Source organism: Streptomyces sp. NPDC013455 (genome assembly GCF_040632975.1).
Lineage (GTDB): Bacteria > Actinomycetota > Actinomycetes > Streptomycetales > Streptomycetaceae > Streptomyces.
In genome coordinates this window covers 344,626-400,492 of record NZ_JBEYCX010000001.1, presented here as the reverse complement: position 1 = coordinate 400,492, position 55,867 = coordinate 344,626, and the positions used below count along the sequence as shown (strand labels likewise).

The 55,867-nt window shown below is 71.7% G+C and carries 48 protein-coding genes (2 of these 48 running past the window's edge); 23 read left to right on the top strand and 25 right to left on the bottom strand.

Annotation, left to right across the window (positions count from 1 at the left end; genetic code table 11):
• The 4 genes in view from ABZ576_RS01735 to efeO are tightly spaced (at most 17 nt apart) and all read right to left on the bottom strand, a layout consistent with a single transcriptional unit that may run on beyond the window.
• Positions 1-488 carry the start of a hypothetical protein gene (locus ABZ576_RS01735; RefSeq protein WP_360734626.1) on the bottom strand. It extends 505 nt beyond the left edge of the window, so the window shows 488 of its 993 coding nt (coding positions 1-488); its start codon is at positions 486-488; its stop codon lies beyond the left edge, outside the window.
• Complete coding sequence (efeU, locus tag ABZ576_RS01730; RefSeq protein ID WP_360734623.1) at positions 448-1,320, bottom strand: iron uptake transporter permease EfeU; 873 nt, start codon at positions 1,318-1,320, stop codon at positions 448-450. Before efeU ends, ABZ576_RS01735 begins: the two co-directional genes overlap by 41 nt.
• A gap of 3 nt (positions 1,321-1,323) precedes the next feature.
• Entirely contained in the window at positions 1,324-2,589 is a 1,266-nt protein-coding gene (efeB, locus tag ABZ576_RS01725) for an iron uptake transporter deferrochelatase/peroxidase subunit (RefSeq protein ID WP_360734620.1), read from the bottom strand.
• A gap of 17 nt (positions 2,590-2,606) precedes the next feature.
• A complete protein-coding gene (gene efeO / locus ABZ576_RS01720) occupies positions 2,607-3,743 on the bottom strand; it encodes an iron uptake system protein EfeO (RefSeq protein WP_360734617.1) in 1,137 nt (378 codons plus the stop codon).
• Between the two features lie 235 nt (positions 3,744-3,978).
• On the opposite strand from efeO, the gene ABZ576_RS01715 reads away from it, so the two are divergent.
• Together ABZ576_RS01715 and ABZ576_RS01710 are read left to right on the top strand one after the other, a co-directional pair.
• Positions 3,979-4,623 carry a PhzF family phenazine biosynthesis protein gene (locus ABZ576_RS01715; RefSeq protein ID WP_360734614.1) on the top strand — a complete coding sequence of 215 codons (645 nt, stop codon included), beginning with the start codon at positions 3,979-3,981 and terminating at the stop codon, positions 4,621-4,623.
• Positions 4,624-4,738: 115 nt separating this feature from the next.
• The gene (locus tag ABZ576_RS01710; RefSeq protein ID WP_360734611.1) at positions 4,739-4,936 is read left to right on the top strand and encodes a hypothetical protein; all 198 of its coding nucleotides are present in this window, start codon (positions 4,739-4,741) and stop codon (positions 4,934-4,936) included.
• 55 nt (positions 4,937-4,991) lie between these two features.
• On the opposite strand, the gene ABZ576_RS01705 is transcribed toward ABZ576_RS01710, so the two are convergent.
• Positions 4,992-5,639, bottom strand: a complete 648-nt coding sequence (locus ABZ576_RS01705) for a biliverdin-producing heme oxygenase (RefSeq protein ID WP_360734609.1) — start codon at positions 5,637-5,639, stop codon at positions 4,992-4,994.
• A gap of 130 nt (positions 5,640-5,769) precedes the next feature.
• Positions 5,770-6,627, bottom strand: a complete 858-nt coding sequence (gene map / locus ABZ576_RS01700; protein WP_360734606.1) for a type I methionyl aminopeptidase — start codon at positions 6,625-6,627, stop codon at positions 5,770-5,772.
• Between the two features lie 58 nt (positions 6,628-6,685).
• Between map and ABZ576_RS01695 the strand changes: the two genes are divergently transcribed.
• Complete coding sequence (locus ABZ576_RS01695; protein WP_360734604.1) at positions 6,686-6,919, top strand: hypothetical protein; 234 nt, start codon at positions 6,686-6,688, stop codon at positions 6,917-6,919.
• Between the two features lie 152 nt (positions 6,920-7,071).
• Here ABZ576_RS01695 and ABZ576_RS01690 read toward each other — a convergent pair whose 3' ends face one another.
• Positions 7,072-7,671: a hypothetical protein gene (locus ABZ576_RS01690; protein ID WP_360734602.1), complete on the bottom strand. Its 600-nt coding sequence runs from the start codon at positions 7,669-7,671 to the stop codon at positions 7,072-7,074.
• Positions 7,672-7,775: 104 nt separating this feature from the next.
• Between ABZ576_RS01690 and ABZ576_RS01685 the strand changes: the two genes are divergently transcribed.
• The 3 genes from ABZ576_RS01685 to ABZ576_RS01675 are packed head-to-tail and all read left to right on the top strand — an operon-like array spanning position 7,776 to position 9,844.
• Positions 7,776-8,849: a sialidase family protein gene (locus ABZ576_RS01685; protein WP_360734599.1), complete on the top strand. Its 1,074-nt coding sequence runs from the start codon at positions 7,776-7,778 to the stop codon at positions 8,847-8,849.
• Between the two features lie 37 nt (positions 8,850-8,886).
• Positions 8,887-9,591, top strand: a complete 705-nt coding sequence (gene npdG / locus ABZ576_RS01680; RefSeq protein WP_360734597.1) for an NADPH-dependent F420 reductase — start codon at positions 8,887-8,889, stop codon at positions 9,589-9,591.
• A 13-nt stretch (positions 9,592-9,604) separates the two neighbouring features.
• Positions 9,605-9,844: a hypothetical protein gene (locus tag ABZ576_RS01675; protein ID WP_360734595.1), complete on the top strand. Its 240-nt coding sequence runs from the start codon at positions 9,605-9,607 to the stop codon at positions 9,842-9,844.
• Here the strand turns inward: ABZ576_RS01675 and ABZ576_RS01670 are convergent.
• Entirely contained in the window at positions 9,834-10,634 is an 801-nt protein-coding gene (locus tag ABZ576_RS01670) for a site-2 protease family protein (RefSeq protein ID WP_360734592.1), read from the bottom strand. The two genes, ABZ576_RS01675 and ABZ576_RS01670, sit on opposite strands and share 11 nt — an antisense overlap.
• A gap of 108 nt (positions 10,635-10,742) precedes the next feature.
• Here ABZ576_RS01670 and ABZ576_RS01665 point away from each other — a divergent pair, with 108 nt between their 5' ends.
• Together ABZ576_RS01665 and ABZ576_RS01660 are read left to right on the top strand one after the other, a co-directional pair.
• Positions 10,743-11,246, top strand: a complete 504-nt coding sequence (locus ABZ576_RS01665) for a DUF6578 domain-containing protein (protein WP_360734589.1) — start codon at positions 10,743-10,745, stop codon at positions 11,244-11,246.
• A gap of 32 nt (positions 11,247-11,278) precedes the next feature.
• Positions 11,279-14,536 (top strand): BTAD domain-containing putative transcriptional regulator, encoded by a 3,258-nt coding sequence (locus ABZ576_RS01660; protein WP_360734586.1) that lies wholly within the window; start codon positions 11,279-11,281, stop codon positions 14,534-14,536.
• A 13-nt stretch (positions 14,537-14,549) separates the two neighbouring features.
• Here ABZ576_RS01660 and ABZ576_RS01655 read toward each other — a convergent pair whose 3' ends face one another.
• The 3 genes from ABZ576_RS01655 to panB all read right to left on the bottom strand — a co-directional run bounded on the left by ABZ576_RS01655 (position 14,550) and on the right by panB (position 17,522).
• On the bottom strand, positions 14,550-15,368 hold the full coding sequence (locus ABZ576_RS01655) for an ABC transporter permease (protein ID WP_360734583.1): 819 nt from the start codon (positions 15,366-15,368) through the stop codon (positions 14,550-14,552).
• Positions 15,365-16,390, bottom strand: a complete 1,026-nt coding sequence (locus ABZ576_RS01650; protein WP_360734580.1) for an ATP-binding cassette domain-containing protein — start codon at positions 16,388-16,390, stop codon at positions 15,365-15,367. Before ABZ576_RS01650 ends, ABZ576_RS01655 begins: the two co-directional genes overlap by 4 nt.
• Positions 16,391-16,655: 265 nt before the next feature.
• Positions 16,656-17,522, bottom strand: coding sequence for a 3-methyl-2-oxobutanoate hydroxymethyltransferase (gene panB, locus ABZ576_RS01645; protein ID WP_360734577.1), 867 nt, complete (start codon positions 17,520-17,522; stop codon positions 16,656-16,658).
• A gap of 205 nt (positions 17,523-17,727) precedes the next feature.
• Between panB and ABZ576_RS01640 the strand changes: the two genes are divergently transcribed.
• From ABZ576_RS01640 to ABZ576_RS01625, 4 genes are all read left to right on the top strand, one after another.
• Entirely contained in the window at positions 17,728-19,314 is a 1,587-nt protein-coding gene (locus ABZ576_RS01640; RefSeq protein ID WP_360734574.1) for an MFS transporter, read from the top strand.
• A gap of 75 nt (positions 19,315-19,389) precedes the next feature.
• On the top strand, positions 19,390-20,019 hold the full coding sequence (locus tag ABZ576_RS01635; RefSeq protein WP_360734571.1) for a TetR/AcrR family transcriptional regulator: 630 nt from the start codon (positions 19,390-19,392) through the stop codon (positions 20,017-20,019).
• 188 nt (positions 20,020-20,207) lie between these two features.
• Positions 20,208-21,257: an endonuclease/exonuclease/phosphatase family protein gene (locus tag ABZ576_RS01630; RefSeq protein ID WP_360734568.1), complete on the top strand. Its 1,050-nt coding sequence runs from the start codon at positions 20,208-20,210 to the stop codon at positions 21,255-21,257.
• A 90-nt stretch (positions 21,258-21,347) separates the two neighbouring features.
• Positions 21,348-22,565, top strand: coding sequence for an MFS transporter (locus ABZ576_RS01625; RefSeq protein ID WP_360734565.1), 1,218 nt, complete (start codon positions 21,348-21,350; stop codon positions 22,563-22,565).
• 111 nt (positions 22,566-22,676) lie between these two features.
• On the opposite strand, the gene ABZ576_RS01620 is transcribed toward ABZ576_RS01625, so the two are convergent.
• Positions 22,677-24,677, bottom strand: a complete 2,001-nt coding sequence (locus ABZ576_RS01620; RefSeq protein ID WP_360734560.1) for a glycosyltransferase family 2 protein — start codon at positions 24,675-24,677, stop codon at positions 22,677-22,679.
• Between the two features lie 130 nt (positions 24,678-24,807).
• Between ABZ576_RS01620 and ABZ576_RS01615 the strand changes: the two genes are divergently transcribed.
• Complete coding sequence (locus ABZ576_RS01615; RefSeq protein ID WP_360734557.1) at positions 24,808-25,110, top strand: hypothetical protein; 303 nt, start codon at positions 24,808-24,810, stop codon at positions 25,108-25,110.
• Positions 25,111-25,180: 70 nt separating this feature from the next.
• Here ABZ576_RS01615 and ABZ576_RS01610 read toward each other — a convergent pair whose 3' ends face one another.
• From ABZ576_RS01610 to ABZ576_RS01600, 3 genes are all read right to left on the bottom strand, one after another.
• Positions 25,181-27,130 (bottom strand): S53 family peptidase, encoded by a 1,950-nt coding sequence (locus ABZ576_RS01610; protein ID WP_360734554.1) that lies wholly within the window; start codon positions 27,128-27,130, stop codon positions 25,181-25,183.
• A 314-nt stretch (positions 27,131-27,444) separates the two neighbouring features.
• Complete coding sequence (locus ABZ576_RS01605; RefSeq protein WP_360734550.1) at positions 27,445-28,077, bottom strand: DUF305 domain-containing protein; 633 nt, start codon at positions 28,075-28,077, stop codon at positions 27,445-27,447.
• The gene (locus ABZ576_RS01600) at positions 28,074-28,757 is read right to left on the bottom strand and encodes a DUF3105 domain-containing protein (RefSeq protein ID WP_360734547.1); all 684 of its coding nucleotides are present in this window, start codon (positions 28,755-28,757) and stop codon (positions 28,074-28,076) included. Before ABZ576_RS01600 ends, ABZ576_RS01605 begins: the two co-directional genes overlap by 4 nt.
• A 137-nt stretch (positions 28,758-28,894) precedes the next feature.
• Between ABZ576_RS01600 and ABZ576_RS01595 the strand changes: the two genes are divergently transcribed.
• The gene (locus ABZ576_RS01595) at positions 28,895-29,347 is read left to right on the top strand and encodes an Rrf2 family transcriptional regulator (RefSeq protein ID WP_360734544.1); all 453 of its coding nucleotides are present in this window, start codon (positions 28,895-28,897) and stop codon (positions 29,345-29,347) included.
• Between the two features lie 95 nt (positions 29,348-29,442).
• On the opposite strand, the gene ABZ576_RS01590 is transcribed toward ABZ576_RS01595, so the two are convergent.
• Positions 29,443-30,627, bottom strand: a complete 1,185-nt coding sequence (locus ABZ576_RS01590) for a globin domain-containing protein (RefSeq protein ID WP_360734541.1) — start codon at positions 30,625-30,627, stop codon at positions 29,443-29,445.
• Positions 30,628-30,968: 341 nt separating this feature from the next.
• On the opposite strand from ABZ576_RS01590, the gene glnA reads away from it, so the two are divergent.
• Positions 30,969-32,330 carry a type I glutamate--ammonia ligase gene (glnA, locus tag ABZ576_RS01585; RefSeq protein ID WP_055703789.1) on the top strand — a complete coding sequence of 454 codons (1,362 nt, stop codon included), beginning with the start codon at positions 30,969-30,971 and terminating at the stop codon, positions 32,328-32,330.
• 177 nt (positions 32,331-32,507) lie between these two features.
• Positions 32,508-33,008, top strand: a complete 501-nt coding sequence (locus tag ABZ576_RS01580) for a YdcF family protein (protein WP_360734538.1) — start codon at positions 32,508-32,510, stop codon at positions 33,006-33,008.
• On the opposite strand, the gene ABZ576_RS01575 is transcribed toward ABZ576_RS01580, so the two are convergent.
• The 7 genes from ABZ576_RS01575 to ABZ576_RS01545 form a co-directional block, all read right to left on the bottom strand.
• Positions 33,005-35,119, bottom strand: coding sequence for a P-loop NTPase fold protein (locus ABZ576_RS01575; protein ID WP_360734535.1), 2,115 nt, complete (start codon positions 35,117-35,119; stop codon positions 33,005-33,007). The genes ABZ576_RS01580 and ABZ576_RS01575 overlap by 4 nt on opposite strands.
• Positions 35,120-35,546: 427 nt before the next feature.
• Positions 35,547-35,720 carry a hypothetical protein gene (locus ABZ576_RS01570; protein WP_360734532.1) on the bottom strand — a complete coding sequence of 58 codons (174 nt, stop codon included), beginning with the start codon at positions 35,718-35,720 and terminating at the stop codon, positions 35,547-35,549.
• Positions 35,721-35,782: 62 nt separating this feature from the next.
• Positions 35,783-36,886, bottom strand: coding sequence for a hypothetical protein (locus tag ABZ576_RS01565; RefSeq protein ID WP_360734529.1), 1,104 nt, complete (start codon positions 36,884-36,886; stop codon positions 35,783-35,785).
• A 97-nt stretch (positions 36,887-36,983) separates the two neighbouring features.
• The gene (locus ABZ576_RS01560) at positions 36,984-39,404 is read right to left on the bottom strand and encodes an Orn/Lys/Arg decarboxylase N-terminal domain-containing protein (RefSeq protein WP_360734526.1); all 2,421 of its coding nucleotides are present in this window, start codon (positions 39,402-39,404) and stop codon (positions 36,984-36,986) included.
• A 171-nt stretch (positions 39,405-39,575) separates the two neighbouring features.
• Positions 39,576-40,595 carry a TolB-like translocation protein gene (locus tag ABZ576_RS01555; protein ID WP_360734523.1) on the bottom strand — a complete coding sequence of 340 codons (1,020 nt, stop codon included), beginning with the start codon at positions 40,593-40,595 and terminating at the stop codon, positions 39,576-39,578.
• On the bottom strand, positions 40,592-41,845 hold the full coding sequence (locus ABZ576_RS01550; RefSeq protein ID WP_360734520.1) for an MFS transporter: 1,254 nt from the start codon (positions 41,843-41,845) through the stop codon (positions 40,592-40,594). Before ABZ576_RS01550 ends, ABZ576_RS01555 begins: the two co-directional genes overlap by 4 nt.
• A gap of 1 nt (position 41,846) precedes the next feature.
• Positions 41,847-42,743 (bottom strand): alkaline phosphatase family protein, encoded by an 897-nt coding sequence (locus ABZ576_RS01545; protein ID WP_360734517.1) that lies wholly within the window; start codon positions 42,741-42,743, stop codon positions 41,847-41,849.
• A 127-nt stretch (positions 42,744-42,870) separates the two neighbouring features.
• Between ABZ576_RS01545 and ABZ576_RS01540 the strand changes: the two genes are divergently transcribed.
• Together ABZ576_RS01540 and ABZ576_RS01535 are read left to right on the top strand one after the other, a co-directional pair.
• Positions 42,871-43,755, top strand: coding sequence for a DUF72 domain-containing protein (locus ABZ576_RS01540; protein ID WP_360734514.1), 885 nt, complete (start codon positions 42,871-42,873; stop codon positions 43,753-43,755).
• 309 nt (positions 43,756-44,064) lie between these two features.
• Positions 44,065-47,076 (top strand): bifunctional [glutamine synthetase] adenylyltransferase/[glutamine synthetase]-adenylyl-L-tyrosine phosphorylase, encoded by a 3,012-nt coding sequence (locus ABZ576_RS01535; protein WP_360734511.1) that lies wholly within the window; start codon positions 44,065-44,067, stop codon positions 47,074-47,076.
• On the opposite strand, the gene ABZ576_RS01530 is transcribed toward ABZ576_RS01535, so the two are convergent.
• On the bottom strand, positions 47,064-47,927 hold the full coding sequence (locus ABZ576_RS01530) for a phosphatase PAP2 family protein (protein ID WP_360734508.1): 864 nt from the start codon (positions 47,925-47,927) through the stop codon (positions 47,064-47,066). The two genes, ABZ576_RS01535 and ABZ576_RS01530, sit on opposite strands and share 13 nt — an antisense overlap.
• A 68-nt stretch (positions 47,928-47,995) precedes the next feature.
• Positions 47,996-49,030, bottom strand: coding sequence for a LacI family DNA-binding transcriptional regulator (locus tag ABZ576_RS01525; RefSeq protein ID WP_360734505.1), 1,035 nt, complete (start codon positions 49,028-49,030; stop codon positions 47,996-47,998).
• A gap of 381 nt (positions 49,031-49,411) precedes the next feature.
• On the opposite strand from ABZ576_RS01525, the gene ABZ576_RS01520 reads away from it, so the two are divergent.
• From ABZ576_RS01520 to ABZ576_RS01500, 5 genes are all read left to right on the top strand, one after another.
• Positions 49,412-50,686 carry an extracellular solute-binding protein gene (locus tag ABZ576_RS01520; protein ID WP_360734503.1) on the top strand — a complete coding sequence of 425 codons (1,275 nt, stop codon included), beginning with the start codon at positions 49,412-49,414 and terminating at the stop codon, positions 50,684-50,686.
• 106 nt (positions 50,687-50,792) lie between these two features.
• Positions 50,793-51,797, top strand: a complete 1,005-nt coding sequence (locus ABZ576_RS01515) for a sugar ABC transporter permease (protein ID WP_360734500.1) — start codon at positions 50,793-50,795, stop codon at positions 51,795-51,797.
• Between the two features lie 19 nt (positions 51,798-51,816).
• Entirely contained in the window at positions 51,817-52,722 is a 906-nt protein-coding gene (locus ABZ576_RS01510) for an ABC transporter permease subunit (protein WP_360734497.1), read from the top strand.
• Between the two features lie 166 nt (positions 52,723-52,888).
• Positions 52,889-54,574, top strand: a complete 1,686-nt coding sequence (locus tag ABZ576_RS01505; protein WP_360734495.1) for an alpha-amylase family glycosyl hydrolase — start codon at positions 52,889-52,891, stop codon at positions 54,572-54,574.
• Between the two features lie 133 nt (positions 54,575-54,707).
• Positions 54,708-55,867: the 5' portion of an alpha-amylase family protein gene (locus ABZ576_RS01500; protein ID WP_360734492.1), read on the top strand. 214 nt of this gene lie beyond the right edge of the window; the window shows 1,160 of its 1,374 coding nt (coding positions 1-1,160); its start codon is at positions 54,708-54,710; the stop codon falls past the right edge of the window.

Genomic DNA, 55,867 nt, shown 5'->3' with positions numbered 1-55,867 from the left:
GGCGTCATGAGGGTCAGGTACGTCACCTGCCACCGCTCGCCCAGGCCGTTGCGGGTGAAGACCAGCACCCAGCGGAAGTCGCCGCCCTTGTTGCCCTTGGCGTCGGCGACGAACCAGCGCGGCCAGCCGGCCTTCGCGGGGATCGTGTACTTCACGTCCGTCAGCGTCAGCGGGGTGTGGGCGGCGTTCCCCGACGGGCTGTTGACGTGGCCGGCCTTCAGCCGGGCGGCGTCGATGTCGGCGAGGGCGCCGGTGACGTAGGGCGCGTCCAGCGAGCTGTCGTAGGCCTTGTCGGCCTTGTTGTACGCGTCCGTGAACGCGGACAGTGCCCTGGCGGCCTCGGCGCGGGTGGCCGCGGGGAGCACCACGCGCTCCCCGTGCACCACCACGCATCCGCTCGCGGTGAGCGACAAAGCGGTCAGCGCGGCCGCTATGAGTGCTTTCCGGTCACGCCTGCGAAGCCGTCGACGGCTGCGTTCCCTGGTCATCGGGCTCCTTCACCTTCCCCTTTCCGGAGGCGAACCCTACCGGGGAGAGGAACAGTGCGAGCACGGGGACCAGATACAGCGCCCACACCGTGATCTGAACGACCGTCGGGTCCGGCTGGAAGTTGAACACGCCCTTCAGCAGGGTGCCGTACCAGCTGTCCGGCGGGATGGTGCCGCTGATGTCGAAGGCCAGCTCGTTGATGCCCGGGACCCAGCCGGCCTCCTGGAGGTCGTGGAAGCCGTACGCCAGCACGCCGGCCGCGACCACGACCAGCATCCCGCCGGTCCAGGTGAAGAACCTGGCCAGGTTGATCCGCAGGGCGCCCCGGTAGAACAGCCAGCCCAGGAGGACGGCCGTGGCCAGGCCCAGGGCGACGCCGACCAGCGGGCGCGGGGTGCCGTCGGAGGCCGCGTGCACCGAGGCCCACACGAACAGCGCGGTCTCCAGCCCCTCCCGGCCGACCGCCAGGAACGCGGTGGCGACCAGCGCGCCCGTGCCCAGGGCGAGGGCCGCGTCCAGCTTGCCGTGCAGCTCGGACCTCAGGTGCCGGGCGGTGCGCCGCATCCAGAACACCATCCAGGTCACCAGGACGACGGCGACGATCGACAGGGAGCCGCCGAGGGCCTCCTGCGCCTGGAAGGTCAGCTCCTGGGAGCCGAACTCCAGCGCGCAGCCGAACCCCATGGCGATGGCGATCGCGATGCCGATGCCCGCCCAGATCGGCTTCAGGGCGTCCCTGCGGCCGGTCTTGACCAGGTAGGCGATCAGGATGCAGACGACGAGCGACGCCTCCAGGCCCTCGCGCAGGCCGATCAGGTAGTTGGAGAACACGGGTCACGCCTCCTTCGAGAACAGCGTGCGGCCCCACCAGTCGTGCGCGTCCCGGATGCCCGGGGGCACCGCGAAGACGGCCGAACCGACGTGCTGGATGTACTCGTTGAGCGAGTCGTGCGCGGCGAGGTTGCGCTGCAGCGGGATGAAGCCCTTGCGCACGTCCCGCTGGTAGGCGAGGAAGAACAGGCCCGCGTCCAGGCGGCCCATGCCGTCGGTGCCGTCGGTGAAGGAGTAACCGCGGCGCAGGATGGTGATCCCGTTGTTGGAGTCGGGGTGCGCGAGGCGTACGTGCGCGTCCGGCTTCATCGCCTTCAGGAACGGCTCGTCGTGCTCCTTGGCCTTGCCGACCGGCGCGCCCTCGCCCTTGTCCCGGCCGAAGATGTCCTCCTGCTCCTGCAGCGAGGTGCGGTCCCAGGTCTCGATGTGCATGCGGATGCGCCGGGCGACCAGGTACGAGCCGCCGGTCATCCAGTCGGGCCCGTCGCCGTCGCCGACCCACACGAACTTCTTCAGCCGGTCGGTCTCGGTGCCCGCGATGTTGCGGGTGCCGTCCTTGAAGCCCATCAGGTTGCGCGGGGTCTGCGCGTCCGGGGTGGTCGAGGACGTCTTGCCGAAGCCGAGCTGCGACCAGCGGATGGCGACCTTGCCGAAGCCGATCCGGGCGAGGTTGCGGATCGCGTGCACCGCGACCTGCGGGTCGTCGGCGCACGCCTGGACGCACAGGTCGCCGCCGGTGCGGCCGGGGTCCAGGTTGTCGCCGGGGAACTTGGGCAGGTCGACCAGCGCCTCGGGCCGCTCGTCCGCGAGCCCGAACTTGTCGAAGAGCGACGGCCCGAAGCCGATCGTCAGCGTCAGCCGTGACGGCTTGAGCCCGAGCGCCTCGCCGGTGTCGTCCGGCGGGGCCTCGGCGAGCCCTCCGAAGGCGCCCTCGCCGACCGCCTTGCCCGCCGTCATCCGGCGGGCCGCCGCCGTCCAGTCCTTCAGCATCCGGACGAACTCTTCGCGGTCCCCGGTCTTCACGTCGAACGCGGCGAAGTGCAGCCTGTCCTGCACCGGCGTGGCGATGCCGGCCTGGTGGGCGCCGTGGAACTCCACCGCGCCGCCCGTCTCGGCGGCCACCGGGTCCACGTCGTTGCCCGCCCGCGCCATCGCCACCGCGCCGCCGGCCGCCGCGGCACCGAGCGCGAGCCCGGCACCGCCCCAGCCGATCAGCGAGCGGCGCGACGGGTTGGCCCCCTGGGTGCCACCGGTCTGCGTCTCGGTCATCGCTCAGCCCCTCCGTACTACTTCACGACCGCGGCGGCGAGCTTGGACAGCGGCTCGGCGAGCGCGTTCACCGCGTCCGACAGCTCCTTGCGCTGGTCCTTGGCGACCTTGTCGTAGGAGACGAACTCGTACGACGTCGTGTCCGAGCGGTACTTGTCGAGCAGTGTGTTCAGCGCGGTGAACTGCTTGTCCAGTTCCTTGGTCAGCGCCGGGTCGTTCTTCGCGGCGACCGGCTTCAGCAGTTCGTACGCCTTCTGGGCGCCCTCGACGTTGCCCTTGAAGTCGACCAGGTCGGTGTGCGCGTAGCGGTCCTCCTCGCCGGTGACCTTGCCGGTGGCGACCTCGTCCAGCAGCTCCTTGGCGCCGTTGGCCATGGAGGTCGGGGTGATCTCGGCCTTGCCGACCCGCTTCTGCCAGTCCTTGAGGTCCTTCACCAGCTGGTCGGCGAGGGCCTTCTCCTCGGCGCCGATCTTCTTGTCGTGCCAGAGGGCCTTCTCCAGCCGGTGCCAGCCGGTCCACTTCTGGCCGTCCTCCAGGCCGTCCTCGCGGAAGTCGACCTTCGGGTCGATGTCACCGAAGGACTCGGCGACCGGCTCGGTGCGCTCCCAGCCGAGGCGGGAGACGCCGTACGCCTTCTTCGCGGCCTCCAGGTCGCCGTCCTTGATCGCCTTCGCGAAGGCCTCGACCCGCGGCACCGTCTCGTCGGCCTGGTCCTGCGCGTACATGCGGTACTGGGCGACGGCCGTGTCCAGCTTCGGGTCCCGCTTGGCGGTCGTGCCGCCGCCGGTGACGGTCAGCTTCTGCCGGACACCGTGGCCCTTCATGCCGGGCCGGCAGGCGATCTCGTACGAGCCGGCCTTCACCTCGGCCGTGAGCGTGTACTTGGTGCCCGGTCCGATGTTCTCCTTCTCGGAGACGATCCGGTCGTCCGGGAAGAGGATCTCGACCTCGGTCGCCTTCGAGCCCTTGTTCTCGATCTTCAGCGTGACCCGGCCGGCCGGGACGGACCCGGTGGAGGTGTCGCACGTGGAGTCGGCCGCGGTCACCTGGATGGCGTCACCGTCCTTGGCGTCGCTCTTCGAGGTGCAGGCCGAGAGGGCGGTCAGAGCCGCCACGGTAGCGGCGGCGGTGACGGTCAGTCGGACGGCTCGCATGCGTGCTCCAAGCGGGTCAGGTCTGGTGAGGCTGCCCTAACTTACATGAGCCTTACCTCACCCATACCCTCACGGGTGGTGATTCAGCTCTCACCCGCCGGACACGGAAACGGCTCGATCTCGATGGCTCAAATGTGACGCCAAGCGATGGTCAAGGAACGGTCAACGGCTGTCGTGGCGTGCCACGGGACGCCGCACCGGCGTCCGGTCCGGCGCACGGTGTTTCAATTCCGGAGTGACTGATTACGACGTACTCCGCGTCTTCTGCGGGCCGAACGGCGGCTACGGCAACGAGCTGGGGGTCGTGCGAGACGGCTCGCGGATCCCGGAGCGGGCCGAGCGGCAGGAGTTCGCCGCCAAACTCGGCTTCAGCGAGACCGTGTTCGTGGACGACCCCGAGCGCGGAGTGATCGACATCTACACGCCCACCCTGCGGCTGCCCTTCGCCGGCCACCCCTGCGTGGGCGCGGCCTGGCTGCTCGACGTGCCCGAGCTGGTCACGCCGGCCGGGATCGTCGGGGCCCGGCAGGACGGCGAGTTCAGCTGGATCGAGGCCCGCGCGGAGTGGGCACCCCCGCGCACCCTGCGCCGCTTCGACGGTGCCGCCGAGGTCGACGCCCTCGCCGTGCCGCCGCGAGGGGAGTGGGTCTACGCCTGGGCCTGGGAGGACGAGGCGGCCGGACGGATCCGGGCCCGCGGCTTCCCCGGCCGGGACGACGGCATCGAGGAGGACGAGGCGACGGGTGCGGCGGCCCTGCTGCTCACCGACCGGCTCGGCCGCGCCCTCAACATCATCCAGGGCCGGGGCTCGCAGATCCTCACCGCCCCGCAGCCGCACGGGTGGGTGGAGATCGGCGGCCGGGTCGTCCTGGAACGCTGATGCCTGCGGCGTCCGGGTGACGGTCCGTGCCCCCGTCCGGGTGGATTCGCGTGTGCGCGCGCGGGCGAACGGGGACCACTGGGCGTGACCACTCCGCCTCCCTGTAAGGAGCACCATGCGCATCGGATCAGTCCTGGCCGCGACCGCCCTCGCCGCCGCGCTCGCCGCCGTCGGTGCGACGACGGCAAGCGCGCACACCCACGACGACAAGGGCGACGACGGGGCCGTCTGCAGCCCGTACGCCGGCGAACTGGACTCGCTGGAGAACCACATCGCCTGGGCCGGCGCCCACTGCCGCGACTACCTGCGCTGATGCGAACCGGGTCCCCCCTGCCGCACGCGGCCGGGGGGACCCGGTCGTCCGGGGCTCACGCGCTCAGCGGGAACTCCTCGCCCAGGGCCCGCAGGACCTCGGTGTTCAGCGCGAACGCCCGCCGGCACTCGGCCACCACCCGCTGCCGCTCCAGCTCGTCCACCGCGAGCGCGTCCAGCAGCTCCCGGTAATCCCGCTTGAACGCCGCCGGGTTGGGGATCTCCTCGAAGACGTAGAAGCGGACCCCGTCGCCCTTGCGGGTGAAGCCCCAGGTCCGCTCCGCCCGGTCCCGGATGATCTGTCCGCCGGAGAGGTCGCCGAGGTACCGGGTGTAGTGGTGGGCGACGTACCCGCCGGGCCAGCGCCGGGCGCACTCCCGCACCCGGTCCGCGTAGGCCCGGGTCGCCGGCAGGGCGCGCAGGCCCGTCCGCCAGCCGGGGCCGCGCAGGTGCGCCAGGTCCCGCTCCAGCGCGGCCAGCCGGAACAGCTCGGGGCGGACGAAGGGCCCCGCCACCGGATCCGCCGCCAGCCTCCCGGTCCCGCCCTCCAGGGCGTCGTACACGAACCACAGCTGCTCGGTGTAGCGCGCGTACGCCGCCACGCCGAGCCGGCCGGCGATCAGACCGCTCATGAACGTCGACGTCTGCACCGCCTCGTGCTGCTCGTGCGACGCCCTGCGGATGACGGCTGAGAACGGCTCCATGGACACTCCCCGGTCGGCCGGCCTGGTGCCGGCCAGTTTACCGACAGTGTGTCGGAAAAACATCAGGACCGGGCGCGGGCAGCGGAAAGCCCGCCCCGGGGCGCCGGGGCGGGCTCGTGGGCGGGCGGGGTCACGGCAGGGTCAGGATCTCCGCGCCGGTCTCCGTCACCACCAGCGTGTGCTCGAACTGGGCGGTCCGCTTGCGGTCCTTGGTGACGACCGTCCAGCCGTCCTCCCACATGTCGTACTCGTGGGTGCCCAGCGTCAGCATCGGCTCGATCGTGAAGGTCATGCCGGGCTGCATCACCGTCGTGGCGTGCGGGCTGTCGTAGTGCGGGATGATCAGCCCGGAGTGGAAGGACGAGTTGATGCCGTGGCCGGTGAAGTCCCGCACGACGCCGTAACCGAAGCGCTTGGCGTACGACTCGATGACCCGGCCGATGACGTTGATCTGCCGGCCGGGCTTGACCGCCTTGATCGCCCGGTTCAGCGCCTCGCGGGTGCGCTCCACCAGCAGCCGCGACTCCTCGTCGACCTCACCGACCAGGTAGGTGGCGTTGTTGTCACCGTGCACCCCGCCGAAGTACGCGGTCACGTCCAGGTTGACGATGTCGCCGTCGCGCAGCACCGTCGAGTCCGGGATGCCGTGGCAGATGACCTCGTTGACCGACGTGCACAGCGACTTCGGGAAGCCGCGGTAGCCGAGCGTGGACGGGTAGGCCCCGTGGTCGCACATGTACTCGTGGGCGACCTTGTCGAGCCGGTCCGTGGTGACCCCCGGCGCGATGATCTTCGCGGCCTCCGCCATCGCCTGCGCGGCGATACGGCCGGCGGTCCGCATCGCCTCGATGGTCTCCGGGGTCTGCACCTCGGGCCCGGTGTACGGCGCCGGCGCGGGTTTGCCGACGTACTCGGGGCGGCGGATGTTTCCGGGGACCGAACGGGTGGGGGACAGCTCCCCTGGTACGAGCAGCGACTGGCCAGACATGCCAGCGAGTCTATCCAGCGGACATGGGGGAACATGTCGGTGGCGAGAGGAGCTGCCCATGGCCCTGTTCAAGAAGCGCACCGCCGGCAAGCCGGGCGAGTGGTACTACTGCCTGGAGCACAAGAAGGTCGAGGAGGGCCCGGACTGCCCGGGCAAGGACCGCTTCGGGCCGTACGCCTCCCGGGACGAGGCCCGGCACGCCATGGAGAGCGCCGCCGAACGCAACCTCCAGTGGGAGAACGACCCGCGCTGGCACGACGCGCCGGCCGGCGGCGACACCACGGAGAGCTGACCGGAGGGCGCTGGTGGCCGCCGGCCCGCCGGGTCCGTCGGGCCGCGGCGTCCAGCGCGGGCACCGCCGATCCCGAGGCCACGGTGATCCCCCGGGCGTGTGCCCGCGAGCTCACCACCGACCGGCCGGTGCGCCACGGGGCGGCCGGCCGGTCACCAGGGGGCCGGGGGCGGTGCCGTCAGGGCGTCGGTCAGTCGCGACAGGCGGTCCCGGAGCGTCCGCCGGCCCCGTGCGGAGACGCCGGGAACCCCCGCGTTCTCCCCGGCGGCCGCGCTGACCAGGTGCTGCACGGTGTCCAGGTCCAGCTCCGGCACGGCCAGCGTGTCGTGCGCCAGGGCGGCCAGATCGCCCCCGCCCGCGCCCAGCGCCAGCACCGTCACCCCGGCCCGCCGCGCGTCGTGCACCCGCTCCAGCAGCGGTGCCGGCTCCCGCGGCGCCACCACCAGCAGGGTCTCCCCGCGCCGCGCCGCCGCGAGCCGGCCAGGCCCGACCGCCAGGTGCGCGGGATCGGCCGGGCGCGCGTGGTGCCGGACCAGCGTCGGCGCCAGTTCGGGCGTGCCCGACCAGGCCGCCTCGTCCACCAGGTGCGCGGCCAGGTGCCAGGGCTCGTACTCCGGCGTGCCCACCAGCAGCAGCCCGCCCCCGTGCGCCACCACCGACCCGCGCAGCAGCCCCGCGAACCGCCGGGTGGCCCCCAGCCACTCGGTCCCGGCGAGCACTTCCCGCAGCAACGCGACCCGTACGGCGTCCATGCGACCGCATCCTGCCGCAACCTGCCACTCGTGACCCGCCGTTCACCCGGAATTCGCCCGTCCTGGGGAGGGGCACCGACCAACCCCGTCCGAGGAGCCGCCCGATGACCGACGTCACCGTCCCCTTCCGCGCGGGCCGCGAGGGATACGCCAGCTTCCGCATACCCGCCGTCGTCGCGAGCCGGTCCGGCACCCTGCTCGCCTTCTGCGAGGGCCGGGTCGCCTCCGCGGCCGACCACGGGCACATCGACATCGTGCTGAAACGTTCGACCGACGGCGGCCGCACCTGGGGGCCGCTCAAGGTGGCGGCGAGCAACGGGCGCGACCTCGCCGGCAACCCCGCCCCCGTCGTCCTGGACACCGGCCGGATCCTGCTCGTGCACATCCGCGCCGCCGCCTCCGCCACCGAGGCGGCCATCGTGCGCGGCCGGGTCGCGGACGGCGACGGACGCCGGGTCTGGGTGCAGCACAGCGACGACGACGGCGTGAGCTGGTCCAGGCCCAGGGAGATCACCCGGCAGGTGAAGAAGCCCGGCTGGCGCTGGTACGCCACCACCCCCGGCCACGCCCTCCAGCTGACCTCGGGCCGCGTCCTCGTCCCGGCCAACCACACCCTGCCGCCCACCGGCAGCGACACCGGCGCCGAGGCCCGGTACAACAGCGGTCACTGCCTGCTGAGCGACGACCGCGGCGAGAGCTGGTACCTCGGCTACCTGGACGAGAACACCGACGGCTACGTCAACGTCAACGAGACCACCGCCGCCGAACTCCCCGACGGCCGCGTCTACCTCAACACCCGCAACGACTCCCCGTCCCCGGGCAACCGCGCCGACGCCCACTCCCGGGACGGCGGGAAGACGCTCGTGAAGCCCTTCCGGCCCCAGGCCGGGCTCACCGCGCCGGTCTGCGAGGCCTCCGTGCTCCAGCTGCGCGACCCCGACCTGCTGCTCTTCGCCGCCCCGGCCGACCCCGCCTCCCGCGCCCTGATGACGATCCGCGCCTCCGGCGACGGCGGCACCACCTGGCGGCCGGCGTTCACCGTCGACGGGCTGCCCGCCGCCTACTCCGACCTCGTCCGCGTCGACCCGCGCACGGTCGGGCTGCTGTACGAGACGGGCGACTTCGGCGCCTACGAGACGATCACCTTCCGCCGGGTGCCGGTGCACCGGCTGACCTGAGCCGCCGGGGGTCCGCGCGCGCACGTAGAGTCGGGCCATGACCTCTACCGACAGCGCACAGAAGGCTCCCGCCAAGGACCCCTGGGACCTGCCCGACGTCTCCGGGCACGTCGTCGGCGTGCTCGGCGGCACCGGCCCGCAGGGCAAGGGCCTCGCCTACCGGCTCGCCCGGGCCGGGCAGAAGGTGATCATCGGCTCCCGTGCCGCCGAGCGCGCCCGTGCCGCCGCCGGCGAACTCGGCCACGGCATCGAGGGCGCCGACAACGCCGAGGCCGCGCGCCGCAGCGACATCGTGATCGTCGCCGTACCGTGGGACGGCCACGGCGACACGCTGGCGTCGCTGCGCGAGGAACTGGCCGGGAAGCTCGTCGTGGACTGCGTCAACCCGCTCGGCTTCGACAAGAAGGGCGCCTACGCCCTCAAGCCGGAGGAGGGAAGCGCCGCCGAGCAGGCCGCCGCCCTGCTGCCGGACTCCCGGGTCACCGCCGCCTTCCACCACCTGTCGGCCGTCCTGCTCCAGGACCCGCGGACCGAGCGCATCGACACCGACGTGATGGTGCTGGGCGAGGCGCGCGCCGACGTGGAGATCGTGCAGGCGCTGGCCGGCCGCATCCCCGGCATGCGCGGCGTCTTCGCCGGCCGGCTGCGCAACGCCCACCAGGTGGAGTCGCTGGTGGCGAACCTGATCTCGGTCAACCGCCGGTACAAGGCGCACGCCGGGCTGCGGGTCACCGACGTGTGAGCCGTCCGCGGCGATGGGGGACACTGGTCGGCGTAGCAGTGTCCCCCGACAGGAGCCCGGTCCCATGCCCCGCATCGCCTACTACCCGCTCGTCGTCTGCCTCCTCGCCGTGGCCGCGGCGGTCGTCTCCTTCACCCGCGGCAGCTGGCTGGGGATCGTCTGGGTGCTGCTGGCGGGCCTGTCCTCCAACATGACCTGGTACTACGTCAAGCGCGGCCGGACCGGCGGGCAGGGCGGCTCCGTCACGAGCTGAGCGAGCAGATCTCCGGGGTCTCCTGCCAGAAGCGGTAGTCCGCCTCGCCGCAGTACCGGGAGAAGTCGTCGACGTCCAGTGCGCGCATGACCGCGTCGATCACGTCGAAGAACGCGTCGTTGACCGACGGCACCCACAGCAGCGCGAACACGAACAGCAGCCCGAACGGCGCGTACGGCTCCACCTGCCGCTTCACCCGGTACGACAGCCACGGCTCGATGACGCCGTAGCCGTCCAGACCCGGAACCGGCAGGAAGTTCAGGAGCGCCGCCGTCACCTGCAGCAGCGCCAGGAACGCCAGCGCGTACCGGAAGTCCGCGGGCACGCCGTCCAGGGCGTCCAGCCAGAAGGGCGCCGTGCACACCGCGGCGAACAGCACGTTCGTCAGCGGACCCGCCGCCGAGATCAGGCTGTGCCGCCAGCGGCCCCGGATCCGGCCGCGCTCGATGAACACCGCGCCACCGGGCAGACCGATCCCGCCCATGATCACGAACAGCACCGGGAGCACGATGCTCAGCAGGGCGTGCGTGTACTTCAGCGGGTTCAGCGTGAGATAGCCCTTCGCGCCCACCGTGATGTCCCCGCCGTGCAGGGCGGTGCGCGCGTGCGCGTACTCGTGCAGGCACAGGGAGACGATCCAGGCCGCGGTCACGAACAGGAACACCGCTATGCCCGGCTGCACGGCGAAGCCGGTCCAGGTGGCCCAGCCGGTCACCGCCGTCACGGCGAGGATCCCGACGAACACGGGACTGACCTGCCGGTCGCCGTGGCGGGTGGTGGCGGTCGTCATGGGCGGACTCCTGTACGGCCGGAAACGGTCAAGACTGCGACCGTACCGGCCGCCGACGCGTGGGGAAAACGCCTCGCGACGGCCGTCCGGTTCCTGGAAGGTGGGGGAATGGCTCGGACGAGGGTGTTCTACGAGGACTGGCAGCTCCAGTGCTGCGGCACGCCGTTCGCCGTCGGGGACGAGGTCGCCTGGCGGCTCGTCGCCGTCGACGGGCGGGAGCCGCCGGACGGGCACCACGGCGCCGCGGCCTGGGTGGAGAACCACGGCGGACCCGGCCGGGCGACCACCGGCCGGGTCCGCGCCATCGAGCTGGTCCACCAGGAGCACACCGTCCACCCGCGACCCGTCCCGCCCGTCCCCGACGACGTGGAGCCCGGCACGGTGGTCTTCCGCAAACCCCCGTACACGCTCGAGGCGGTGCCCGGCGCGGTCACCCTGGAGTCCGTCGACCGCTGCCCGAGGTGGTTCGAGGAGGAGGAGCCGGACCCTGGCGCCGGCCCCGGCCGGGTGCGCCGGACCCGCGGCGCCCTCGTCACCCTGGACATACCGGATGTCCCGAACGTCCCGGACGTTCCGGATGTTCCGCCGGCCGGGGCCGGTGAGCGGCCCTGACGGCGTTCGGACCGCGGGCCGCACCGGAGACAATGGACCCCGTGCGCTATCGGCTGCTCGGCACCACCCAGGCGATCCGCCCCGACGGCACGGCCGTCCCGGTCGGCGGGGCGCGGCTGCGTGCCCTGCTCAGCGTGCTCGCGCTCAGAGCCGGCCGGACCGTGCCGGCCGGCGTGCTCGTGGACGAGGTGTGGGGCGCCGACCCGCCCGCCGACGCCGCCGGCGCGCTCCAGGCACTCGTCGGCCGGCTGCGCCGCGCCCTCGGGGCCGACGCCGTCGCCTCCGCCGACGGCGGCTACCGGCTCACCGCCGCGCCCGAGGACGTGGACGTCACCCGCTTCGACCGGCTGACCGGCGACGGCCTCGCCGCCCTCGCCGACGGTGACCCGGACAAGGCCGCGGCCGTCCTCGACGACGCCCTCGCCCTGTGGCGCGGGGCCGCCCTCGCCGACCTGCCCGGCCACACCGCCGAGGCGGCCCGCTGGGAGAGCCGCCGCCTGGACGCCCTGCGCGCCCGGTACACCGCCGCCCTCGCCCTCGGCCGGGCCGAGGAGGCGCTGCCCGAGCTGACCGCCCTGTGCGACGGCCACCCGCTGGACGAACCGCTCCAGGTGCTGCGGCTGCGCGCCCTGCGCGACGCCGGCCGCCCGGCCCAGGCACTCGCCGCCTACGAGGACGTACGGCGGCTGCTCGCGGACCGGCTCGGCTCCGATCCCGGCCCCGAACTGCGCGCCCTGCACGCCGAGCTGCTGCACGAGGAACCCGTGGACGCGCGCCCCCCGGCCCACCCGGGCAACCTGCCCGCCCGGCTCACCTCCTTCGTCGGCCGGGAAGCCGACATCCGGGCCATCGGCGCCGACCTGGCGGCGGCCCGCCTGGTCACCCTGCTCGGGCCCGGCGGCGCCGGGAAGACCCGGCTGTCGCAGGAGGCCGCCGAGGCGGTACGGCACACCGTCCGGGACGGCGTGTGGCTCGCCGAGCTGGCCCCCGTGGACGAACCGGAGGCCGTGCCGCAGGCCGTCCTCACCGCCATCGGCGCCCGCGAGACCGTGCTGCACGGCGCCGGCGTGGAGACCATGCGCGCGGTCGCCGACCGGCACGGCGACCCCCTCGAACGGCTCGTGGAACACTGCGCCCGGCGCCGGATGCTGCTCGTCCTGGACAACTGCGAGCACGTCGTGGACGCCGCCGCCCGGCTCACCGAGCGCCTGCTGGCCCGCTGCCCCGGGCTGACCGTCCTCGCCACCAGCCGGGAGCCGCTGGGCGTGCCGGGGGAGCGGGTGCGGCCCGTGGAGCCGCTGCCCGAGCCGGTCGCGCTGCGGCTGCTCGCCGACCGGGGCGCGGCGGCCCGCCCCGGCTTCCGGGTGGACGACGACCGCGAGGCGTGCGCCGAGATCTGCCGCCGCCTGGACGGACTGCCCCTCGCGATCGAGCTGGCGGCGGCCCGGCTGCGCATGCTGACGCCCCGCCAGATAGCGGACCGGCTGGACGACCGCTTCCGGCTGCTCACCTCGGGCAGCCGCACGGTGCTGCCCCGCCAGCAGACCCTGCGCGCCGTCGTCGACTGGTCCTGGGACCTGCTGGACGCCGACGAGCGGGACGTCCTCGCCCGGCTGTCGGTCTTCGCCGGCGGCTGCGACCTGGCCGCCGCCGAGGCCGTGTGCGGTCCGGCCGCCCTGGAGGCCCTCGGCTCCCTGGTCGACAAGTCCCTGGTGGTGGCGGCCCCCGCCGCCGACGGCGGCATGCGCTACCGGCTGCTGGAGACCGTCGCCGAGTACGCCGCCGAACGGCTCGCCGAGAACGGACGCCGCGCCGGGGCCGAACGCGCCCACCTGACGTACTACCGCGAACTCGCCCGCACCACCGACCCGCTGCTGCGCGGCCCCGACCAGCGCGCCGCCATCGACCGCTTCCAGCTGGAGTACGAGAACCTGCGCACCGCGTTCCGGCACGCCATCGCCCTGCGCGACGAGCAGGAGGCGCTGTGCCTGGTGCTGTCCCTCCAGTGGTTCTGGCAGATGCGCAACCAGGAGGCCGAGGTCCGCACCTGGTCCCAGGAGGTCATGGCGCTCGGCCCCGACCCGTTCGCCGAGCCGGTCCGCCGGGCCCGCCCGGTGTGGCAGCGCACGACCGCCGCCCCGCCGCCGTACGAGGGCGAGGTGCTGCTGGAGGCGCGGCGCGGTGTCCACCTGGCCCACCTCGCGGTCATGGACACGGAGCTGGACGCCTGGCAGACCCCGCAGGCGCAGGCGAAGCTGCGCGCCGTGACGCGGGTGTACGAGCCCGGCCTGCCCCAGGTCTGCCGCGCCCCCGGCATGCTGTGGTTCTTCGCCGAGATGCTGACCGGCGGTGTCGACCGGCTGCGGCCCATCATCGAGGCCGCCGTGCAGACCTGCCGGGACACCCCCGGCTACGAGTGGGAACTGGCCGGCGCCCTGCAGATGCGCGCCAACCTGCTGTCCAACCGCACCGAGTGGGCCGGTGACGCCGCCCGTGACGCCGACGAGGCGCTGGAGATCTTCCGCGGGATCGGGGACGCCTGGGGGACCGCGGAGGCGCTGTCGGCGCGGGGCGAGGCCCATGAGCGCAAGGGCGCCTACCGGGAGGCCGCGGCCGACTACCGGGCCGCCATCGAGCACGCCGAACACCTCGGTGCCCGCGCCCAGGTCGCCGTGCTGCGTTCCCGGCTGGGCAGCGTCCTGATGGAGGCGGGCGACATCGAACGCGGCGAGCGGATGCTGCGGGAGGTCATCGCCGACCAGCAGGGCACGCACGGCGAGGCGATGCCCGCCGCCCGGCTCTTCCTGTCGTCCTGGCTCGGGCTGACCGGCCGTACCGCCGAGGCCCGTGAGCACCTCAGGCGGCTGCGCGAGGAGTTCAAGATCGCGCACTTCGTCGTCTTCGACGCCCTGCTCGCCTGCCAGGAGGCATGCCTCGACGCCCTGGACGAGCGGGGCGAGGAGGCGCTGGTCAGCACGCGCAAGGCGTTGGCGCTGGCCACCGACCCGCTGGCCCGGCTGGTCATCCCGCACCTGCACTCCGTCTGCCTGACCGTGGCCGCCATGGCCCTCACCGGCGTCGACGGCGGGCGCCGTGCCGGCGCCGCCGCCCGCTGCCTGGCCGCCGCAGAGGCCATGCTGCCGCCCGGACACGTGTCCTCCGGCATCGAGCGCCGGATGCTGGACCTGACCGAGGCCCGGATCCGCGAGCACCTCGACGGCCCGGCCTACGACGCCGCGTACGCCGCGGGCGGTGGCCTCTCCCTCGCGGAGGCCACCGCCCTGGTGTGAGCGTCCCGGAACGTCAGCTCTTGGTGCGGAACTTGTGGATCGCGACCGGCGCCATGACCGCCGTGAGCCCCACCGACCAGATGAGCGTCACCCACAGCGCGTGCGCCACCGGGCCGCCCTCCATCAGTCCGCGCGCGCAGTCGGCCAGCGCGGAGAGCGGGTTGTAGTCGGTGAACGCCTGCAGCCAGCCCGGCATCGACGCGGTCGGCGCGAAGATCGACGAGCCGAACTGGAGCGGCATCAGCACCAGGAAGCCCATCGCCTGCACCGACTGGGCGTTCTTCATCACCACGCCGAGGGTCAGGAACACCCACATCAGCGCCGAGCCGAACAGCGCGGACAGGCCGACGGAGGCCAGCAGGCCGAGCCAGCTGCCGACGTCGTAACCCACCAGCAGGGCGACCACCAGCAGCACCACGGTGGCGAACAGCATCCGCAGCAGCTCCACCGCGATCTTCGCGAAGAGGACGGAGCCGCGCCCGATGGGCAGCGAGCGGAAACGGTCCATGACCCCGGAGTTGAAGTCCTGGTTGAAGCCGGTGCCCACGCCCTGGGCCATGTTCATGCCCATCATGGCGAGGAGTCCGGGCACCACGTACTGGACGTACTGGTCCTGGCCGCCGCCCAGCGACTGCCCGATGGAGCCGCCGAAGACGTACACGAACAGCAGCGTGAAGACGACCGGGAACAGGACGGCGTCGAACATCGACTCCGGGTCCTGCCGGATCCACAGCAGGTTGCGCCGGACCAGCGCGCCGGTGTGCCGCAGGTGGGACCGCAGCGGGATGGGGGTGTCGGCCTTCGCGGCCGGGGACAGGGTGGCGGAACTCATACGGCGACCTCCTGGCGGTCGTCGGCGGGCACGGTGTCCTGCGGGGCACTGGCACGGTGGCCGGTGAGGGACAGGAACACCTCGTCCAGGCTGGGCAGTTCGGTGGTGATGGAGGAGATCGTGATGCCGCGCGCGGTGACCGCCCCGACCACCGCGGTCAGCTGCTCGTCGCTGAGGATCGGCACCAGCAGGGTGCCGGTCTCGGTGTCCACGGTGGTGGCCGCCAGGCCGGTGATGCCCAGCTCGTCCAGCATGGCGGCGAGCGGGCGCAGCTGGAGCGGGTCGACCGGCCGCACCCGCAGGGTGCGCCCGCCGACGCGGGCCTTCAGTTCCTCGATGCCGCCGGTGGCGATGACCTTGCCGCGGTCCACGACGGTCAGCTCGGAGGCGAGCTGTTCGGCCTCCTCCATGTACTGGGTGGTGAGCAGCACGGTGACGCCGTCGCCGACCATCGCCTTCACCTCGTCCCAGACCTCGTTGCGGGTGCGCGGGTCGAGTCCGGTGGTCGGCTCGTCCAGGTACAGCACGGCCGGCCGGCCGATCATCGAGGCGGCCAGGTCCAGCCGGCGCCGCATACCGCCGGAGTACGTGCTCGCCGGGCGCCGGGCGGCCTCCGTCAGCGAGAACCGCTCCAGCAGTTCGTCGGCGCGGGACCGGGCGTCCTTGCGGGGCAGGTCCAGCAGCCGGCCGATCAGGTAGAGGTTCTCCCAGCCCGGGAGCTTCTCGTCCACGGAGGCGTACTGTCCGGTCAGCCCTATCACCCGGCGCAGCTGACGCGGCTGCCGTACCACGTCGTAGCCGGCCACGGTGGCCCGGCCGGCGTCCGGGGTGATCAGGGTGGACAGGATGCGTACGAGAGTGGTCTTGCCGGCGCCGTTCGGCCCGAGCACACCCATCACGGTGCCCTCGCGCACGTCCAGGTCGACACCGTCCAGCGCCTTGGTCTCGCCGTAGTGCTTGACCAGTCCCCGTACCTGTACGGCGTGGCCCACGCCGGCGGGGTTGTCGTCGATGCGTGTCATGGCGAAGACGATGCCAGGGCGCACCGACAAACCACCGACAGACGGCCGACAGCCCGCCGACACCCTGCCCACCCGGCCCACCCGGCCCACCGGGCCCACCGGGCCCACCCTGCCCACCCGGCCCGCCGGCTCGCCCGGCCCGCTGGCCCGCCGACTCGCTCGGCCGGGACGGGAGCGGCCACGGCGCGGGGTCCGGGGCGTGTACGACGGCAGCCCCGTCGACGGGGGAAGATCGACGGGGCTGCCGGGGTGTTGCCGCTGTGGCCTAGTGGACGGAGTGCTCCTCCAGCGGGAACGTCCCGCCGACGACGTCCTCCGCGAACTCCTTGACCGCCGCGCCCATGACCGCGCGCAGGTCGGCGTACTTCTTGACGAACTTCGGCACCCGGCCGGTGGTGAGCCCGAGCATGTCCGTCCAGACGAGGACCTGCGCGTCCGTCTCCGGGCCCGCGCCGATGCCCACCGTCGGAATGTGCAGCACCCGCGTCACCTCGGCGGCCAGCTCCGCCGGCACCAGCTCCAGGACGACCGCGAACGCACCCGCGTCCTGCACGGCCTTCGCGTCCCGCAGCAGCTGCTGCGCCGCCTCCTCGCCGCGCCCCTGCACGCGGTAGCCCATCGCGTTGACGGACTGCGGGGTCAGGCCGATGTGGGCCATGACCGGGATGCCGGACTCCACCAGCAGCCGGATCTGCTCGTGCGAGCGCTCGCCGCCCTCCAGCTTGACCGCGCCGACCCCGGCGTCCTTCACCAGCCGGGTCGCCGAACGCAGCGCCTGGACCGGACCCTCCTGGTAGGAGCCGAAGGGGAGGTCGCCGACGACGAGGGCGCGCTGCGTGCCGCGTACGACGGCGGCCGACAGCATGGTCATCTCGTCGAGGGTGACGGGCACGGTCGTCTCGTACCCGAGGTGGCAGTTGCCCGCCGAGTCGCCGACCAGGATCACCGGGATCCCGGCCTCGTCGAAGACGGACGCGGTCATCGCGTCGTAGGCGGTGAGCATGGGCCACTTCTCGCCCCGCTCCTTGGCGAGGGCGATGTCGCGGACGGTGATGCGGCGGGTGCCCTTCCCCCCGTACAGCGTCTTGCTGCCGTCGGAAGGCTTGTTCTGGGCAGCCGAAAGCTGCGTCATGGCAACGGCTCCTTCATGTCATCTCGAGGCGCCCTGACGGCGTCCCCGGACCGTATCCATGGTGGCACCTCGTGCCAGTCAGGAACAGGGGGACCCCTGTGATCCTCGCCCGTGACCCCGACACCAGGGCCGCGCACGTAATTCCTTCGTAAAGAAAATAAGATACGAGACGGTTCCGTATCGAAATGATCGTAGGCTCGGACGCATGACAAGTCCCGTCCCTGCCTCCCGTATACCGGAAGCGGTGCACCGGCGCCGCTGGGCGATCCTCGGCGTCCTGATGCTGAGCCTGCTCATCGTGGTGCTCGACAACTCCATCCTGAACGTCGCCATCAAGACCATCTCGACCCCGGCGCCGACCGGCCTCGGCGCCACCCAGAGCGAGATCGAGTGGGCGATCAACGCCTACACCCTCGTCTTCGCGGGCCTGCTGTTCACCGCCGGACTCATCGGCGACCGGCTCGGCCGCAAGAAGGTGCTGCTCGGCGGCATCGCCGTGTTCGGCATCGGCTCCGCGCTCGCCGCCGAGTCCGGCTCGCCGGGCCAGCTGATCGCCTTCCGCGCGCTCATGGCCGTCGGCGCCGCCTTCGTCATGCCCGCCACCCTCGCCGTCCTCATGAACGTCTTCGAGCGCGAGGAGCAGCCCAAGGCCATCGGCATCTGGGCCGGCGGCGTCGGCCTCGCCATCGCCATCGGCCCGATCACCGGCGGCGCGCTCCTGGACCACTTCTGGTGGGGCTCGGTCTTCTTCGTCAACGTGCCCATCGTGATCATCGCGCTGATCCTGATGGCCTGGCTGGTGCCCGACTCGCGCGACCCCAGGCCCGGCCGCCTCGACCCGGTCGGCGTGGTCCTGTCCGTCGTCGGTCTGATCCTGCTCGTCTACGGCATCATCAAGGGCGGCGAGCTGGCCGACTTCACCGACGCCAAGGTGCTGGCGACCATCGTCGCCGGACTCGCCGTGCTGACCGCGTTCGTCCTCTTCGAGAAGCGCAGCGACCACCCGTCACTGGATGTGAGCTACTTCAAGAACAAGGTCTTCTCGGCCGCGATGAGCGCCATCGCGCTGGTCTTCTTCGCGCTGATGGGCGTCACGTTCTTCGGCATCTTCTACACCCAGAGCGTGCGCGGCTACTCGCCGCTGGAGTCCGGCGTGCTGATGCTGCCGCTCGCCGTCGCCCAGCTGGTCTTCGCGCCGCGCGCCCGGCTGATGGTCGACCGGTTCGGCAACAGGGCCACCACCACCGCCGGTCTGCTGGTGATCGCGGGCACCCTGGCCGCGTTCGCCGGCTTCGAGGCCGACACGCCCATCTGGCTGCTGGAGGTCGTCTTCTTCTTCATGGGCACCGGCATGGCGCACATCATGACGCCGACCTCGGTCGTCATCATGCAGGCCCTGCCGCGGGAGAAGGCCGGCTCCGCCTCCGCGCTCAGCAACACCTTCCGCCAGGTCGGCGGCGCCCTCGGCATCGCCGTCCTCGGCTCGGTGCTCGCCACCTCGTACCGCAACGGCATCGAGGACAAGCTCGGCCTGCTGCCGCCCGGCCTGCGCGACACGGCGGGCGACTCCATCGAGGCCACGCTCGGCATCGCCGAGAAGCTCGGCCCGCGGGGCGAGGCCCTGATCACTCCCGCCAACGACGCGTTCCTGCACGCCATGCACATCACCGCCCTGTGCGGCACGGGTGTCGCGCTGATCGGCGCGGTGGTCACCGCCCTGTTCCTGCCGGGCAAGCCCCCGGCCGGCCGGCAGGACGAACGGGAACCTGAACTGGTCGCCGCGGCGGACTGAGGTCCGCGGCGGGTCCACGGGGGAAGGAGGCGGCTGCGGGACAATTCCCGCAGCACAGTGAGAGGACGGATCGACGTGAGTCTTGCCGACAGCCGGCCACGCCCGGACGGCCCGGCGCGGGGCCGCCCGCGCAGCGAAGCCGTGGAGCGCGCCATCATCGAGGGCGTGATGAAGCTCCTGGAGGAGGGCGTGCCCCTCGCCGAGCTCTCCATCGAGCGGGTCGCGCGCACGGCCGGGGTCGGCAAGGCCACCATCTACCGCCGCTGGAGCGGCAAGGAGGAACTCTTCGTCGACGTCGTACGCGCCGCCGAGCCCCCCGACCCCGAACTGCCCGGCACCTCCCTGCGCGACGACCTCGTCGTGCTGCTGGAATCCCTGCGCCAGCGCGGTCTGTTCACCCGCTCGTCGGCCATCCTGCACAACGTGTACGCGCAGATGAAGAGCAGCCCGCGGATCTGGTCGGCGTACCACAACTGCGTGATAGGGCCCCGCCGCGAGCTCGTCCTGGACGTGCTGCGCCGCGGGCGGGACAACGGCGAGATCCGCGCGGACGTCGACCTGGAGCTGGCCAACGACATGTTCGTCGGCCCCATGGTCGTCCGCGCGGTCATGCGCCCGGACGCGGACCTGCCCGAGGACCTGGCGGTGCAGATCGTCGACATGGTCCTCGACGGCCTGCGCCCGGCCGGCTCGACAGCCTCGTAGCACTTGTGTGCGCGTTTCGTCACAGACCCCGCCCGAGCCGGGACGGCCGGAACTCCCGTGCCCGGCCCGCTCGTCCTCGTCTTCCGTACGGCCGTCATGGGACGGCGGGAACGGAGCCGATCATCCCCTAGGGTCGGAAGCGTACGGGGGGACGAACGGTGTGCACGGCAGGCAGTGAGGCAGACGGTATGGCGCAGCAGGCGTACATGACGGAGACGGCGGGCGGCGGTTCGGAGCCCGAGCGACCGGGATCCCGGCTTCGACGTCTCGCGCACCGCCTGCTCGCCGGCTGGCGGAACGATCCTCGCGTCTGGCGCCGCGGCACGGTGCTCGCCGTGCTGGCGCTGCTCCTCGCCCTGGTGATGCTGGTGCACTCCCGCATCCCGAACCGGGTGGGCAACCTGGGCAGTCTCACCGAGACCTTCCTGCCCTGGCTGGGCGTGGCCATCCCGGTCCTGCTGGTGCTCGGTCTGGTCCGCAGGTCGGCGACCGCGCTCATCGCCGTACTGCTGCCGGCGATCGTGTGGCTCAACCTCTTCGGCGGACTGCTCACCCACAAGTCGGGCGGCGGCGGCGACTTCATGGTGGCCACCCACAACGTCAACGCCGACAACCCCGACCCGGCCGCGACCGCGCAGGACGTGGCGTCCTCGGGCGCCGACGTGCTGGCCCTGGAGGAGCTCCCGGCCTCCGCCGTGCCCGTCTACGAGCAGGCGCTCGCGCCGACGTACAAGTACCACGCGGTGGTCGGCACGGTCGGCCTGTGGAGCAGGTACCCGATGACCGGCGTCGAGGCCGTCGACATCAAGCTCGGCTGGAAGCGGGCGATGCGCGCCACGGTCGCCGCGCCCGAGGGCCCGGTCGCGGTCTACGTCGCCCATCTGCCCTCGGTCCGGGTGAAGATGAAGGCCGGGTTCACCGCCCGGCAGCGGGACAAGAGCGCCGACGCGCTCGGCGAGGCCATCGCCGACGAGCCCCTGCGGCGGGTCGTCCTGCTCGGCGACCTCAACGGCACGATGAACGACCGCTCGCTCAACGCCGTCACCTCGCAGCTGCGCTCCACGCAGGGCGCGGCCGGCAGCGGCTTCGGGTTCAGCTGGCCGGCGTCGTTCCCGATGGCGCGCATCGACCAGATCATGGTCAAGGGCGTCGAGCCGGAGAGCTCCTGGACGCTGCCGCGCACCAACAGCGACCACCTGCCGGTGGCGGCTCGTGTGAAGCTCGACACGTCGTCGTAACCTGCTGGAATACCGCGCCCGGGAGACTTTGTTCCGTAGCTGAACTTATCTGTACGGACCTCCGCTCCCCCTGAAAGGCACAGGCTCTTCATGCCCCTGGCCCTGCTCGCCCTGGCCGTCGGCGCTTTCGGTATCGGCACCACCGAGTTCGTGATGATGGGGCTGCTCCCCGACGTCGCGGACGACCTGCACATCTCCGTCCCCGGCGCCGGGCACCTGGTCTCGGCGTACGCGCTGGGCGTCGTCATCGGCGCCCCGCTGCTGGCCGCCGTGACCGCGCGCATGTCCCGCCGCACGGTCCTCATCGCGCTGATGGCCCTGTTCGTCGTCGGCAACGCGCTCTCCGCGTTCGCGCCCGGCAACGGCTCCCTGCTGGCCGCCCGCTTCCTCAGCGGCCTGCCGCACGGCGCCTTCTTCGGGGTGGGCGCGGTCGTCGCCACGGCGATGGTCCCGCCGGAGCGCAAGGCCCGCTCGGTGTCCCTGATGTTCCTGGGCCTGACCGTCGCCAACATCGCCGGCGTGCCGGCCGCCACCCTGATGGGCCAGCACCTCGGCTGGCGGGCGACCTTCCTCGCGGTGAGCGTGATCGGCCTGGCGGCCATCGCCTCCCTGGCCCTGCTCGTCCCCCACGACCGCGATCACGCGGCGGCCCCGGCGGGCCTGCGCGGCGAGCTGGCGGCCCTGAGGTCCCTGCCGGTCTGGCTGGCCCTCGGCACCACGGTGGCCGGCTTCGGCGCCCTCTTCGCCGCCTACAGCTACGTCACCCCCATGCTGACGGACGCGGCCGGTTTCGCCGAGACGAACGTCACCCTGCTCCTGGCCCTCTTCGGCGTCGGCGCCACGGCCGGCAACCTGCTGGGCGGCCGCCTCGCGGACCACTCGCTGCGCGCCACCCTGTTCGGCGGCCTGGCGTCGCTGGTCGCGGTGCTCGCACTGTTCCCGCTGCTGATGCGCGCCGAGTGGAGCGCGGCCCTCGCGGTCGCGCTGCTGGGCACGGCGGCGTTCGTCACCGGTTCCCCGCTCCAGCTGATGGTGATGGAGAAGGCCGCCGCGGCCCCCTCCCTGGCCTCCTCGGCCAACCAGGCGGCCTTCAACCTGGCCAACGCCGGCGGTGCCTGGATCGGCGGCCTGGCCCTCGCGGCGGGCTTCGGCACGACCTCCCCGGCCCTCGCCGGTGCGGCCCTGGCGGTCCTCGGCCTGGGCGTGGCGAGTGTGGCGTACGCGGTGGACCGGCGCCGGGAGACTCCGTCGGCGGGCCGGGTGATCGCCGCGCACGTACCCGAACAGCCGGGCGCCCTGCGCCCCTGACGGCGACCGGGGGCACCGGCCCGCCGCGCACCGGCGTGCGGGGACCGGCCCGGCCGGGTCCGCCACCCACCGGCGTGCGGGTGCCGGCCCCGGCCGGGCCGGACCGGCGGGCTACGCGAGGCGCCGGACCAGCGCTCCGACGAGGTCGGTGCGGGCGACGCGCAGGGCGACGTCCCCGCTCCCGGCGGGAGCCGGCTCGGCGTGCCAGGGCAGTCCGCGTCGGCGCCATTGCGCAGGAGGCAGGGTCTCCGGGAGCTGCGGCAGGGGCCATCGCCAGGGCCCGAGCCGGAGGTGACCGCTCCACAGTCCGGCGGCGAGGACGGTGACGGGGATCCGTACGACGAAATGCCCCTCCCGGCCTGGCACCGGACGGACAGGGCAGTCGCAGGTGTCACCCTGGCTGCCGACGAGGACGGCCTTCAGTTCGCCTTCGGGGTACTCGGCCAGCGTGCAGCGTCCGGTGAGCTCCAGCTCGGTGGGCGCGTCGACGGCCCACCGGACCCCCGGGTCCATGCCGACGTGAGGCGCCACCGCGTGCTTGACCTCACCGAGGTCCAGGGTGAAGTTGCCGTGCGGCCTGGTGGCATAGAGGGTGACGGCACGCAGGCCCTCACCGGTGGCGACGACGCGGGTACTCGCCTCCCCGGAGACGCCGTCGGCCCGCTTGCTGCCGATCCGCACCTCCTTCGACAGCCCCTGGGCACCGACGGCGAGGGAGATGTCCCACAGGCCGTCGCCGAGGGGCTCGCCGCCGGCGGCGGTGGCGACGTCGACGGCCGCCTCGAACCCCGCGAGGTCGTAGGTGAACGTCCCTTCGTCCTCCTCGGCCCCGAGTCCGGGCGTCGCGGTGTGCGTGACCGGCAGCACGTACTCGACGCCGCTGTCGCGCTCGCGCAGCACGAGCCGCGTGCCGACGTCGCGGGTCTCGACCCGGTGGAGGTGGGCGTGACCGGCGAGGCGGAGTGTGGTGCCCCGCACCTCGGCCCGGGTGAGGTGGTGGCGGACACCGAGCTGGGCGGTGACGTCGTAGCAGGAGTCGGGGATGGCGCGGCCCGGATCGCGGAGGTAGGGGTAGCGGGCGAGTGCGCGGCCCCCGTCGACGAGAACGGGCGTCGCCGTCTTCGTCCGGGCGATCCGCCGCTCGAACTCCACGAGCTCCAGCAGCTCGTCGAGCATCCGGTGGCGCACGAGGTGCAGGCGCAGCCGGGCCATCGCCGACAGCCGGTCGTCCATCCCCTCGTGCCACAACGGCTCGACGGCCTCGGCGAGCCGGTCGAGCGTCTTCTCCTGGATGGCGCGCGGCTCGAAGGCGAGCTGGTCGGCGAGGATCTCCTTGACCTCCACCGTCAGGTGGCGGTGGGCGAGGTGATCGCGGCCGGGGCCGGGCGGCACGTGCTCCAGTATCTGGTCCACCACGCGCGGCAGGAACCGCAGGCGGTGTTCCGAGCCCGTCAGCCGGCGGGTGATGTTGCCCTCGTCCTCGCGCAGCACCCAGTACAGGCAGTCGTGGTCGGCGACCACGGAGACGCCGGAGGCGTGCAGGTAGGCCGCGCCGACGAAGAGCTGGTCCTCCCCGATGGCCAGATCCGTGGGGAACCGCAGGCCGTGGCGCTCCAGCAGCTCCCGCCTGAAGAGCTTCATCGGGTTGAGCGTCCAGTACACGCGGGACGAGAAGACGTCGGTGCGCGGCTGGTTGCGCCGGAACATGGAGGCCGGCGCCACGCGTCCGCCGACGCCGACCGTCTTGCCGAGCACGACGTCCGTTCCGTTGTCCTCGGCCATCCGCACCATGCGCTCCAGCGCTTCCGGACCGAGGTGGTCGTCGGCGTCCAGGAAGAAGACGAATGTCCCGGTGGCGTGCCGCAGTCCGAGGTTGCGCGGAGCGGACGGCCCGCCGGAGTTCTCCTGGTGGTACACCCGCAGCAGATCCGGGTAGCGGCGCTCCAGACGGTCCAGTTCGGCCGCCGTGCCGTCCGTCGACCCGTCGTTCACCACGATGACCTCGAGCCGGTCACGGCCGATGGTCTGCCCGGCGACCGATTCGACGCACCGCGTCAGATAGGGCATCGCGTCGTAGGCGGCGACGATCACCGAGACTGCGGGGTCAGGCATGCTCATGTGCTCCAACGTCCGTGCGTTCACCTCGTCATGACTCATCTCCACTGAGTACGCGTACTCATCACAGATCTTTCAGGCCACGGTGAGACTTGCCGCACCACAGGACACGAAAGGCCGGGCGACCATGCCGCAGCACCGCCGCACCCCACTCCTTCTCCTCGCCCTCGCCGGCGGTATCGCGGCATCCCTGCTGACCGGCTGCGCCGAGTGGCGGGAGCGGGTCTGCCAGGCCGGTCAGGACCCGGTGCTCGCCGTGAACGACTCCGGCGGCGACTGCGTGCCCGAGGGGGAGGAACCGGCTCCCGGCTGGGCCCGCCACCCCCGGGGCAAGGTGCCCGTGTACCTGGACGACGAGTGGGACCGGTACTGGTCCGACAAGACCCTCGACGCCAAGGGCCGGATCGTGCCGCAGCCGCGGCCGCGGTGACGCCGCCCGGCAAGCCGAAGGGGTGTGGGGCCCGGACGGCCGCACACCCCCTGCCGCTCGGTACGGCGGCTCAGTGCCGCCGGAACGACCTCACGTACCCGTTCGCCGGCGAACCGACGCCCGTCACGTCGTCGTAGCCCTTCACCGCGGCCAGCGAGCTGTCCCGGCCCAGGCTGCGGACGGAGGTCAGCAGGCCGTCCGCCGCGTCGAAGCCGTTGGCGAAGTCGACCCGCGCGACCGCCAGACCGGAGCCCGTCGGGTCGTCCGTGACGTCGTGGAAGACGCCCTTCTTCCCGTACTTGGCGTAGATCGACGGGTTGGCGAAGCCGATGGCCCTGCCGCCGCGGGCCTCCTGCGCCAGGGCCTGGACCGCCGCGATCACCGGGGCGGCCAGCGAGGTGCCGCCGATGCGGTACTCGCCGTACCGTTCGGAGCCGTCGGGGAAGGTCTGCGTCTGGCCCACCAGGAAGCCGGTGTTCGGGTCGGCGATCGCCGCGATGTCCGGCACGACGCGGTTGCCGGCGGCGTTGTTGGCCGTGGCCAGCGCCTTCGGCACGACGCCCTGCTGGTAGTACGGCTGCGGCACCGTCCGGCTGGTGCCGCCGCCCGCGCCCGAGGTGAACGTGCCGGGGAAGCCCTCCCAGCTCTCGCCGTCGGCCGACAGCGAGGCCTTCCGGGTGCCCCAGCCGGTCTCCCACAGATACTTCCCACCCTTGCCGACGGCCAGCGAGGTGCCGCCGACCGCCGTCACCCACGCCGAGTCGGCCGGGGTGTCGACCTGCTTCACGCCGGTGTTGGCGACCTGGTCGCCGTCGTCGCCTGAGGAGAAGTAGAAGCCGATGCCCTGCACCGCGCCCAGCTGGAAGACCTGGTCGTAGGCGGCGGCGAGGTCCGGCGTCTGGTTGGCCTCGACGTCGCCCCAGGAGTTGGAGACGATGTCGGCCAGGTGGTTGTCGACGATCTTGCCGAGCGCGTCCAGCAGGTCGTCGTCGTAGCAGGACGAGGCGCCCACGTAGGTGACGTCGGCGGCCGGGGCCACCGCGTGCACGGCCTCGACGTCCAGGGTCTCCTCGCCGTACCAGCCGGCCGCGCCGCACTCCTCGGTCCTGGTGTAGTTCTTCGGCAGCACCTGGTGCAGCCGGCCGGTCTTCCAGGCCGCGTCACCGTTCTTCAGCGCGTACGTGCCCGCGTCGTAGGCGATCGTCGGAGAGGCGTAGGCGTCGGTGATGGCGATGCGGACGCCGCGGCCGGTGTACGTGCCCGCGCCGTACGCGGCGCGCAGCTGCCTGCCGGTGTACCCCTTGACCGCGTACGGGATCTTCGAGCCGTACGCGTCCGGCAGCGTGGTCGCGGTGTTCGAGCCGTAGTACGAGGAGAACGGCCCGGAGTTCCTGAACACCGCGTCGGGCGGCGGCAGCCGGTCCGCGTGACTCGCCTTGTGCGGGGCGTTGTCCAGGCCGGTGACGGTGAGGACGGCGCCGTTCAGGGCGGCCGGGACGGAGGCCGGCCGCGCCGGGGCGCGGTAGGTCTTCGCGCCCTTGGCGAAGTCGTGCAGCCGGGTGCCGAACGCCTTCTCGGCGGCGGGCACGGCACCGGAGACGGCGACGTAGCGCGGGGTGACCGCGGTGACGGTCAGACCGGCCGACTTCAGCCAGGACGTGACCGCGGCGACCTGGGCCTTCGTGGCCCCGAAGCGGGCCTGCGCCTTCTTCGCGCTCAGGTAGGCGCCGTACAGCGGCGAACCGGGGTCGGAGACCGCCTCGGCGTAGGCGGCGAGGCCGGCCGCGTCCTTGCCGGCCAGGTAGACCCGGGCCTCGACCCGGGCGCTGTCCGGGGTCGCGCCCCTGTCCGCCGTGGCCGTGGCCCACAGCGGCCTGGTGCCCTTCAGTACGTCACGGGCCGGGCTGTCCGCGGCGTGTGCCGTGGGTACGCCCAGCACCAGCGCCCCGGCGATCATCGGCAGTGTCGCTGCCATGCTTACGCCGGCGCGCAGGCGCACGGTGGCGCGGTCGGATCTCATAGAACCCCCTGCGATGCGGTTCGCATGCACGTAGTGGTGGTCGGTACGCCGTGGACGCGCACGCCGGCCCGCGGCGGCGTCGGCCGGCGCGTGGATCACACGATGGGGGCCACTCTCTCGGTGAACCGTTCATGTCAGGGGAACGCAGGGGTCAAGAGACGCTCAAGTAACCGCCGTCCGGGGCGAATCGGCGGTGCCGCAGCACGGCGGTGGCCGCCGCACTGCGGTGTCACCGCGGCCGGTGCCGCGGCGGGTGGTCGCGGCGGGTGGTGCAGCGGCGGCCGGGCGCGGCGGGCGGTGCCGCGGACGGTGTGTCACGAACGGGGCCCGGCGCCCCGTTCCCGGAGCATCCCGGTCATCAGCTCGATCTCCGACCGCTGCGCCTCGACCATCCCCCGCGCCAGCCGCTTCTCCACGCCGACGGCGCACCTGGCGACGCACCCCTCGGCCATGTGGACGCCACCCTTGTGGTGGTCCGTCATCAGCTGGAGGTAGAAGACCTCGGCGCGCTCGCCGCTCAGCGACCCGAGCTTCTTCAGCTCCGTGTTCGTCGCCATGCCCGGCATCAGCGCGCCGTCCTCGCCGGAGGCCATGCGGCCCATGCCCATCCAGGTCATCGGCGGCTCGGCCGACACCTTCGGCAGCCCCCACAGGTCCAGCCAGCCCAGCAGCATGCCGCGCTGGTTGGCCTGCGTCTGCGCGATGTCGTACGCGAGCCGCCGCACCTCCTCGTTCTTCGTGCGGTCCCGCACGATGTACGACATCTCGACGGCCTGCTGGTGGTGGACGGCCATGTCCCGCGCGAACCCGGCGTCGGCCGACTCCGCGCCCGGCGTTCGCGTCCGCGGCCCGCCGGTGTCCTCGGCGACCGCGTACGTGATCGCGCCCGCCGCGACCAGCGCCGCCGCCGCGGCCCCCGCGGCCCAGCCGATGTGCCGCCGCCTCACTTCATGACCCCGCCGGTGCACGAGGCGCCCGGCTCGGGCGTCTGCTTGCCCTGCACGTAGGCGGCGAAGAACTTGTCCACCTCCGGGTCCTTCGCGCTCTTCACCGCCACCTGGTGGCCCCACGCCGACAGGATCAGCGGGGCCTGCTGGTTGTCGTAGGGGCTCATCAGCGAGTACGGCGTCTTCTTCACCTTCGCCGCGAGCGCGTCCACGTCGGCCTTGGGCGCCTTGCCGGTGTACGTCACCCAGACCGCGCCGTGCTCCAGCGAGTGCACCGCGTTCTCGTCCGGCACCGCCTCGGTGTAGACGTCGCCGTTGCAGTTCAGCCAGACCGGGTTGTGGTTGCCGCCGACCGGCGGGTGCATGGGGTAGGACACCTTGGTCGTCACGTGCGTCCGGGCCAGCTTCCCCGACCAGGTCTTCACGCCGTCCTTTCCGGTGGTGAAGTGCCCGGAGTTCCCGGAGCTCTTGGCGTCGCCGCTCGGCGACGACAGGTCCTTGCCGGAGTCGCGCTGCGTGTTCACCAGGACCACACCGCCCACCACGAGACCGGTGACGACCACGGCACTCGCGGCGATGACGAGGACCCGGTTACGGTGCTCCCGGGCACGCTCCGCGCGCCGCATCTCCTCTATGCGCGCCTTGCGCGCCGCGGTGCTGCTGTTCTTGCCGGAACCCATGAGACGTGTCCTTCTGGAAGGGAAAGAGCATGGACGGTGGGGCCCGCTGATCGTAATGCGGCGGAGGTGCTCTTCCGTAGGGCGGGCACGGAACCGGTTAATTTGAAGCGACCATGCGTATTACCTACGCTCGCGGTATGCGGCTGCTGCGCTCCACCGACCTGGCCCTGCGCGTCCTGATGCGACTCGCCGTCGTCGCCGACGCCACGCCCACCACCCGCCAGGTCGCCGCCGACATGGGCGTGCCCTACACGCACGCCGCGAAGGTCGTCGCCGAACTCCAGCACCTGGGCCTGGTCCACGCCCGGCGCGGCCGGGGCGGGGGGCTGGCGCTGACGGAGCGGGGCCGTACGGCGTCCGTGGGCGCGGTGGTGCGCACCTTCGAGGGCGACGGCGACGTGGTGGACTGCGAGGGGACGCAGGGCACGCCGGCCTGCCCGCTGCGCTCGGGCTGCCGCCTGCGGGGCTCCCTGCGCCGGGCCCAGGAGGCGTTCTACGCCGCGCTGGACCCGGTCACGATCGCCGACATCGTGGCGGAGCCGACGGGGCCGCTGCTGCTGGGCATCTCCCGGGGGCCCGGGCCGGCCTGAGCGCACGGCGGGGTGCCGCGGCCGGCCGTCCGGCGTCCGCCGCGCCGCCGTGGCTGGTCGCGCGGCTCCCCGCACCCCTTACGGGGCGCTGCCGCTCAGCCCTGTGCCAGCCACAGGTCCGGGCCGAAGACCTCGTAGTGGATGTCGGCCGGGGCCACGCCCTTGCCGATCAGCTGGGTGCGCACCGCGCGCATGAACGGCAGCGGGCCGCACAGGTAGGCGCGCGTGCCGGGCCGTACGGCGATGTCCGTGAGGTCGACCAGGCCGGTCCTGGTCCCGGGCTCGGCGTCCCGCTCGTAGAAGAAGTGCACGGAGGCGTCCGGCAGCTTGCCGGCGCAGGCCGTCTGGTCGGCGCGCAGGGCGTGGTCGGCGGGGGAGCGGTCGCCGTGCACGACGGTGACCGGGGCGCGGTGGCCGCCGGCCGCGAGGTCGGCCAGCATCGCGGCCATCGGGGTCACGCCGATGCCCGCCGAGGCGAGCAGCAGGGGCCGGTCCGGCTCGCCGGCCAGGACCAGGTCGCCGTACGGCTCGGACAGCTCCAGGAGGTCACCGGCCCGTACGCGCGCGTGGAGGTGGTTCGAGACCTCGCCGTCGGGCGTGGCCCCGCCGTGCACCCGCTTGACGCTGATCTGGCGCACCGCCTCGCCGGGGGCCCCGGACAGGCTGTACTGCCGGATCTGCCGGGCGCCGTCGGGCAGGGTGACCCGGACGGAGACGTACTGTCCGGCGCGGAAGCCGGCCACCGGGGCGCCGTCGGCCGGCCGCAGCCGGAAGGTGACGACGTCCGGGGTCTCCTCGACGCGCTCCTCGACCCGGAAGGCGCGGTAACCCGGCCCGCCGCTCTCCTCGTACAGCCGCTTCTCGATCGCGACGAGCGCGTTCGCCATCAGCCAGTACACCTCGTCCCAGGCGGCGGCCACCTCGGGCGTGACGGCCTCGCCGAGGACCTCGGCGATGGCGGCGAAGAGGTGCTCGTGGACGACCCGGTACTGCTCGGGGGCCACGCCCAGGGAGGCGTGCTTGTGCGCGATGCGGGCGAGCATCGCGTCGGGCCGCTGGTCCGGGTGGTCCAGCAGGTGCGTGGCGAAGGCGGCGATCGAGCCGGCGAGGGCCTGCCGCTGGGTGCCTGCGGCCTGGTTGCCGCGGTTGAAGAGGTCGCGCAGCAGGTCGGGGTGGGCGGCGAAGAGGCGCGAGTAGAAGCGCTCGGTGATCTCGCCGATGGCCGCTGCGACGGCGGGCAGGGTGGCACGGACGGTGGCTGCGGACTGCTCGGTCAGCATCGGGACTCCTCGGAGAACTCGGCTGACCGGCACGCTATGAAAACTTGCATCTGAAATGCAAATTAAAGGGGCGTGGTGTCGCTCACCGCCGTCCGGCGCCGCTCACCGGGCGGAGAAGCGGAGGAAGAAGAGGGGTCATGACGGATGAGGCGCCGAGCAGGCAAGATGGGGCGAGAGCGCAGTACACCTGCGGTACGAGAGGCGTTCAGCACGGGGTCGCTCGGGCGATCCGGCTCCGCAACGCGCGTGAAATGGTGTTGTGGTGGGATGCTCAGGTGCCCGACCGCCTCCCGTGGTTCGGGAGACAGGCGGCCTGACCAGCAAGGATGGGGAAGCGGAAGATGGACAAGCAGCAGGAGTTCGTGCTCCGGACGTTGGAGGAGCGCGACATCCGGTTCGTACGCCTGTGGTTCACGGACGTGCTGGGCTTCCTCAAGTCCGTCGCCGTGGCCCCCGCCGAGCTGGAGCAGGCCTTCGACGAGGGCATCGGTTTCGACGGCTCCGCGATCGAGGGCTTCGCCCGGGTCTACGAGTCCGACATGATCGCCAAGCCGGACCCCTCCACCTTCCAGGTCCTGCCGTGGCGCGCGGAGACCCCCGGCACGGCCCGCATGTTCTGCGACATCCTCATGCCGGACGGCTCCCCGTCCTTCGCCGACCCGCGCTACGTCCTCAAGCGCGCCCTCGCCCGCACCTCCGACCTGGGTTTCACCTTCTACACCCACCCGGAGATCGAGTTCTTCCTGCTGAAGGACCGCCCGCTGGACGGCTCCCGCCCCACCCCGGCCGACAACTCGGGCTACTTCGACCACACCCCCACCAACGTCGGCATGGACTTCCGCCGCCAGGCGATCACCATGCTGGAATCGATGGGCATCTCGGTGGAGTTCTCCCACCACGAGGGCGCTCCGGGCCAGCAGGAGATCGACCTGCGCTACGCCGACGCGCTGTCCACGGCCGACAACATCATGACCTTCCGCCTGGTCATGAAGCAGGTGGCCCTGGAGCAGGGCGTCCAGGCGACCTTCATGCCGAAGCCCTTCTCCGAGCACCCCGGCAGCGGCATGCACACCCACCTGTCCCTCTTCGAGGGCGACCGCAACGCCTTCTACGAGTCCGGCGCCGAGTACCAGCTGTCGAAGGTCGGGCGCTCCTTCATCGCGGGCCTGCTGCGGCACGCGGCGGAGATCTCCGCCGTCACCAACCAGTGGGTGAACTCCTACAAGCGCATCTGGGGCGGCTCGGAGCGCACGGCCGGCGCCGGCGGCGAGGCCCCCTCGTACATCTGCTGGGGCCACAACAACCGCAGCGCCCTGGTCCGCGTCCCGATGTACAAGCCCGGCAAGACCGGCTCGGCCCGGGTGGAGGTCCGCTCCCTGGACTCGGGCGCCAACCCGTACCTGGCGTACGCGGTGCTGCTGGCCGCCGGCCTCAAGGGCATCGAGGAGGGCTACGAGCTCCCGCCGGGCGCCGAGGACGACGTCTGGGCCCTGTCCAACGCCGAGCGGCGGGCCATGGGCATCGAGCCCCTCCCGCAGAACCTCGGCGAGGCCCTGACCCTCATGGAGAGCAGCGACCTGGTCGCCGAGACCCTCGGCGAGCACGTCTTCGACTTCTTCCTGCGCAACAAGAAGTCGGAGTGGGAGGAGTACCGCTCGGAGGTCACCGCGTTCGAGCTGCGGAAGAACCTGCCGGTGCTGTAAGGGCAGGTCAGGGTGGGTCTCCGGCCGAACGATCCGCTAGGGCCGACGGTCACGGACCATCGGCCCGGCTGCGTCTCACTCTCCCTGGGCCGTCCCTGGGCCGTCATGCCGCGAGTCTCTCTATCGAGAGCCGTAACGGTCACTCTGCCGCATGCGCAGCGGGAGGCCTAAGGCCAGATGGTCGTCTTCACGGGAGCGACCAGCCGGACCACCCGTGACCGGATGCCGCGCGGCGAAGCAGAGCACTACCGGGAGCGGGCCCTGGAACTCGGGGTGCCGGCGGACGCCATCCTTGTCGAACCGAAAGCCCGGAACACCGGAGAGAACATTGAGTTCTCGCGAGCGCTGCTTGCAGACCAGGGCATTGCAGTGTCGTCTGTCCTGCTCGTCTGCAAGCCATATGAGGAGCGTCGAGTGTACGCAACGGCGCGGAAGCTATGGCCCGATGTGGAGTGGGTTTGTGCTTCCGCGCCAATGAGCTTCGCGGAGTACATCGCCTCAATTGGTGACGAGTACTTGGTCATTGACATGTTGGTCGGAGCGCAGCAGCGACTCATGATCTACCCGGATGAAGGATTTATGATCCGTCAGGACATCCCGGTGGGAGTTGAGACGGCATATCGCCGTCTTGTCGCGGACGGCTTCACGAGCCGCCTCGTTCCAACCGCTGCTCACTAGCCTTCTGGCGTCGCGCGATCGCGATCGCGGCGCTGCTTCAACTGCCCGAGTGCCATGATCCGACGATTCTCAATCGTGTCCGCATAATGGTGCATGCGCGGCAGTGGGATGTCCTCGCTCATCAAAGCTTCTAGTTCGGCATAGAAGTAATTCAGACCGATGACTTCATCGAGTACGTCGAAATGCAGTTCCGACAGCGACTCAGCCCTTCCACTGACCACAACTCCGACACACCTTGCGGCGAAATCCAAAGCGCTCCATCTGCCGTCGAGTAGCGCTTGTCGCAGTCGTGGGTCAGCGACATCCTTTCCTGCTGTGATGCGCCAGTGATAAACATGCCGAAAGTCGTGTGATGATACTTCCGTAAGAGGGCGTCGCGTAAGCGCGTCAACGCGCTCTTCCAGGATTCTCGCGATGCAGGAAATTAGATCAGGCTGGAGGGGAGTCTCAGTATTTTTCAAAGTGGACAAGGCGCTAGAAAGCATGATAGCTCCGAAAGCCCGGCCATTGACTGCGTTGACAGTCTCCGCAACTTTATCTGGCTCTACTTCCGTGATGGCGAGACTTGCTAGCTGCTCGACATGAAGAAGTGCGCTGCCATCCACCGAGAAGAGTTCGTGGTCGGCTACGGCATACGCATCAGCGAGTACAGGCAGGAGGGCGGTGGAGGCGCTGGGTTTTCCGGCGAGAAGTTGTTGCATCTTGCGGCATGTTCGCTGCGTATCGTTCAATAGCGCCTCGCGGATGATGTTGAGTGACGTTGCCTCACTGGCTTCCTCCAGCTGGTTGATGTATCGCTGCAGAGAAACGTCGGAGATGTCGTCATCGGGAACCCCGAAGTTGAAATAACGGTCGAAGTAGTCTCGGTTGCCAATGCCTTGACTTTCCGTTAGGCGTTGTCGGGCGGTCAATGACCCCCCATCCGGGTGAAGTCGTGGAAACAGGGAGAGAAGTACTTTGTAAATGCCAGGGATGTTAGTGCGGGCGACATGCGCGTCTGCTAGCATTTCGTGCCAACGTTTCTCTTTATCTGAAACGCTCTCCTTTGTTCGCGAGAAGTGCAACTCAATGGCCTCGCCCAGTAGTTCATCTCGCCAAGCGCCAGTCAGGTTCTTGTAAGCGCCTGGCTCAAACGTGCGAATAAATGTTACTAGAGCAAAGTCGATAAAGTTGACCTCATCGTTGAGTGAATCGTAAAATGCGTCAACCTGTGCAAAGTATCGATTGATCGCGCGAGGAGTCGTTAGATAGTGGCGAAGGCAGTTCCTGTATAGGCTGCCAAAGGTTTCACTGTCTGTCTTGCTGAGTTCAATGCTGTAAGTGGCTAGAAGCTCATTGATTGCGGAGTCGACTAGATTAGCTTTTTGGCGTGGCCGCAGATCAGGTACATCGAAACGTACCTGAATAATTTTCTCCATGTAATCGCGGGCCCGCGCTCTGTTGCCGGATGCGATACTGGTTTGCTGAATGAGATCGAGTAGTGTCTTCTCGTCGTAAGAGAGCAGATAGTAGATGTTGGGGAGGCGGCCGACCAGCCTTACGAGCTTGAAGACCATAAGCAGTTCTTCTGGTGTCAGCCTGTCGAGATCGTCCATCACGAAGAGAATAGGCTTTTCTAGCTCCTCCAAAGCCTCCTCAGCCTTTTTCTTCAGGGCGTTAGCGCTTACGTCCCCGGCGATTTTCTCTCCGAGTGATTCGAGTGCCGAACTAGCGTCGACGCCCGCAAGTCCGTTAACTTTTCCCATGGGGGAAATGGCGGTAAAAAAATTGCCTACGCGCTCTCTCTTTCTGCTCCACCTTTGCTCTCTAGGTAGGGCCTCTCTTAGTGCGACGAAGAATCCAAGCTGCAGGGCGTCGACATCGCTGTAGAGCCACGGATTGAGGTCTACAACGGTCCAGGGTGAAGAGTTATGCTGCTCAAGTCCATCGACAATCATCTGTAGAGTAGTGGATTTCCCTGCGCCCCAAGGAGCAATTAGCCCGGATACACTGCTCTTGCTCTGTTTCCGAATTTCCCCGAGTGTGTTGATCGTCCGGGCGGCAAAATTTTCCCGCTCAAGACGGTCGTTGTCCGGGTCCGGGTCATCGCGGAAGTAACTGCGTTGGCTCATGGTCGGAGCGTAGCTAGTAGCAGTGGTACGTCTGCCGAACTTCACGAAAGTGGCCAAGTGCCAGCTCTTACAGGGCAAGCCCCTGGCTCATGGCCGGCGAGCCGATGTGAGCAGTCCGACGCTTGCATGCGGGACACGTGGGCGGAAGGCCTGGGCCGTCTGTGGGCCGTCGGAGGTCGGCCCAAGGTGGCCAACAACGACCGACAACAACCCTTCAAGCTGAGGCCAACGCCTTGTCGATGTCGGTTGCGTGAGGTCACTCAGCGTCGACGCCACTTCCTGCGAGTGGGAGGAGTACCGCTCGGAGGTCACCGCGTTCGAGCTGCGGAAGAACCTGCCGGTGCTGTAGGGCGGTCGCCGGCGCGTGCGGCGCTGAATCGGTTTTGTGGGGCCGGCGGTCGAGGACCGCCGGCCCCGTCGCGTCCGGTCAGCGCTTGAAGGAGTCCTGGGCCCCTTCCTTCGCGCCCCGCAGCCTGCCCCGCGCCTCCAGGGCGGCTCCCTTCGCCGCGAGGGTCTCCTTGTGCATCGCGTGGGCCGCCTTCCGCACGGTCTTCCCGACCACCTGCTCGGCCTTCGCCTTGGCCTTCTCTCCGGCACTCATCTCCGTACCTCCGCGCAGTCCTGCCGGCCGTGTGCCCTGGGCGGAACGAGGCGAAACGGGGCCTACTTCCAGGTGATGGCCTTGCCGAAGGTGTCGTTGATCCGGGTGGCCACGTCCTTCTGGGCCGCCACCAGGGAGAGCACGCCCGCCACGACGAGGGACCAGCGCAGGCTCTGCGCCGCCGCGTTCGAGGAGATCGCCGGGATCAGGGGGAGCAGGATGCCCGCGGAGATCAGCAGGGCCGGGGGCAGGACCCACAGGAAGAACCTGCGGATCCGGTTGGACCGGGGGATCTCCTCCGGGGCGTTGGCGAGCAGCGCCTCCCGGTCGCCCGTCGCCAGCGCTTCGACACCGGCCAGCATCGACTCCACCAGCCGGTCGAGGTCGTCGTGGTTGCCGATCCGCAGCAGCGCCGCCTTGTGCGCCCGGAAGACCTCCGAGATCCTGAGGGACTCGGTGCGGATCTCGGCCTTCTGGTGGGGTTCGAGCAGGTGCAGCACGTCGCTCGAACGGGCCGCGCTCTCGGCGCTCCGGGCGGCCCGCTCGATGCTCACGGCGCACATGGTCGACACCTTCGGATGGTGGATCCGGCCCCGGTGGAACCAGACCAGCGCGGTCGCGTCGACCCACCTCAGGAGCGCGGCGTCGTAGCGGTGCGTGCGCCTGGTCCGCCTGCGGCTGTAGGAGACGAGATAGGCGAGCAGGGTCATGAACCAGACCCAGCAGCCCGCCACGACGAGCCCGAGGGCCAGTCCGTCGACCGCGGACCGGGCGTAGGAGGGACGACCGCCCAGGTACGGCGAACCGAACCACAGGGCGGCCGACGCGGCGATGATCTGCACCGAAGTGGCGAGCAGCAGGTGGGACAGCAGGTACACGCGGGTGTCGCCGCGGGAGAACCGGAACAGGACGATGAGGACGAGGGTGACGCCGAGCCCCGCGCAGACCGCCGCGAGCAGCCCCTGCACGGCGCCGTCGGGCCGGACACCGGCGAAGTACAGGCTCGCGGCGCAGGCGGCCAGCAGCGCCGCCCCGCTCGTGAACGTCATGACGTCCGCGAAGGGCAGCTCGGCGTAGTTCCTGCGCACCGCCGCGTATATCAGCCGCGGGCGCAGGTCTGCGCGCCGCCGCGCGTCGCCGAACGGGAGGGAGTCGAAATCGCTCACCGTGTCCCTGACCCGCGCCCGGGCTCTGCCCAGAGACCTCTCGTACGCCACGTCCCGCCCCCCGTTCGCCTCGCAGCAAGCGTAGTCAGGCCCCGCGTCACTCCGGGCGCAGGCACTCGATCTCGTAGTCCCCGCTGTCCTCGTCGATCGTCACGCCGTGGGTCTCGCTGCGGAAGCCCGGGAAGCGGCGGTCGAAGGTCTCCAGGGCGGTGAGGTAGCGCAGGAGGGGGCCGTCCGGGGCGCCGGTGGACTCGCCCGGCATGAGGACCGGGATCCCGGGCGGGGTGACCGTCACCATCGCCGCCGCCACCCGGTGCGCCGCGTCGGCGACGCGGACCCGCTCCGTGCCGCCCCGCACCAGCCGCTGGTAGCAGTGCTGGGGCGGGTGGACCGGCTCCGGAAGCCGCTGGAAGGCGGTGTCCAGCAGTTCCACCAGGCGTGCCGAGCGCAGCTGGTCGTGCATCTGCCGGCACAGCTCGCGCAGGGTCAGGTCCGCGTAGCGGCGGGGGTGCGCGGCGACCGCCGCCGGAAGGACACGGCCGAGCGGGGCGTCCGAGTCGTACAGGGCCTTGAAGTCCATCAGGGCGTCCAGCAGCGTGCCCCACTTGCCCTTGGTGATGCCCATGGAGAACAGGATCAGGGTGGTGTAGCTGTCGGTCTTCTCGACCACGATGTTGCGGGTCGCCAGGTAGGCGGTCAGGATCCGCGCCGGGATGCCCTCCTCGGCCATCTCCCCGGTGGCGGTGATGCCGGGGCAGGTCAGCGTGACCTTGACCGGGTCCAGCATGCAGTGGCCCTCGGTCAGTCCGGGGAAGCCGTGCCAGGCGGCGCCGGGCTCCAGCAGCCAGCAGGACTGCTCGGTGCGCAGCAGCTCCGGCGGGGCCTGGTCGAAGGGCAGGCGTTCGCCCGTCGCCGGGTCGGTGACCTCCTCGGGCTGCCACACGCCGAAGAACCACGGCGGGCGGTCCCCGGCGCTCTCCACCCGCCGGCGCAGCCGCACCATCTCCTGCCGGAAGCGGACCGCCTCGGTCACCGCCTCGTCCAGCAGCCACTCGCCCTGCGGGCCGTCCATCATGGCCGTCGCCACGTCCAGCGAGGCGATCATCGGGTACAGGGGCGAGGTGGTGCCGTGCATCATCAGGGCCTCGTTGAAGCGGTCGGGTTCGACCGGGGCCCGGGGCGCGGGCCGTACGTGCACCATCGCCGACTGGGAGAGCGCGGCCAGCAGCTTGTGCGTGGACTGGGTCGCGAAGACGGTCGGCCGGTCCGGGCCGGGGAAGGCCTCGGCGTCCACCGACATGCCGTACCGGCCCGCGTACAGCGGGTGGAAGCGGGCGTAGGCGAACCACGCCTCGTCGAAGTGCACCCGCGGCGTGCTCGCGGCGAGCGCCCGCGCGGTCGGTACGGCGTCGTAACTCAGCCCGTCGTAGGTGGAGTTGGTGAAGACGGCGTACTGGGCGTCCGGCGACGCGGCGCCCGCGGCGAGCGGGTGCGCGGCGATGCGGGCCGCGATGGAGTCCGCCGCCAGCTCGGCCGGGGGCAGCGGCCCGGCGAGGCCGTAGCCGTTGCGGGTCGGCACGAGGTAGACCGGCCGGGCGCCGGAGACCACCAGGCCGTGCAGCACGGACTTGTGGCAGTTGCGGTCCACCAGGGCCAGTTCGTCACGCGTGACGCTGAAGTGGCCGACCAGGCGGTTGCAGGTGGAGTCGCCGTGCAGCACGAAGTAGGTCAGGTCGGAGCCGAAGACGCGGGCCGCGTTGCGCTCGGCCGCGCCGATGGGGCCGGTGTGCTCGAACAGCGAGCCCAGCTCCTCCACCGAGATCGACAGGTCGGAGCGGAGCAGCCGCTCGCCGAAGTAGTCGTGGAAGGCGCGCCCGGCGGCCGACTTGAGGAAGGCGACGCCACCGGAGTGGGCCGGGGTGTGCCAGGAGTACTCGTGGGCGTCGTCGAAGCGGCGCAGCGCCCGGAAGAACGGCGGCAGCACGTCCTCGCGGTAGGCGCGGGCCGCGGTGGTGATCCGGCCGGCGATGAACCCCGGTGTGTCCTCCAGCGGCCACACGTACCCGACGACCGTCTCGGACACCCACAGCGGCAGCTCGCGCACGCCTTCGTCGGCCATGACCAGGAAGACCGGCAGGTCCCGGAAGCGCCGTCCGATCCGGCGCAGTACGGCGGCCCCGCCGGGGGCGTCCTCGACCCGCCCCCCGGGCGCGGCGAGCGCGGCCCCGGGCCCGTCGCCCACCACCCGTGCGCTGCCGGACCCGTCGCCCCCGGCCCGTCCGCCCCCGGATCCGTCACCCGCGGCCCGTCCGTCCCCGGGCAGGTCCCAGGCGACCAGGGCCGCGGCCAGCCCCGCCTCGGTCCGCAGCACCGCTTCGGCGTCCTCGGCGGTGACCGCCCAGCGCACCTCGAAGCCGCCCGCCTCCACCGCGTCCCGGATCGCGCGCAGCTGCTCGGCTCCGGCGCCCTCGGCGCGCGGGTGCTGCGGTACCGCGACCAGGATCCTGCTGTCGGCCATCCCGTGCCCTCGCCTTCCCGGCGACCGCCCGGCCGCCACCCCGGGAAGTCTCGGGGGACGCCCGCCGGGACACGGGCGCCCGCGCCGGTGAACCACCGTGATGACGGAATGCGCGGGCCGCCGCGTTGACCCGGGGTCGGCTGTCCGGGGTACGCCCGTGACCCGGGACCGTCACCCGAGGTAGGCCGGGGACACGGCGGCCGGGCTGATCCGCCGCGGCCGTCCCGACCCGTCCGCCGGCACCTCGTACAGGTCGGCGCCGTAGTCCCCGGGCAGCGCGTACACGACCGTACGGCCGTCTCGCCACACCGCCTGGTCGTCCACGCTCCGCGACTCGGCGAGCGGGGTCTCCCGCAGCGTGCGCAGGTCGAGCACGTACAGCCGCCAGGGGGCGTCCGCGGGCAGGCCCTCGACCCGCTTCTTGTACGCGACCCGGGTGCCGTCGGGGGAGAGGGAGGGGCACTCCACGTTCCGGTGCAGCGTGGTGACCGTACGGCTGCGCAGGTCGCCGCGGACCAGGTACGTCCGCCCCTGCGTGGCCAGCGTCGCGTAGAACGTGCGGTCGTCGGCCGCGAACGTCACCCCCCAGAAGTTGACGTCCGCCGCCCGGTGGCGCCGCCCGTCCTTGACGATCCGGAAGGTCTCCAGGGACGGGATGAGCGCGCCGCTGCGGGTGTCCACGACGGCCGTGCGGGTGGAGAAGGACGTCCCGGCGTACGAGTCCCCGCCCACGAACGCCGTCCAGGCGGCGAAGCGCCCGCTGGGGGAGACCCGCGCCCGGGACGGGATGCCCGGGACGTCGTAGCGGTCCACGGTCCGCAGGCGCGCGTCCAGGATCAGCGCGCGGTAGGTGTCCGAGACCGGCCCGTGCACGGCTTGCAGGCACACTCCGGTGCCCGCGGCGGCGTGGAAGCGCAGGCACCGGAGGCCGGCGGCGGTGCGCGGACCGCCCGGGTCGCCCGCCGGGACGGACGTCAGCTCGTCCCGGTGCGGCCCCCAGGCCATGTTCCGGAACACCAGCCGCCCGGGGTCCCGCAACGTCACCGTGCCCGGGGCGACGCTCGGCCCGCCCGCCCGCGGGTGATCGCGGCGGTCCGCCCGCGCGGAGGCGTGCAGCACGGAGGCCAGCCCGACCGCCGCCAGCACGGCGACGGCCGAGACGAGGATCAGCACGCGGTGGCGTACGGTCATGCGGTCACGGACCCCTTCGGACGCAGGGTGAGGGAGAACGCGGTACACGCGGCGAGCGCCACCGCGGCCCCCGCCAGCGCCGCCCGGTCGCCCCAGAGCGTCCAGGCCGCGCCGAACAGCAGCGAGCAGGCGAACCGGGTCAGCGCCTGCCCGGTCTGGACGACGGCCAGGCCCGAGGAGCGCAGTGCCCCCGGCACGCTCTCCGAGGCGGCGGCCATCAGCACCCCGTCGGTGGCCGCGTAGAAGCCGCCGTGCAGGGCGAGCACGAGATACGGCAGGGCCGCGCCGTGCCAGGAGGTGAGCAGCAGCGCGTACACGGCGAGCAGGGCGCCGTGCCCGGCGACGAAGACCGTCCAGCGGCCCACCCGGTCGGCGAGCCGGCCGAGCACCACCGCCAGCAGCAGGAACGCGGCCGCCGTCCCCAGGGGCAGCAGTGCGAAGAAGCGGTCGGGGACGCCCAGGCGGCGCTGGAGCAGCAGGTAGACGAAGGAGTCGCCGACCGTGGCGAGGCCCAGCAGCAGCGCGCAGACGGTGATCCGGCGCAGCGCGCGGCCGCGCAGCAGCCCCACGGCGGCCCGCAGGGTGGGCCGCTCCGCCCGCGCCGCCGCACCCCGCCCGCCCGGCACGAAGAGCACGAGCACCAGCAGGCCCAGCACCGCCACGCAGAAGCTGACGGTGAACACCGCGTCGTAGCCGTCCACGGTGGCGCGCAGGATCAGGAAGGCCACCAGCGGCCCGAGCAGGGCCCCGGCCGTGTCCATCGCCCGGTGCACCCCGAAGGCGCGCCCGCGCGCCTCGGGCGCGCTCGACAGCGAGATGAGGGCGTCCCGGGGCGCGGTACGCAGGCCCTTCCCGGTGCGGTCCGCGGCGAGCACCAGCCCGATCGGCGTCAGCGTGTGCGCCACCAGCAGCAGCGGCTTGCACACGGCCGAGATGCCGTAGCCCAGCCCGGCCACCCACTTGTGCCGCCCGCCGCCCCGGTCGGCGAAGTGCCCGCCCACCAGGCGTACGAGCGCCGAGAACCCGTTGTAGACGCCGTCCAGCAGCCCGAATCCCAGCGGTGACAGCCCCAGTCCGCCGACCAGGTACAGCGGCAGGACCGCCGTCACCATCTCCGACGACACGTCGGTGACCAGACTGACCGTCCCCAGCGCGAGGACCGTGGGGGCGACCGCGGTACGGCGCCGGCCGGCCGGGGGCCGGACGGCGCCGTGCGCGGACGTACCGGCGCGGCTGTCCGCTACGTACACGTCAGGGCGCCCAGATGCCGGTGATGTCCTTGGCGGTGGCCGCGTTGCCCGCGTGCGTGGTCAGGCCCTGGGTGTCCTCCAGGGTGCGCAGCAGGTCGTAGTGGTTGTACGTCGTGGAGGACGTGGACCCGGCGGCCACGGGCTGCCCGTAGAAGACGGTCGGGATCCGGTTGCCGCTCAGCCGGTTGTCCTCGTCGAAGGTGACGACGAGCAGGCTGTTGTGGGTCTTGGCCCAGGTCGCGTAGGCGCCCAGCTTGTTCTTCAGCCAGGTGTCGCCGGTGGACACCGAGCAGTCGTGCATGTCGCTGCACAGGTTCGGCACGACGAACGACAGCTGGGGCAGCGTCGAGTAGTCCGTCGGGAACTGCGCGAGCGTCTTCGCGGTGGACGTCGGCACGTTGGCGAAGCCGAACCAGGGGTTGTGCTTGCGGGCGTAGTCACCGCTGCTGCACGTGGTGGAACCCTGGCTCGGCAGCGACTCGTTGTAGCTGGCCCAGGTGCGCCCGGCGGCGATCAGCTCGGACGCGAGGTTGGGCTTCGACGAGAAGCCCGGGGTGTAGCAGCTGTCGTCGGTGATGCCCTGCGTGGAACCGGAGAACATCGCGAAGTAGTTGGGCTGGCTCGGGTGCGTCTCGGCGTACGACTGCGTGAGACTGGCGCCCCCGGCCTTCAGCGAGTTGATGTACGGCGCGCTGGAGGACCCGATGACCTGGCTGTACGCGTGGTTCTCGAAGACCACGACCACCACGTGGTCGGGGCTGGGCACGGCGCCCGCGGCGTGGGCGGACTCGCCGCCGAGCCCGGTCCACAGCCCGATCGCGGCCGCGGCGAGGGCCGTTGCGGCCGCGACGGCGGTACGGGCACGGCGGTACGCCGAACGGGCAGGACTGCCGGACACATCAACCTCCGGGAATGGATGGACGGCTGGCGGTGCGGACAGAGCATGCACACGCCAACAATCCCGTGGCCCACGCGGGCCGACCTCCCGGGTGAAGACCGGATGAACGCCGGGTACTCACGCCCCCATGGCGGAGATCCTGATCGGCACCTGCGGCTGGACCGACCCCGAACTGCTCCGGAGCGGCTGGTACCCACCCGGCCACCGCGACGCGGAGAAACGCCTGCGCCACTACGCCACCCGCTTCCCCGTGGTCGAGGCCGACTCGCCCTACTACGCGCTGCCCAGCCCCCGCACCACCACCCTCTGGGCGGACCGCACGCCCCCCGGCTTCCGCTTCGACGTCAAGGCGTTCTCCCTCCTCACCGGCCACCCCACCCGCCCCGCCGCGCTCCCCCCGGACCTGCGCGGCCGCCCCCGCGACGAGGCACTGCGCGCGGAGGTCTGGACCCGTTACGCCGAAGCGCTGGCCCCCCTGCGCGACTCCGGCCGCCTGGGCACCCTCCTCTTCCAGTACCCGCCCTCCCTCACCCCCGGCCCGGCCGCCGAGGCCTTCGTCCGCACCGCCCGGGAACGCGCCCACGGCTGGCCGTTCGCCGTCGAGTTCCGCGACCCCGCGTGGTGGCACCCCGGCCGGGCCGCCCGCACCACCGCCTTCCTCAGGGACCTGGACGCCACCGCCGTGGCCGTCGACACCGCGCAGGGCTTACCGACGTCCATGCCCGGCGTCACGCCCGTCACCACGCCCCGCCTGGCCGTCGTCCGCTTCCACGGCCGCAGCCCCCACTGGGGCACGGGCACCAAGGAGGAGCGCTTCCGCCACACCTACGGCGAGCCGGAGCTCATGGAGTGGCTGCCGCGCGTCCGGGCGCTGGCGGCGGACACGGCCGAGCTGCACATCCTCTTCAACAACTGCTGCGGCGACGCGGCGGCGCGGGCGGCCGGGACGATGCGCGGCCTCCTGACGCCGGCGCTCCCGCACCAGCACGGCTGCCCGCGCACCACGACCTGACCACCACAGCCCCGCGGCCGCCCACGGCGGGAAGGGACGCGGCGGCGGCCCGCACCCCCCGCCGAGGGCACCCGCGGCGAGCCCTCCGGCCGCCGACCACCGGGGGGAGGGGACACCGCACCCGCACCCCCCGCCGCGGGCGTCCGCGGCGAGCCCCACCCGCAGCCGCCACGGCGGGCAGCGGACACCGCACCCGCACGCCCGCCCGTCGGCGCGCGCGGCGAGCCCCACCCGTCGGCGGAGCCGCTCCCGTCCCCTCCGGTTAGGCTCTGGCCAGGACGACGAAAGATCCGAGGGGAGGCCACGGAGATGACGCCGGGGCGCAGGAGCAGCACGTTCACCCGCCTGCTGCGGCACGGCTTCACCGACCCCTCCGCCGCCGAGCGCCTCCTGGACGGCCCCGAGCTGGCCCCCGTCCGCGACGACCCGGTCCTGCTGGAAGCGCTGGGCGCCACCGCCGACCCCGACCTCGCCCTGCACGGCCTGGTCCGCCTCCTGGAGGCGCAGAACGGCCCCACCCACCGCCGGCTGCTGGACACCCTCATCGCGGCCAAGCCCCTGCGCGACCGCCTCCTCGGCGTCCTCGGCGCCTCCGCCGCCCTCGCCGACCACCTGGCCCGCCACCCCGACGACTGGCAGGCCCTGGTCACGTACGAGCCGTACGACCTCCACCCGGGCGTCGCCGAGTTCGAACGCGGCCTGGCCGAGGCCACCGACCCGGTCTCCCTCCGCGTCGCCTACCGCCGCTGCCTGCTGTCCATCGCCGCCCGGGACGTCTGCGGCACCACGGACGTCGCCGAGACCGCGGCGGAACTGGCCGACCTGGCCACCGCCACCCTCCGCGCGGCCCTGGCCCTGGCCGAGCGCGCGGCCCCGCAGGACGCCGCCGCCTGCCGCCTCGCGGTCATCGCGATGGGCAAGTGCGGCGGCCACGAGCTGAACTACGTCTCCGACGTGGACGTCATCTTCGTGGCGGAGCCGGCCGAGGGCACCCCCGAACCCAAGGCCCTCGGCTCCGCGACGCGACTCGCCTCCCACCTCATGCGGATCTGCTCCGAGGCCACCGTCGAGGGCTCCATCTGGCCGGTGGACGCCAACCTGCGCCCCGAGGGCCGCAACGGCCCCCTCGTCCGCACCCTCAGCAGCCACCTCGCCTACTACCAGCGCTGGGCGAAGACGTGGGAGTTCCAGGCCCTGCTCAAGGCCCGCCCGGTGGCGGGCGACGCGGACCTGGGCCGGGCGTACGTCGAGGCGCTGGAACCCATGGTCTGGCAGGCCGCCGAGCGCGAGAACTTCGTGGCGGACGTGCAGAAGATGCGCCGCCGGGTGGTGGAGAACATCCCCGCGGCCGAGATCGAACGGGAACTCAAGCTCGGCCCCGGCGGCCTGCGCGACGTCGAATTCGCCGTCCAGCTCCTCCAGTTGGTGCACGGCCGCACCGACCCCGCGCTGCGCAGCGGCACCACCCTGGACGCCCTCCAGGCCCTCGCCGCCGGCGGCTACGTCGGCCGCGAGGACGCCGCCCGCCTGGACGAGGCGTACCGCTTCCTGCGCTCCATGGAGCACCGCATCCAGCTGTACCGCCTGCGCCGCACCCACCTCGTCCCCGAGGCGGCGGCCGACCAGCGCCGCCTCGGCCGCTCCCTGGGCCTGCGCACCGACCCGGCGGCCGAGCTGATCCGCGAGTGGAAGCGGCACACCGGCGTCGTACGCCGGCTGCACGAGAAGCTCTTCTACCGCCCGCTGCTCGACGCGGTCGCCCAGCTCGCCCCAGGCGAGGCCCGGCTGCGCCCGGAGGCCGCCCGCGAACGCCTGGAGGCACTCGGCTACGCCGACCCGGCCGCCGCCCTGCGCCACCTGGAGGCCCTGGCGTCCGGCGTGAGCCGCAAGGCGGCGATCCAGCGCACCCTCCTGCCGGTCCTCCTCGGCTGGTTCGCCGACTCCGCCGACCCGGACGCCGGCCTGCTGAACTTCCGCAAGGTCTCCGACGCCCTCGGCAAGACCCCCTGGTACCTGCGCCTGCTCCGCGACGAGGGCGCGGCGGCCGAGAACCTGGCCCGCGTGCTGTCCGCGGGCCGCCTCGCCCCGGACCTCCTGCTGCGCGCCCCCGAGGCGGTCGCCCTCCTCGGCGACGGCACCGGCGCGGGCCCCACGGCCGCCGGCGGCGGCCTGGCCCCCCGCGACAGCGCCCAGCTGGAGCAGGAGATCCTGGCCGCCGTCGGCCGCGCGGAGAACGCCGCGCACGGCGTCACCGCCGCTCGCGGCGTCCGCCGCCGCGAGCTGTTCCGCACCGCCGCCGCCGACATCCTCGGCTCCTACGGCACCGAGACCAGCCCCGCCGAGGCCGACCAGGGCGCCCTGGTGGACCGGGTCGGCGCGGCCGTCTCCGACCTCACCGCGGCCACCCTCGCCGGCACCCTGCGCGCGGTCGTCCGGGAGGGCTGGGGCGACACCCTGCCCACCCGGTTCGCGATCATCGGGATGGGCCGCTTCGGCGGGCACGAGCTGGGCTACGGCTCCGACGCGGACGTGCTGTTCGTGCACGAGCCCCAGGACGGCGTGGACGAGCACGAGGCGGCGGCCGCCGCGAACAAGGTCGTGGCCGAGATGCGCCGCCTGCTCCAGCTGCCCAGCACCGACCCGCCCCTGCTCATCGACGCCGACCTGCGCCCGGAGGGCAAGTCGGGGCCGCTGGTGCGCACCCTGAAGTCGTACGAGGCGTACTACCGCCGCTGGTCCCTGGTCTGGGAGTCACAGGCGCTGCTGCGGGCCGAGCCGGTCGCCGGCGACGCGGAGCTGGGCCGCCGGTTCATCGAGCTGATCGACCCGCTGCGCTACCGGGCCGAGGGCCTCGGCGAGGAGGCGGTCCGCGAGATCCGCCGGCTGAAGGCGCGGATGGAGTCGGAGCGGCTGCCGCGCGGCGCCGACCCCAAGCTGCACACCAAGCTCGGACCGGGCGGCCTGTCCGACGTCGAGTGGACCGTCCAGCTGATCCAGCTGCGCCACGGCCACCGGGAGGCGGGCCTGCGCACCCCGCGCACCCGCCGGGCCCTGGCCGCGGCCCGCGAGGCGGGGCTGCTGGCGGCCGAGGACGCGGCGATCCTGGACGAGGCGTGGGTGCTGGCCACCCGGGTGCGCAACGCGGTCATGCTGGTGCGCGGCCGGGCCGGGGACACCTTCCCCACCGAGCCGCGCGAGCTGGCCGCCGTCGGCCGCTACCTGGGCTACGGCGCCGGGCACGCCGGGGACATGCTGGACGCCTACCGCCGTACCACCCGCCGGGCGCGCACGGTGGTGGAGGAGCTGTTCTACGCCGACTGAGCGGAGCGCAGCGGCCGGGCCGCGGGTGCCGGGACCAGCCGGGGCAGGGCGTACGGCAGGCTGCCGTACCAGGCCCGGGCCACCGCGAACCCGAAGCAGAGGCAGAGCAGGCCGCCCACCGCGTCCAGCCAGAAGTGGTTCGCCGTGGCGACGATCACCACCAGGGTTGCCACCGGGTACAGCAGCCCCAGCACCCGCGCCCAGGGCACCGACGCCAGCGCGAATATCGTCAGTCCGCACCACAGCGACCAGCCGATGTGCATGGACGGCATCGCCGCGTACTGGTTCGACATGTGCTTGAGGTCGCCGGAGGCCATCGAGCCCCAGGTGTGGTGCACCATCACCGTGTCCACGAACCGACCGCCGTGCATCAGCCGGGGCGGTGCCAGCGGGAACAGGTAGTAACCGAGCAGGGCCACGCCGGTGGTCGCGAAGAGCACCAGACGGGTCGCCGCGTACCGCCCGGGATGCCATCGGTACAGCCACACCAGCACGCCGAGGGTGAGCACGAAGTGCAGGGTGGCGTAATAGTAGTTCATGCCCACGATGAGCCAATTGACCGAATTGACCGCGTGGTTGATGGACCGCTCCACGGCGACGCCCAGCTCGTGCTCGGTGCGCCAGATCCAGTCCGCGTTGCGCAGCGCCTTGCCGCGCTGCTCCGGCACGGCGTTGCGGATCAGCGAGTAGGTCCAGTAACTCACCGCGACGAGAAGGATCTCGAACCACAGCCGGGGCCGTCGCGCCCGGCGCGGCCCGCGCGGCGGACCCGGACGGTCCTCGCCCGTGACGGCCCGCGGAACGGCCGCCTGCGTGCGACCTTCCGGCGGTGTCACGGTCGAGTCACTCATAGGCACAGAGTCTGCCAGACAAGGCTTCCTCGCCCGATCATCCCAAGGCCGGGTCCGCGCCGCACCTCCTACGACGCGCGCAGGACGTGCGGCGCCGAAGCGGTCGAACCACGCACCACCAGCTCCGGCATGAACACGAACTCGCTGTGCGGCGCCGGCGTCCCGCCGATCTCCTCCAGCAGCGTGCGCACCGCCGCCTGCCCCATCGCCGGGACCGGCTTGCGGATCGTGGTCAGCGGCGGGTCGGTGAAGGCGATCAGCGGGGAGTCGTCGAACCCGACCACGGACACGTCCCGGGGCACCTCCAGGCCCCGCTGCCGGGCCGCCCGTATCGCGCCCAGCGCCATCATGTCGCTGGCACAGACCACCGCCGTGCAGTCCCGCTCGATCAGCGCCGTCGCGGCCGCCTGGCCGCCCTCCAGCGTGTACAGCGAGTGCTGGATCAGCTCGGTCTCGACCGTCTGCGCGGCGAACCCCAGCTGGTCCTGCATCGCCCGGACGAAGCCCTCGATCTTGCGCTGCACCGGCACGAACCGCTTCGGCCCGAGCGCCAGCCCGATCCGGGTGTGCCCCAGCGAGGCCAGGTGCGTCACCGCCAGCGTCATCGCCGCCCGGTCGTCGGGGGAGATGAACGGCGCCTGCACCTTCGGCGAGAACCCGTCCACCAGCACGTACGGCACGCCCTGCGCCCGCAGCCGCTCGTAGCGCTGCATGTCGGCGGTGGTGTCGGCGTGCAGCCCGGAGACGTAGATGATCCCGGCGACCCCGCGGTCCACCAGCATCTCGGTCAGCTCGTCCTCGGTCGACCCGCCCGGGGTCTGCGTGGCGAGCACCGGCGTGTAGCCCTGGCGGGTCAGCGCCTGGCCGATGACCTGGGCCAGGGCCGGGAATATCGGGTTCTCCAGCTCCGGCGTGATCAGCCCCACCAGGCCCTCGCTGCGCTGCCGCAGCCGTACCGGGCGCTCGTAGCCCAGCACGTCCAGGGCGGCGAGCACGGACTGGCGGGTGGTGGCGGCGACGCCCGGCTTCCCGTTGAGGACCCGGCTGACGGTCGCTTCGCTCACCCCCGCCTGCGCAGCGATGTCGGCAAGCCGTGTGGTCACGGCACTGGACTGTACCGGTCGTATGTCGCCTTGCACACCGGCCGGACGCCGGGCGCGGGCGGGCGCACGGCCGGCCGTGGGTTGCTGCGTCATCGCGCTCCCTCGGAATGATGGTGGCAAGAGCTTGCAGAGTCTTGCACAACTGTGGTCCTCGCCGCTCAGCGCCGTCATCACGGGGTTGCGGCGCGGTCGACGGCCGGTCACGACCGGGTAACCATCGTGTCCCCTTGCACTTTTTTTCTGCAAGGTCTTTCGCAACGCTTACATGGCTGTTACGTTCCCTGTCGCCCGGCCGCGGCAACGGCGCAGTCGGCAAGTCGCAGAGACGGCGGACGGGACCGCCCTCTGTACCACTCGGGCTTTAACCCTCAAGGAGAACTCATGCGGCGTGGCATAGCGGCCTCCGCGCTGGTGGCGTCCCTCGCCCTGACGGCGACGGCGTGCGGCGGGAGCGACAGCGACAGCGGGAAGTCGGACGGCCCGGTCACCATCACCTGGTGGGACACCTCCAACGCCACCAATGAGGCGCCGACGTACAAGGCCCTGGTCCAGCAGTTCGAGGCTGCCAACAAGGACATCAAGGTCAAGTACGTCAACGTCCCCTTCGACCAGGCGCAGAACAAGTTCGACACCGCGGCCGGCGCCAAGGGTGCCCCGGACATCCTCCGCTCCGAGGTCGGCTGGACCCCCGCCTTCGCCAAGAAGGGCTTCTTCCTGCCGCTGGACGGCACCGAGGCCCTCGCCGACCAGGGCAAGTTCGAGCCGAACCTGATCAAGCAGGCCCAGTACGAGGGCAAGACGTACGGCGTGCCGTTCGTCACCGACACCCTCGCGCTGGTCTACAACAAGGCGCTGTTCAAGAAGGCCGGCATCACCGAGGCCCCCAAGACCTGGGACGACCTGAAGGCCGCCGCCGCCAAGATCAAGGGCAAGACCGGGGTCGACGGCTACTGGGGCTCCACCCAGGCCTACTACGCCCAGTCCTTCCTCTACGGCGAGGGCACCGACACCGTCGACGTCGACGCCAAGAAGATCACCGTGAACTCGGCCGCCGCCAAGAAGGCCTACGGCACCTGGCTGAGCCTGTTCGACGGCAAGGGCCTGCACAAGGCCGACGCCACCGCCGACGCGTACGCCCACATCCAGGACGCGTTCGTCAACGGCAAGGTCGCCGCGATCATCCAGGGCCCGTGGGAGATCACGAACTTCTACAAGGGCAGCGCCTTCAAGGACAAGTCCAACCTGGGCATCGCCACCGTCCCGGCCGGCTCCGCCGGCAAGGCGGGCGCCCCGACCGGCGGCCACAACCTCTCGGTCTACGCCGGCTCGGACAAGGCCCACCAGGACGCGGCGCTGAAGCTGGTCAAGTTCATGACCTCCGCGCAGGCCCAGGAGACCATCGCCCTGAAGAACTCCACCCTGCCCACCCGCTCCGACGCCTACACCGAGAAGGTCAAGGCCGACCCGGGCATCGCCGGCTACCAGGGCGTCCTCGCCGCCGCCCAGCCCCGCCCGGCGCTGCCCGAGTACAGCTCCCTGTGGGGCCCGCTCGACACCGAGCTGCCCAAGGTCGCCAGCGGCAAGGAGTCGCTGGACAAGGGCCTGAGCAACGCCGAGCTGGCCATCTCCAAGCTGGTGGACGGCTTCAGCAAGTAAGTCCGCGTGGCCGTCGGATCCTCCCGCCGCGAGGAGGGGGGGAAGGATCCGGCGGCCACCGCCCTGTGCCCGGCCCAACCCCTTGAACGTTTGAAGGTGTCGAACCATGACAGTCGCCATCGACCGCGCGACCGGCAAGCGCCGCGGTGACCGCGCGCCTCGTCCCGGGCTGGGGCAGCGCGTGAAGAACGGACTCCAGAGGTACTGGTACGCCTACGCGATGATCGCCCCGGTGGTCGTCGTGCTCGGTGTCCTCGTCGGCTACCCGCTCGTGCGGGGCCTCTACCTCACCCTCACCGACGCCAACAGCCTGAACTCCGCGCGCACGATCGGCGTCAACCACATCGACGCCACCTACACGTTCATCGGCCTGGACAACTACCAGGACATCCTGTTCGGCCCGACCGCGTACGACCGCTTCTGGTCGCACTTCCTGTGGACCGTCTTCTGGACGGTCGCCTGCGTGGCCCTGCACTACACGATCGGCCTCGGCCTCGCGCTCATGCTCAACCAGAAGCTGCGCGGCCGTACCGTCTACCGGCTGCTGCTCGTCCTGCCCTGGGCCGTGCCGACCTTCGTCACCGTCTTCTCCTGGCGGATCATGCTCGCCGACTCCGGCGTGCTCAACCAGCTGCTCGGTGCCCTGCACCTGCCGCAGCCGGAATGGCTGGAGGACACCTTCTGGCAGCGCTTCGCCGCGATCATGGTCAACACCTGGTGCGGTGTGCCGTTCATGATGCTGTCCCTGCTCGGCGGCCTGCAGTCGATCGACTCCTCGCTCTACGAGGCCGCGGAGATGGACGGCGCCACCGCCTGGCAGCGCTTCCGGCACGTCACCCTGCCGGGCCTGCGCTCGGTCAGCTCCACCGTCGTCCTGCTCGGCATCATCTGGACCTTCAACCAGTTCGTCATCATCTTCCTGCTGTTCGGCAAGAACTCCGCCCCGGACGCCCAGATCCTCGTCACCTGGGCCTACGCCCTGGGCTTCGGCCAGCAGCCGCGCGACTTCGCCCAGTCGGCGGCGTACGGCGTGCTGCTGCTGTCGATCCTGACCGTCTTCACCTCCTTCTACTTCCGCTGGCTGAAGCGCAATGACCAGCTCGCCGTCTGACGCCGCAGGAGCCGCCGCCATGAGCACCACCACCCTGGACACGACCGAGACCGCCCCGGCCCCCGCCCCCGCGCCCCGGAGCCCCGGGCGCCGGCGCGGCGAGCGCGGACCGCTGGGCGCCGCCCTGCTGCACGGCGGCCTCGTCGTGGCGAGCCTGATCGCCCTGGCCCCGGTGGCCTGGCTGTGCTACCTGTCCCTCGGCCCGGACAAGGAGGACTACCTGCACCCGGGCGGGATCGCGGGCAAGGCGACCTTCTCCAACTACAGCTTCGTGCTGGAGCACACCGGGTTCCTCGACTGGTTCAAGTCGACGATGATCGTGGCCCTCGGCACCACCCTCATCGGTGTCCTGGTGGCCGCCACCACCGGCTACGCGGTCTCCCGGATGCGCTTCCCCGGCTACAAGCAGCTGATGTGGGTCCTGCTGCTCACGCAGGCCTTCCCGATCGCCATCCTGATCGTGCCGATGTACGAGATCTTCAGCGAGCTCGGTCTCATCGACACCTACTGGGCGCTGATCCTGATCAACTGCACCACCGCCGTGCCGTACAGCGCCTGGCTGCTCAAGGGGTACTTCGACACCATCCCCTTCGAGATCGACGAGGCCGGACGCGTGGACGGACTCAGCCCCTTCGGCACCTTCTTCCGGCTGATCCTCCCGCTGGCCCGCCCGGGCCTGGCCGTCGCCGCCTTCTACAACTTCATCACCGCCGTCGGCGAGGTGGCCTTCGCGACCACCTTCCTGCTGGACGACTCCAAGTACACCTTCGCCGTCGGGCTCCAGACCTTCGTCAGCGAGCACGACGCCCAGTGGAACTACATGGCCGCCACCGCGGTGCTGATCGCGATACCCGTGACCGTGTTCTTCTACCTCGTGCAGAAGAACCTCGTCACCGGCCTCACCGCGGGCGGCACCAAGGGCTGACGCCCGCACGAGGACTCCCGCGCGCCCTACCGCGCGGGCAGGCGGGCCGCGGTGCCCATCCGACCCCGCTGTCACCGCGGCCCGCCCCGCACCCCTCCACCTCCGTCCCGGCCCGCCGCCGCACCCACCGCCCGACCACATGCCCCAGTTACGTATCAAGGACGCCATGAGCCAGCAGCACACTGCCGCACCGGCCCGCCACTCCGCCGCCGCCACCGTCGCCGACCGCCGCGACTGGTGGCGGGACGCGGTCATCTACCAGGTCTACCCGCGCAGCTTCGCCGACAGCAACGGCGACGGCATGGGCGACCTGGAGGGCGTACGCTCCCGCCTGCCCTATCTGCGTGACCTCGGCGTCGACGCCGTGTGGCTCAGCCCCTTCTACGCCTCCCCGCAGGCCGACGCCGGCTACGACGTCGCCGACTACCGTGCCGTCGACCCCATGTTCGGCTCCCTGCTGGACGCCGACGCGCTGATCCGTGACGCCCACGCGCACGGCCTGCGCATCATCGTGGACCTGGTCCCCAACCACTCCTCCGACCAGCACGAGTGGTTCAAGCGCGCCCTCGCCGAGGGCCCCGGCTCCCCGCTGCGCGAGCGCTACCACTTCCGCCCCGGCAAGGGCGAGAACGGCGAACTCCCGCCCAACGACTGGGAGTCGATCTTCGGCGGCCCGGCCTGGACGCGGGTGACCGAGCCGGACGGCACCCCCGGCGAGTGGTACCTGCACCTCTTCGCCCCGGAGCAGCCCGACTTCAACTGGGAGCACCCGGCCGTCGGCGACGAGTTCCGCTCCATCCTCCGCTTCTGGCTGGACATGGGCGTCGACGGCTTCCGCATCGACGTCGCCCACGGCCTGGTCAAGGCGGCGGGCCTGCCCGACCTCGGCTCCCACGACCAGCTGAAACTGCTGGGCAACGATGTCATGCCGTTCTTCGACCAGGACGGCGTGCACGACGTCTACCGGCAGTGGCGCCTGATCCTGGACGAGTACGCGGGCGAGCGCATCTTCGTCGCCGAGGCATGGACGCCGACCGTCGAGCGCACGGCGAACTACGTCCGCCCCGACGAGCTGCACCAGGCCTTCAACTTCCAGTACCTGGGCACGGAGTGGGACGCGGAGGAGCTCCGCACGGTCATCGACCGCACCCTGGAGGCCATGCGCCCGGTCGGCGCCCCGGCCACCTGGGTGCTCTCCAACCACGACGTGACCCGGCACGCCACCCGGTTCGCCAACCCGCCCGGCCTCGGCACCCAGATCCGCACCGCGGGCGACCGCGAGCTGGGCCTGCGCCGCGCCCGCGCCGCCACCCTGCTGATGCTGGCCCTGCCCGGCTCGGCCTACATCTACCAGGGCGAGGAACTCGGTCTCCCCGACGTCGTGGACCTGCCCGACGAGGTGCGCCAGGACCCGGCGTTCTTCCGCGGCGCCGGCCAGGACGGGTTCCGCGACGGCTGCCGGGTGCCGATCCCGTGGACCCGCGAGGGCTCCTCCTACGGCTTCGGCAGCGGCGGCAGCTGGCTGCCCCAGCCGCCGGCGTGGGCCGAGCTGAGCGTCGAGGCGCAGACCGCGCAGCCCGGCTCGACGCTGGAGCTGTACCGCGCGGCGCTGCGTCTGCGCCGGGCCCGGCCCGACCTCGGCGCGGGCGACGCGGTCGAGTGGCTGCGGGCGCCCGAGGGAGTCCTGGCCTTCCGGCGCGGCGACTTCGTGTGCGTCGCGAACACCACGGGCGAGTCGGTGACGACCCCGGCCTACGGCCGGGTGCTGCTCAGCAGCGGCGAGGTGACCGAGGCCGACGGCGAGGCGAAGCTGCCGGCCGACACGACGGTGTGGTGGACGGCCGTGGCCTGACGGCCCTTCTGAAAGTTCTTGCATCAACTTCACAACGGCCCGCTGTCTTTCGGACGGCGGGCCTTTAACATCTGCGTCACCGCAAGTTTGCTGAAACATTTCAGCAAGCGCCTTCAAGGACGAAGGACCCCACATGGCACGCAGAAGCCTTCCCGTGGCGCTCGCCCTCACGGCCGCCACCCTTGTCATGAGCCCGACTGCCGCGCAGGCCTCCCCGCCCGGCACCAAGGACGTCACCGCCGTCCTCTTCGAGTGGAAGTACGCCTCGGTCGCCAAGGAGTGCACCACCGCCCTCGGCCCGGCCGGCTACGGATACGTCCAGGTCTCCCCGCCCGCCGAGCACATACAGGGCGCGCAGTGGTGGACGTCGTACCAGCCGGTGTCGTACAAGATCGCGGGCCGCCTCGGCGACCGCACGGCGTTCAAGAACATGGTCGACACCTGCCACGCGGCCGGTGTGAAGGTCGTGGTCGACACGGTCGTCAACCACATGGCGGCGGGCTCGGGCACCGGCACCGGCGGCACGTCGTACACCAAGTACGCCTACCCCGGCCTGTACTCCTCCTACGACTTCGACGACTGCACCGCGCAGGTCACGAACTACGCAGACCGCTGGAACGTCCAGCACTGCGAACTCGTCGGCCTCGCCGACCTGGACACGGGCGAGGAGTACGTCCGCAAGTCCATCGCCGGCTACATGAACGACCTGCTCACGCTGGGGGTCGACGGCTTCCGCGTGGACGCGGCCAAGCACATCCCGGCGGGCGACCTCGCCGCGATCAAGAGCCGCCTGACCAACCCGGGCGTCTACTGGAAGCAGGAGGTCATCTACGGCGCCGGCGAGGCCGTCCAGCCCACCGAGTACACCGGCAACGGCGATGTGCAGGAGTTCCGCTACGCCTACGACCTCAAGCGGGTCTTCACCAACGAGAAGCTCGCCTACCTCAACAACTTCGGCGAGGGCTGGGGCTACCTGGGCGGCGCGGGCGCCGGTGTCTTCGTGGACAACCACGACACCGAGCGCAACGGCAGCACCCTGAACTACAAGAACGGCGCCGACTACACGCTGGCCAACGTCTTCATGCTCGCCCACCCCTACGGCGCCCCGGACGTCAACTCCGGCTACGAGTGGTCCGACGCCGACGCCGGCCCGCCGAACGGCGGCTCGGTCACCGCCTGCTGGCAGGACGGCTGGAAGTGCCAGCACGCCTGGCCGGAGATCATGCGCATGGTCGCCTTCCGCAACGCGACGCGCGGCCAGGCCGTCACCGACTGGTGGGACAACGGCAACGA

What these genes read in the sequence shown, in the direction of transcription:
- efeB (WP_360734620.1), bottom strand. Translation starts at nt 2,589, where the DNA reads ATGACCGAGACGCAGACCGGTGGCACCCAGGGGGCCAACCCGTCGCGC.
- efeO (WP_360734617.1), bottom strand. Translation starts at nt 3,743, where the DNA reads ATGCGAGCCGTCCGACTGACCGTCACCGCCGCCGCTACCGTGGCGGCT.
- ABZ576_RS01710 (WP_360734611.1), top strand. Translation starts at nt 4,739, where the DNA reads ATGCGCATCGGATCAGTCCTGGCCGCGACCGCCCTCGCCGCCGCGCTC.
- ABZ576_RS01705 (WP_360734609.1), bottom strand. Translation starts at nt 5,639, where the DNA reads ATGGAGCCGTTCTCAGCCGTCATCCGCAGGGCGTCGCACGAGCAGCAC.
- map (WP_360734606.1), bottom strand. Translation starts at nt 6,627, where the DNA reads ATGTCTGGCCAGTCGCTGCTCGTACCAGGGGAGCTGTCCCCCACCCGT.
- ABZ576_RS01695 (WP_360734604.1), top strand. Translation starts at nt 6,686, where the DNA reads ATGGCCCTGTTCAAGAAGCGCACCGCCGGCAAGCCGGGCGAGTGGTAC.
- ABZ576_RS01690 (WP_360734602.1), bottom strand. Translation starts at nt 7,671, where the DNA reads ATGGACGCCGTACGGGTCGCGTTGCTGCGGGAAGTGCTCGCCGGGACC.
- ABZ576_RS01685 (WP_360734599.1), top strand. Translation starts at nt 7,776, where the DNA reads ATGACCGACGTCACCGTCCCCTTCCGCGCGGGCCGCGAGGGATACGCC.
- npdG (WP_360734597.1), top strand. Translation starts at nt 8,887, where the DNA reads ATGACCTCTACCGACAGCGCACAGAAGGCTCCCGCCAAGGACCCCTGG.
- ABZ576_RS01675 (WP_360734595.1), top strand. Translation starts at nt 9,605, where the DNA reads ATGGGGGACACTGGTCGGCGTAGCAGTGTCCCCCGACAGGAGCCCGGT.
- ABZ576_RS01670 (WP_360734592.1), bottom strand. Translation starts at nt 10,634, where the DNA reads ATGACGACCGCCACCACCCGCCACGGCGACCGGCAGGTCAGTCCCGTG.
- ABZ576_RS01665 (WP_360734589.1), top strand. Translation starts at nt 10,743, where the DNA reads ATGGCTCGGACGAGGGTGTTCTACGAGGACTGGCAGCTCCAGTGCTGC.
- ABZ576_RS01660 (WP_360734586.1), top strand. Translation starts at nt 11,279, where the DNA reads ATGGACCCCGTGCGCTATCGGCTGCTCGGCACCACCCAGGCGATCCGC.
- ABZ576_RS01655 (WP_360734583.1), bottom strand. Translation starts at nt 15,368, where the DNA reads ATGAGTTCCGCCACCCTGTCCCCGGCCGCGAAGGCCGACACCCCCATC.
- ABZ576_RS01650 (WP_360734580.1), bottom strand. Translation starts at nt 16,390, where the DNA reads ATGACACGCATCGACGACAACCCCGCCGGCGTGGGCCACGCCGTACAG.
- panB (WP_360734577.1), bottom strand. Translation starts at nt 17,522, where the DNA reads ATGACGCAGCTTTCGGCTGCCCAGAACAAGCCTTCCGACGGCAGCAAG.
- ABZ576_RS01640 (WP_360734574.1), top strand. Translation starts at nt 17,728, where the DNA reads ATGACAAGTCCCGTCCCTGCCTCCCGTATACCGGAAGCGGTGCACCGG.
- ABZ576_RS01630 (WP_360734568.1), top strand. Translation starts at nt 20,208, where the DNA reads ATGGCGCAGCAGGCGTACATGACGGAGACGGCGGGCGGCGGTTCGGAG.
- ABZ576_RS01625 (WP_360734565.1), top strand. Translation starts at nt 21,348, where the DNA reads ATGCCCCTGGCCCTGCTCGCCCTGGCCGTCGGCGCTTTCGGTATCGGC.
- ABZ576_RS01620 (WP_360734560.1), bottom strand. Translation starts at nt 24,677, where the DNA reads ATGCCTGACCCCGCAGTCTCGGTGATCGTCGCCGCCTACGACGCGATG.
- ABZ576_RS01615 (WP_360734557.1), top strand. Translation starts at nt 24,808, where the DNA reads ATGCCGCAGCACCGCCGCACCCCACTCCTTCTCCTCGCCCTCGCCGGC.
- ABZ576_RS01610 (WP_360734554.1), bottom strand. Translation starts at nt 27,130, where the DNA reads ATGAGATCCGACCGCGCCACCGTGCGCCTGCGCGCCGGCGTAAGCATG.
- ABZ576_RS01600 (WP_360734547.1), bottom strand. Translation starts at nt 28,757, where the DNA reads ATGGGTTCCGGCAAGAACAGCAGCACCGCGGCGCGCAAGGCGCGCATA.
- ABZ576_RS01595 (WP_360734544.1), top strand. Translation starts at nt 28,895, where the DNA reads ATGCGGCTGCTGCGCTCCACCGACCTGGCCCTGCGCGTCCTGATGCGA.
- ABZ576_RS01590 (WP_360734541.1), bottom strand. Translation starts at nt 30,627, where the DNA reads ATGCTGACCGAGCAGTCCGCAGCCACCGTCCGTGCCACCCTGCCCGCC.
- glnA (WP_055703789.1), top strand. Translation starts at nt 30,969, where the DNA reads ATGGACAAGCAGCAGGAGTTCGTGCTCCGGACGTTGGAGGAGCGCGAC.
- ABZ576_RS01580 (WP_360734538.1), top strand. Translation starts at nt 32,508, where the DNA reads ATGGTCGTCTTCACGGGAGCGACCAGCCGGACCACCCGTGACCGGATG.
- ABZ576_RS01575 (WP_360734535.1), bottom strand. Translation starts at nt 35,119, where the DNA reads ATGAGCCAACGCAGTTACTTCCGCGATGACCCGGACCCGGACAACGAC.
- ABZ576_RS01570 (WP_360734532.1), bottom strand. Translation starts at nt 35,720, where the DNA reads ATGAGTGCCGGAGAGAAGGCCAAGGCGAAGGCCGAGCAGGTGGTCGGG.
- ABZ576_RS01560 (WP_360734526.1), bottom strand. Translation starts at nt 39,404, where the DNA reads ATGGCCGACAGCAGGATCCTGGTCGCGGTACCGCAGCACCCGCGCGCC.
- ABZ576_RS01555 (WP_360734523.1), bottom strand. Translation starts at nt 40,595, where the DNA reads ATGACCGTACGCCACCGCGTGCTGATCCTCGTCTCGGCCGTCGCCGTG.
- ABZ576_RS01540 (WP_360734514.1), top strand. Translation starts at nt 42,871, where the DNA reads ATGGCGGAGATCCTGATCGGCACCTGCGGCTGGACCGACCCCGAACTG.
- ABZ576_RS01535 (WP_360734511.1), top strand. Translation starts at nt 44,065, where the DNA reads ATGACGCCGGGGCGCAGGAGCAGCACGTTCACCCGCCTGCTGCGGCAC.
- ABZ576_RS01530 (WP_360734508.1), bottom strand. Translation starts at nt 47,927, where the DNA reads ATGAGTGACTCGACCGTGACACCGCCGGAAGGTCGCACGCAGGCGGCC.
- ABZ576_RS01520 (WP_360734503.1), top strand. Translation starts at nt 49,412, where the DNA reads ATGCGGCGTGGCATAGCGGCCTCCGCGCTGGTGGCGTCCCTCGCCCTG.
- ABZ576_RS01515 (WP_360734500.1), top strand. Translation starts at nt 50,793, where the DNA reads ATGACAGTCGCCATCGACCGCGCGACCGGCAAGCGCCGCGGTGACCGC.
- ABZ576_RS01510 (WP_360734497.1), top strand. Translation starts at nt 51,817, where the DNA reads ATGAGCACCACCACCCTGGACACGACCGAGACCGCCCCGGCCCCCGCC.
- ABZ576_RS01505 (WP_360734495.1), top strand. Translation starts at nt 52,889, where the DNA reads ATGAGCCAGCAGCACACTGCCGCACCGGCCCGCCACTCCGCCGCCGCC.